Annotated in this window: 52 protein-coding genes (1 of these 52 only partly in view); 17 read left to right on the top strand and 35 right to left on the bottom strand. The window is 68.9% G+C overall.

The genetic code is table 11. From position 1 onward, the window contains the following. Positions 1-346: 346 nt before the first annotated feature. Both BA062_RS32710 and BA062_RS41095 read left to right on the top strand, forming a co-directional pair. Positions 347-1,198: an FAD-binding protein gene (locus tag BA062_RS32710; RefSeq protein ID WP_245960117.1), complete on the top strand. Its 852-nt coding sequence runs from the start codon at positions 347-349 to the stop codon at positions 1,196-1,198. Between the two features lie 128 nt (positions 1,199-1,326). Continuing rightward, entirely contained in the window at positions 1,327-2,064 is a 738-nt protein-coding gene (locus BA062_RS41095; RefSeq protein WP_110343000.1) for a FadR/GntR family transcriptional regulator, read from the top strand. Positions 2,065-2,112: 48 nt separating this feature from the next. Here BA062_RS41095 and BA062_RS32700 read toward each other — a convergent pair whose 3' ends face one another. From BA062_RS32700 to BA062_RS32630, 15 genes are all read right to left on the bottom strand, one after another. After that, positions 2,113-3,339, bottom strand: coding sequence for an MFS transporter (locus tag BA062_RS32700; protein ID WP_110342999.1), 1,227 nt, complete (start codon positions 3,337-3,339; stop codon positions 2,113-2,115). Positions 3,340-3,550: 211 nt separating this feature from the next. Further along, positions 3,551-4,714, bottom strand: coding sequence for a CaiB/BaiF CoA transferase family protein (locus tag BA062_RS32695; RefSeq protein ID WP_110342998.1), 1,164 nt, complete (start codon positions 4,712-4,714; stop codon positions 3,551-3,553). Continuing rightward, positions 4,711-5,517 carry a 2-keto-4-pentenoate hydratase gene (locus BA062_RS32690; RefSeq protein WP_110342997.1) on the bottom strand — a complete coding sequence of 269 codons (807 nt, stop codon included), beginning with the start codon at positions 5,515-5,517 and terminating at the stop codon, positions 4,711-4,713. The genes BA062_RS32695 and BA062_RS32690 overlap by 4 nt, the downstream gene beginning before the upstream one ends. Then, positions 5,514-6,695 (bottom strand): NAD(P)/FAD-dependent oxidoreductase, encoded by a 1,182-nt coding sequence (locus tag BA062_RS32685; protein WP_110342996.1) that lies wholly within the window; start codon positions 6,693-6,695, stop codon positions 5,514-5,516. The genes BA062_RS32690 and BA062_RS32685 overlap by 4 nt, the downstream gene beginning before the upstream one ends. Positions 6,696-6,699: 4 nt before the next feature. Next, the gene (locus BA062_RS32680) at positions 6,700-6,894 is read right to left on the bottom strand and encodes a ferredoxin (protein WP_110342995.1); all 195 of its coding nucleotides are present in this window, start codon (positions 6,892-6,894) and stop codon (positions 6,700-6,702) included. Continuing rightward, positions 6,891-8,039: a CaiB/BaiF CoA transferase family protein gene (locus tag BA062_RS32675; RefSeq protein WP_110342994.1), complete on the bottom strand. Its 1,149-nt coding sequence runs from the start codon at positions 8,037-8,039 to the stop codon at positions 6,891-6,893. The genes BA062_RS32680 and BA062_RS32675 overlap by 4 nt, the downstream gene beginning before the upstream one ends. After that, positions 8,036-9,178: an acyl-CoA dehydrogenase family protein gene (locus tag BA062_RS32670; RefSeq protein WP_168214159.1), complete on the bottom strand. Its 1,143-nt coding sequence runs from the start codon at positions 9,176-9,178 to the stop codon at positions 8,036-8,038. Before BA062_RS32670 ends, BA062_RS32675 begins: the two co-directional genes overlap by 4 nt. Before the next feature lies 1 nt (position 9,179). Continuing rightward, complete coding sequence (locus tag BA062_RS32665; protein ID WP_110343057.1) at positions 9,180-10,172, bottom strand: amidohydrolase family protein; 993 nt, start codon at positions 10,170-10,172, stop codon at positions 9,180-9,182. Next, complete coding sequence (locus BA062_RS32660) at positions 10,165-11,019, bottom strand: VOC family protein (protein WP_110342992.1); 855 nt, start codon at positions 11,017-11,019, stop codon at positions 10,165-10,167. The genes BA062_RS32665 and BA062_RS32660 overlap by 8 nt, the downstream gene beginning before the upstream one ends. A 32-nt stretch (positions 11,020-11,051) precedes the next feature. After that, complete coding sequence (locus tag BA062_RS32655) at positions 11,052-11,831, bottom strand: SDR family NAD(P)-dependent oxidoreductase (protein WP_110342991.1); 780 nt, start codon at positions 11,829-11,831, stop codon at positions 11,052-11,054. Position 11,832: 1 nt separating this feature from the next. Next, complete coding sequence (locus tag BA062_RS32650; protein WP_110342990.1) at positions 11,833-12,696, bottom strand: alpha/beta fold hydrolase; 864 nt, start codon at positions 12,694-12,696, stop codon at positions 11,833-11,835. A gap of 29 nt (positions 12,697-12,725) precedes the next feature. Continuing rightward, a complete protein-coding gene (locus tag BA062_RS32645; protein WP_110342989.1) occupies positions 12,726-13,700 on the bottom strand; it encodes a zinc-binding dehydrogenase in 975 nt (324 codons plus the stop codon). Beyond that, the gene (locus tag BA062_RS32640; protein WP_168214158.1) at positions 13,700-14,218 is read right to left on the bottom strand and encodes an aromatic-ring-hydroxylating dioxygenase subunit beta; all 519 of its coding nucleotides are present in this window, start codon (positions 14,216-14,218) and stop codon (positions 13,700-13,702) included. Before BA062_RS32640 ends, BA062_RS32645 begins: the two co-directional genes overlap by 1 nt. Next, positions 14,215-15,540 (bottom strand): aromatic ring-hydroxylating oxygenase subunit alpha, encoded by a 1,326-nt coding sequence (locus BA062_RS32635; RefSeq protein WP_110342988.1) that lies wholly within the window; start codon positions 15,538-15,540, stop codon positions 14,215-14,217. The genes BA062_RS32640 and BA062_RS32635 overlap by 4 nt, the downstream gene beginning before the upstream one ends. Positions 15,541-15,702: 162 nt before the next feature. After that, positions 15,703-16,815 carry an AI-2E family transporter gene (locus BA062_RS32630; protein ID WP_110342987.1) on the bottom strand — a complete coding sequence of 371 codons (1,113 nt, stop codon included), beginning with the start codon at positions 16,813-16,815 and terminating at the stop codon, positions 15,703-15,705. Between the two features lie 270 nt (positions 16,816-17,085). Here BA062_RS32630 and BA062_RS32625 point away from each other — a divergent pair, with 270 nt between their 5' ends. The 3 genes from BA062_RS32625 (at position 17,086) to BA062_RS32615 (ending at position 18,647) form a co-directional block, all read left to right on the top strand. Next, entirely contained in the window at positions 17,086-17,877 is a 792-nt protein-coding gene (locus BA062_RS32625; protein WP_110342986.1) for a SulP family inorganic anion transporter, read from the top strand. Then, on the top strand, positions 17,874-18,326 hold the full coding sequence (locus BA062_RS32620) for a DUF7144 family membrane protein (RefSeq protein ID WP_110342985.1): 453 nt from the start codon (positions 17,874-17,876) through the stop codon (positions 18,324-18,326). The genes BA062_RS32625 and BA062_RS32620 overlap by 4 nt, the downstream gene beginning before the upstream one ends. 69 nt (positions 18,327-18,395) lie before the next feature. Continuing rightward, positions 18,396-18,647, top strand: a complete 252-nt coding sequence (locus BA062_RS32615) for a hypothetical protein (protein WP_245960116.1) — start codon at positions 18,396-18,398, stop codon at positions 18,645-18,647. Positions 18,648-18,690: 43 nt separating this feature from the next. Here the strand turns inward: BA062_RS32615 and BA062_RS32610 are convergent, their stop codons facing one another. Together BA062_RS32610 and BA062_RS32605 are read right to left on the bottom strand one after the other, a co-directional pair. Beyond that, positions 18,691-20,610: an alkyl/aryl-sulfatase gene (locus tag BA062_RS32610; protein WP_110342983.1), complete on the bottom strand. Its 1,920-nt coding sequence runs from the start codon at positions 20,608-20,610 to the stop codon at positions 18,691-18,693. Between the two features lie 129 nt (positions 20,611-20,739). Further along, positions 20,740-20,973, bottom strand: coding sequence for a hypothetical protein (locus BA062_RS32605; RefSeq protein ID WP_110342982.1), 234 nt, complete (start codon positions 20,971-20,973; stop codon positions 20,740-20,742). 201 nt (positions 20,974-21,174) lie between these two features. On the opposite strand from BA062_RS32605, the gene BA062_RS32600 reads away from it, so the two are divergent. The 5 genes from BA062_RS32600 to BA062_RS32580 are packed head-to-tail and all read left to right on the top strand — an operon-like array spanning position 21,175 to position 28,138. Then, positions 21,175-21,903: an IclR family transcriptional regulator gene (locus tag BA062_RS32600; RefSeq protein ID WP_110342981.1), complete on the top strand. Its 729-nt coding sequence runs from the start codon at positions 21,175-21,177 to the stop codon at positions 21,901-21,903. A 32-nt stretch (positions 21,904-21,935) separates the two neighbouring features. Beyond that, positions 21,936-23,966, top strand: coding sequence for a hydantoinase/oxoprolinase family protein (locus BA062_RS32595; protein WP_110342980.1), 2,031 nt, complete (start codon positions 21,936-21,938; stop codon positions 23,964-23,966). Continuing rightward, positions 23,963-25,633, top strand: coding sequence for a hydantoinase B/oxoprolinase family protein (locus BA062_RS32590; protein WP_110342979.1), 1,671 nt, complete (start codon positions 23,963-23,965; stop codon positions 25,631-25,633). The genes BA062_RS32595 and BA062_RS32590 overlap by 4 nt, the downstream gene beginning before the upstream one ends. A 28-nt stretch (positions 25,634-25,661) precedes the next feature. Continuing rightward, a complete protein-coding gene (locus BA062_RS32585; RefSeq protein ID WP_110342978.1) occupies positions 25,662-26,981 on the top strand; it encodes an MFS transporter in 1,320 nt (439 codons plus the stop codon). After that, positions 26,978-28,138: an aspartate aminotransferase family protein gene (locus BA062_RS32580; protein ID WP_110342977.1), complete on the top strand. Its 1,161-nt coding sequence runs from the start codon at positions 26,978-26,980 to the stop codon at positions 28,136-28,138. Before BA062_RS32585 ends, BA062_RS32580 begins: the two co-directional genes overlap by 4 nt. Positions 28,139-28,240: 102 nt before the next feature. Here the strand turns inward: BA062_RS32580 and BA062_RS32575 are convergent, their stop codons facing one another. Genes BA062_RS32575 through BA062_RS32545 form a run of 7 tightly spaced genes read right to left on the bottom strand, consistent with a single transcriptional unit; the run spans position 28,241 to position 35,995 of the window. Beyond that, entirely contained in the window at positions 28,241-28,981 is a 741-nt protein-coding gene (locus BA062_RS32575; protein WP_110342976.1) for an SDR family NAD(P)-dependent oxidoreductase, read from the bottom strand. A gap of 5 nt (positions 28,982-28,986) precedes the next feature. After that, positions 28,987-29,898 (bottom strand): 3-hydroxyacyl-CoA dehydrogenase, encoded by a 912-nt coding sequence (locus BA062_RS32570; RefSeq protein ID WP_110342975.1) that lies wholly within the window; start codon positions 29,896-29,898, stop codon positions 28,987-28,989. Next, entirely contained in the window at positions 29,895-31,136 is a 1,242-nt protein-coding gene (locus BA062_RS32565) for an iron-containing alcohol dehydrogenase (RefSeq protein ID WP_110342974.1), read from the bottom strand. Before BA062_RS32565 ends, BA062_RS32570 begins: the two co-directional genes overlap by 4 nt. A gap of 2 nt (positions 31,137-31,138) precedes the next feature. Then, positions 31,139-32,629 carry an NAD-dependent succinate-semialdehyde dehydrogenase gene (locus BA062_RS32560; RefSeq protein ID WP_110342973.1) on the bottom strand — a complete coding sequence of 497 codons (1,491 nt, stop codon included), beginning with the start codon at positions 32,627-32,629 and terminating at the stop codon, positions 31,139-31,141. 29 nt (positions 32,630-32,658) lie between these two features. Then, entirely contained in the window at positions 32,659-33,429 is a 771-nt protein-coding gene (locus BA062_RS32555; RefSeq protein ID WP_110342972.1) for an SDR family NAD(P)-dependent oxidoreductase, read from the bottom strand. Further along, entirely contained in the window at positions 33,429-35,048 is a 1,620-nt protein-coding gene (locus BA062_RS32550) for a flavin-containing monooxygenase (RefSeq protein WP_110342971.1), read from the bottom strand. Before BA062_RS32550 ends, BA062_RS32555 begins: the two co-directional genes overlap by 1 nt. A gap of 41 nt (positions 35,049-35,089) precedes the next feature. Continuing rightward, positions 35,090-35,995, bottom strand: coding sequence for an alpha/beta hydrolase (locus BA062_RS32545; RefSeq protein WP_110342970.1), 906 nt, complete (start codon positions 35,993-35,995; stop codon positions 35,090-35,092). A gap of 169 nt (positions 35,996-36,164) precedes the next feature. Between BA062_RS32545 and BA062_RS32540 the strand changes: the two genes are divergently transcribed. Beyond that, on the top strand, positions 36,165-36,887 hold the full coding sequence (locus tag BA062_RS32540) for an SDR family NAD(P)-dependent oxidoreductase (RefSeq protein WP_110342969.1): 723 nt from the start codon (positions 36,165-36,167) through the stop codon (positions 36,885-36,887). 19 nt (positions 36,888-36,906) lie between these two features. Here the strand turns inward: BA062_RS32540 and BA062_RS32535 are convergent, their stop codons facing one another. Next, complete coding sequence (locus tag BA062_RS32535; protein WP_146240115.1) at positions 36,907-38,628, bottom strand: helix-turn-helix domain-containing protein; 1,722 nt, start codon at positions 38,626-38,628, stop codon at positions 36,907-36,909. Positions 38,629-39,070: 442 nt separating this feature from the next. On the opposite strand from BA062_RS32535, the gene BA062_RS40035 reads away from it, so the two are divergent. Further along, positions 39,071-39,286 (top strand): hypothetical protein, encoded by a 216-nt coding sequence (locus BA062_RS40035; RefSeq protein WP_168214151.1) that lies wholly within the window; start codon positions 39,071-39,073, stop codon positions 39,284-39,286. A gap of 169 nt (positions 39,287-39,455) precedes the next feature. Here BA062_RS40035 and BA062_RS32525 read toward each other — a convergent pair whose 3' ends face one another. The 7 genes from BA062_RS32525 to BA062_RS32495 all read right to left on the bottom strand — a co-directional run bounded on the left by BA062_RS32525 (position 39,456) and on the right by BA062_RS32495 (position 47,549). Continuing rightward, entirely contained in the window at positions 39,456-40,622 is a 1,167-nt protein-coding gene (locus BA062_RS32525; RefSeq protein ID WP_110342967.1) for an aspartate aminotransferase family protein, read from the bottom strand. Positions 40,623-40,626: 4 nt separating this feature from the next. Next, the gene (locus BA062_RS32520) at positions 40,627-42,033 is read right to left on the bottom strand and encodes an amino acid permease (protein ID WP_110342966.1); all 1,407 of its coding nucleotides are present in this window, start codon (positions 42,031-42,033) and stop codon (positions 40,627-40,629) included. Between the two features lie 26 nt (positions 42,034-42,059). Beyond that, positions 42,060-43,598, bottom strand: coding sequence for an aldehyde dehydrogenase family protein (locus BA062_RS32515; protein WP_110342965.1), 1,539 nt, complete (start codon positions 43,596-43,598; stop codon positions 42,060-42,062). Position 43,599: 1 nt separating this feature from the next. Then, a complete protein-coding gene (locus tag BA062_RS32510) occupies positions 43,600-44,775 on the bottom strand; it encodes an NAD(P)/FAD-dependent oxidoreductase (RefSeq protein WP_110342964.1) in 1,176 nt (391 codons plus the stop codon). A gap of 220 nt (positions 44,776-44,995) precedes the next feature. Then, positions 44,996-45,733, bottom strand: a complete 738-nt coding sequence (locus BA062_RS32505) for a cache domain-containing protein (protein ID WP_110342963.1) — start codon at positions 45,731-45,733, stop codon at positions 44,996-44,998. Continuing rightward, a complete protein-coding gene (locus BA062_RS32500; RefSeq protein WP_146240114.1) occupies positions 45,730-46,476 on the bottom strand; it encodes a FadR/GntR family transcriptional regulator in 747 nt (248 codons plus the stop codon). Before BA062_RS32500 ends, BA062_RS32505 begins: the two co-directional genes overlap by 4 nt. 116 nt (positions 46,477-46,592) lie before the next feature. Then, on the bottom strand, positions 46,593-47,549 hold the full coding sequence (locus BA062_RS32495) for an alpha/beta hydrolase (protein ID WP_168214157.1): 957 nt from the start codon (positions 47,547-47,549) through the stop codon (positions 46,593-46,595). 442 nt (positions 47,550-47,991) lie between these two features. Here BA062_RS32495 and BA062_RS32490 point away from each other — a divergent pair, with 442 nt between their 5' ends. Continuing rightward, positions 47,992-49,251: an MFS transporter gene (locus BA062_RS32490; protein WP_210407060.1), complete on the top strand. Its 1,260-nt coding sequence runs from the start codon at positions 47,992-47,994 to the stop codon at positions 49,249-49,251. Between the two features lie 33 nt (positions 49,252-49,284). Further along, positions 49,285-50,850, top strand: coding sequence for an amidohydrolase (locus BA062_RS32485; protein ID WP_110342959.1), 1,566 nt, complete (start codon positions 49,285-49,287; stop codon positions 50,848-50,850). 777 nt (positions 50,851-51,627) lie between these two features. On the opposite strand, the gene BA062_RS32475 is transcribed toward BA062_RS32485, so the two are convergent. Then, positions 51,628-52,569, bottom strand: a complete 942-nt coding sequence (locus BA062_RS32475) for an acyl-ACP desaturase (RefSeq protein ID WP_110342958.1) — start codon at positions 52,567-52,569, stop codon at positions 51,628-51,630. A gap of 48 nt (positions 52,570-52,617) precedes the next feature. Further along, positions 52,618-54,393 (bottom strand): aa3-type cytochrome oxidase subunit I, encoded by a 1,776-nt coding sequence (gene ctaD, locus BA062_RS32470; RefSeq protein WP_425452983.1) that lies wholly within the window; start codon positions 54,391-54,393, stop codon positions 52,618-52,620. 87 nt (positions 54,394-54,480) lie between these two features. Here ctaD and BA062_RS32465 point away from each other — a divergent pair, with 87 nt between their 5' ends. After that, positions 54,481-55,014 (top strand): MarR family transcriptional regulator, encoded by a 534-nt coding sequence (locus BA062_RS32465; protein WP_110342956.1) that lies wholly within the window; start codon positions 54,481-54,483, stop codon positions 55,012-55,014. Between the two features lie 20 nt (positions 55,015-55,034). Here the strand turns inward: BA062_RS32465 and BA062_RS32460 are convergent, their stop codons facing one another. Beyond that, complete coding sequence (locus BA062_RS32460) at positions 55,035-55,811, bottom strand: IclR family transcriptional regulator domain-containing protein (RefSeq protein WP_110342955.1); 777 nt, start codon at positions 55,809-55,811, stop codon at positions 55,035-55,037. Between the two features lie 104 nt (positions 55,812-55,915). Between BA062_RS32460 and BA062_RS32455 the strand changes: the two genes are divergently transcribed. Next, positions 55,916-56,452 carry a flavin reductase family protein gene (locus BA062_RS32455; RefSeq protein ID WP_110342954.1) on the top strand — a complete coding sequence of 179 codons (537 nt, stop codon included), beginning with the start codon at positions 55,916-55,918 and terminating at the stop codon, positions 56,450-56,452. Between the two features lie 37 nt (positions 56,453-56,489). Next, positions 56,490-57,671 carry the 5' portion of a 4-hydroxyphenylacetate 3-hydroxylase family protein gene (locus tag BA062_RS32450; protein WP_110342953.1) on the top strand. The gene runs 390 nt beyond the window's last position, so only the first 1,182 of its 1,572 coding nucleotides appear in the window; it begins with the start codon at positions 56,490-56,492; its stop codon lies off the right edge, out of view.

Raw genomic sequence — 57,671 nt, 5'->3', positions numbered from 1 at the left:
CTCGTCGCCGCCGCTCAAGCCGGAGACGACAACGGATCCGACTCCTGGGCCCGAGCAACGCGCACTGACCAACGATCTCGGCTCCCGCATGCGCACGCTGCTCGACCGGTTGCCGCCGCCCCCGGTCGAGCGGGACGGCGAGTTCGACCAGAACGGGACCCACGCTACGCGGACCTGGACGGCGAGGTACCGCTGACCGAATGCCTCCGGGACGTGGTCACCCGCCTGGTGCCCTACTGGAACTCGGCGCCGGACTCAACATCCCGACTGGAATCCCCTTGCGCTACGACGACCTCACACCGGCGGTTCGCACTACCAGCGCCGACGGGGCTGAGCGGCCTCCCGGGTGGCCCGCTCCCGCAGCGCGCCGCCGTCCACCATCGCCCGACGGCTGCGCGGGCTGTCAATCGTAGATCTGGCCGTGGGCGACGGATTCCAAAAACACAGCTACCCGTTCTCCATCATGGTGAACAAGAACGGACAGCGGTTCCTCGACGAGGGCGCCGACTTCCGCAACTACACCTACGCCAAGTACGGCCCCGTGATCCTGGCACAGCCGGGACAGATCGCGTGGCAGATCTTCGACAGCAAGACCGAACATCTCCTGCGCGACGAGTACCGCATCAGGCAGGTCACGAAATGGCAGTCGGACACCCTGGAAGGGCTTGCTGATCGGATCGGCGACATCGACAAGCCCTCCTTCCTGAAGACCGTCGCAGAGTACAACGCGAGTATCGACGTCAGCGTTCCGTTCAACCCGAACGTCAAGGACGGGCGACGCACGCACGGGCTTCCGGTCGAGAAATCGAACTGGGCCAGCACCATCGAGACACCGCCCTTCAGCGCGTACGCCTTCACCTGCGGCATCACGTTCACCTTCGGCTGCGTGAAGATCAACGGCGACGCCGAGGTGTTCAACGACGACGGCGAGGTGATTCCCGGCCTGTACGCGTGCGGAGAGCTGGTGGGTGGCATCTTCTACGGCAACTACCCTGGCGGGTCGGGCCTGACGAACGGTGCCGTGTTCGGCCGCACGCGGGCCGCGCGGCGGCGACCCGCGCGACCGCCGCGACGTAGGCACGGGACGCGTCCGCGTCACCCCGGCCCGCTGGCCCAATGGCACGCGGGACAGGCACCCGGACCACGAGAGAACCCTGGCCGCCATGCGCAGGGAGGTTGTGAGCGTGGAGACACGTGATCGGATGATCTTGGTGTGATGCAGGGCCTGCGCGCAGACCGTTCCCCGGTGATCCACCTCGACCTCGAAGAGCACTGAATCGGTACAATGGTGGTGCCAATGATCCGATTCTCTGGAGGGCAGCGCCGGTGGCCGATGAGGTGACGTTTCAGCCCGCTCGGCCGAGGCGGGCGATCGACGAGATCATCACGCAGATCCGCACGTCCATTCAGCGTGGCGAACTGGAGCCCGGTGACCGGCTTCCCGCCGAGCGCGCGCTGGCCACGCAGTTCGCCGTCAGCCGCAACACGGTCCGGGAAGCGCTGCGCATGCTGGAGATCTCCGGGCAGATCACGCTGAAGAAGGGTGCGACCGGAGGCGCGTTCATCAAGAAGCTCGACAGCAGCGTCGCCGCACGCAGCGTGTCGGACGCCCTGCAGGCCGCGAACGTGTCGGTCTCCGACTTCACCGAGGTGAGGCACTGGCTGGAGCCCGCTCTGCTGCGTTCGGCGTGCGAGCGGATGACCGCCGAGGACCTGCAGGCGCTGGAGGACAACGTCGAGCAGGCCTCGAAGCTGTCGGCGGTGGGCGACTGGGAGCGCAAGGCGGTGGTCCATGTCGAGTTCTACAACCTGCTGGCCGACGCGACGAAGAACCCCGTGATGTCGGTTCTCGTCCGCTCCCTGTCGGAACTGCTCCGGGAGATGGTGCTGGCGGTCGGGCCGTCCACCGACGACGACATCGTGCTTCGCTCCCGGCGTCGGCTGCTCGGCCATCTGCACAAGAGGGACGCCGACAAGGCGGTGCTGGAGGCCGAACGTCACCTGAAGAGGATCCACAAGATGTGGCTCACCGGAAGCTACGCGGGCTCCTACTTCCGTTCCTGAGCGACCGAGGGGACACCCCGTGAAGGGCGCCCCCTCGGTACATCTGGATCAGGCGTTGATCCGGCGGGTGTCCCGCTCGGGATTGACGAGCACGGTGAGCACGAGGCCGCCCACGACGACGATCGCTCCGCACAGGAGGAACACGGTGCCGTAGCCGGTCGCTTCGTCCGGAGCGGAAGAAATCAGGGCGCCGGCCACAGCCGGAGCGACGATGCCGGCCGAGTTCTGCAGTGCCAGGAACACACCGAGGACCCCGGCGCGCTGCCGGGTGGGCGCCAGGCTGCCGACGACGGCGTACATGAGGGGCATGGAGCACATGCTGATTCCGTAGCCGAGCACGAACATTCCCAACACGACGTACGGTGAGTCCAGCATCGTCAGCACCACGATCAGCGCGCCTCCGATAACGAGCGCGGCACCTGCCACGACACCTCGGGCGACCCGGGCCGTCCCACCGCGGGTGAGGACGCGGTCGGTGACGTAGGAGCCACCGATCATCGCGATCATCGCGCCCAGGCTGGGCAGGCCGAAGAACGTGCCCGCCTGCACAGCGGAGAACCCGAGCGCGGTCTCGAAGTAGGACGGCAGCCAGGTCATCACGACGGTGATCAGGGCATACTGAGGGAAGGTGCCGAGAACCGCACCGATGAACGATCCGCTGAGCAGAATCCGGTGCAGCGGCACCTTGCGCTCGCCCGTCGTCTCGACCGCCTCGTCCGGCGTTTTCGCCGCGCGGTAGGGGCCTTCCCTGCCGATGGCGAGCCAGAGCACGCACCACACCGCACCCAGCACGGCGAGCGTGAGGAAGGCGGCGCGCCACCCGAAGCCGACGATCACGAACGTCATCACGGGCGCCATCACGAACTTCGCAATGGAAGAGCCGGACGTGATGAACGACGTGGGCAGGCCTCGTTTCTCGGGAGGGAACCAGGTGTAGGCGGCGTGCGTCGCGAGCCCGTTGGAAGGGCCCTCCGCGGCGCCGAGCACGATCCGGCTGATCAGGACGACCGCGAGCGAGCTGGTGAACACGATCGGCAACTGGGTCAGCGACCAGACGCACACCAGCGCGAACAGCAGCCACCTGCTGGAGATGCGATTGGCGAGGAACCCGACGACGATCCCGCTGATACTGAACAGAAAGAAGAACGCGCTTCCCAGAAAGCCGAACTGTTCGGGCGTGAGGTCCAGGTCGGCCATCATCGGTTGCGCCGCGAGGCCGAGTATCGAGCGGTCGGCCCAGTTGACGACCATGAACAGCACCAGCGCGGCGACCACCAGCCAGCCTCGCCGCGAGGTACCGACTTCGGCGACCGAGCTGGTCGCGGGCGAGATCCCCCCCGGGAAGTTGTTGCATCGACATGGTTCCTCCGTTGGAACAATTCGAATGTACTAACAGGACCCGGTGTTTGGCTGAACCATTGAAACCACACGGCAGGTGCGACGTCAACAGCGAGTCCGGTCTGGATGGATGTGGAAGGTTCGTTCGTCAGGTGCGCAGCCATTGCGCGATGACATCGTTGTGCTGCCCGAGGGTCGGCGGCGGGAGATGCGTTCGCCGGCCTCCCGCGTGACTGTTGCCGTCGAAGCGGATCGTCGGTCCCGGCAGCGCGAGCATGCCCTGCGTCGCGTGCTCGACCGTGATGAGCAATCCCTGCGCGGCAACCTGTTCCCACTCGTAGACCTCGTCGAGGCTCCGGACCCTGCCCGCGGGAACGCCCGCCTCGGCAAGCCTGCGCAGCCAGTGCCCGGCCGGCCTGGCACCGAGAGCACGCCGGATCCGCGCGGTCAGCTCCGCCCGGTTGGCCACCCGGCGGGCGTTGGTCGCGAAGCGAGGATCCTCAGGATCGATACCCACGACGCCGGCGAAGGCACGCCACAGCGGTTCCGAACCGCACGCGATCTGGACGGGCGAGCTTTGGGTCTGGAACAAGCCATAGGGTGCGATCGAGGGGTGGTGAACCCCGGCGGGTACCGGCACCTCCTTCCCTACTGTCCAACGGGTGCCTTGAAAGGCGTGTGCTCCGACCATCGCGGCGAGCAGCGACGTGCGCACGACGCGGCCTCTCCCGGTCCGCTCTCGCTCGTAGAGAGCGGACAGGACGCCGAAGGCACCATTCATCCCGGCCAGCAGATCGGCGATCGGCACCCCGACCTTGGCGGGGTCGCCGTTCTCGGCTCCGGTCAGGCTCATGAGCCCACCCTCGCCCTGCAGGATCTGGTCGTAGCCGGGTCTTGAACGCTCCGGGCCGTCGTGGCCGAACCCGGTGATCGACAAATGGACCAGCCTCGGGTTGAGTTCGCGCAGCCGGTCATCGCCGAAGCCCAGGCGGGCGAAACCACCGGGCCGGAAGTTCTCCACCAGGACGTCGGCCCGCTGGATCAGGCGTGCGAGCATCTCGCGGTCGTCGCCGGACCTCAGGTCGAGGGTGATCGACTCCTTGTTCCGGTTGGCGCAGAAGAAGTAGGTCGACTCACGATCGCGCTCGCCACCGAGAAACGGCGGGCCCCACTGTCTGCTGTCGTCCCCGCCAGGGGGCTCCACCTTGATGACCCTGGCTCCCATGTCGCCCAGCATCATGGCCGCGTGTGGCCCGGCCAGGGCCCGCGACAGGTCCACCACGAGCACGTCGTCCAGTGGCCCGCCCGTCATGAGGGCGCTCCCGTGTCGAACCGGGCCGAGACGTCCCCGAGACCGGTGATCGTCGCGTGATACTCGCCGCCGGGAGGGACCTCTACCATCGGGCCCAGCGCACCGGAGAGGATCACCTCACCTGCCCGGAGCACGCGGCCCAGGCTCTGAAACGTCCTGGCCAGCCACAGCACCGCGGTCACGGGGTCGCCCAGGCAGTCGGCGCCGGTGCCCGAGGAGACGACCTCGCCCGCGCAGCGCAGCTCCATCCGAACCGCCGCCAGGTCGATCGCGTCCAGTGTGGTCTTCTGCTCACCCAGCACGAACAGTCCCGATGACGCGTTGTCGGCCACCGTGTCCACAATGGAGATATCCCAGTCCTGGACGCGGCTGTCCACGACCTCCAGGGCAGGCTGGACGTAGGCGGTCTTCCGGCGGATCACTTCGGCGTCCAGCACGGCGTCGTCGAGGTCCTCCCCCAGCATGAAGGCGACCTCGCCCTCGATCCTCGGCTGGATCAGCCGGGACCTCTCGATCGCTTCCGGTCCCTTGTGGAGCATGTCGTGGAAGAGGATTCCGAAGTCGGGCTGGTCGACGCCGAGCTGCCGCTGGACCGCCGGAGAGGTGAGCCCGATCTTGCGGCCGATGACCCGCGCACCGTCGCGCAGCCGGCGCAGGGTCAGCAACTCCTGAACCGCGTACCCGGCACCGGCGTCACCGTCGGCGAAGAGGTGCCGGACGGGTGGCACCGCCCGCGCCGTCTCGCGCGCCGTCCACAGCTGTTTCCCCGCCTGCTGCGTCAGTTCGCCGGAGGCTACGGTCACGAGGCCACCTCCAGTTCGGCCAGCCGGGCACGCTGCTCGACCAGGAGGCGGTAGCGCATGAGGTGCCGCGCCGCGGCGAGACCGAGCGCCCCGATGACACGTCCGGCCTTGCTGTAGAGCACCACGTACTCGTCGCTACCCAGGCTTCCGTGGACGACCTCGGACCGGTCGTGCCCTTCGGACGTGCCGAGGAACTGCAGACGGCCGCCGTGCTGGTCGGACCAGAAGTACGGGACCTTGCCGACGCCACGCTCATCGCCGCTGATCGTGTGAGCCACGGCCGTGCCCTGTTCCTTGGCGGTCGTCCAGTGCTCGATGCGCTCGTGCACGCCGGTCACCGGGTTCCACCACGCCGCGACGTCGCCCGCGGCGTAGATGCCGGTCCTCGTGGTACGGCCGAACTGGTCACAGACGACGCCGTCGGCGAGCTCGACGCCCGAACCGCGCAACCAGTCCGTCGCGGGCTGTGCTCCGAGTCCGAGCAGGACGACGTCCGCGTCGAGCACTTCGCCATCGGTGAGCACGACTCGCTCGACCCGGCCGTCACCCTCGAGCCGGTCCACGCCCTGGCCGCACCGCAGCCGCACCCCGTGCGCGGTGTGCCGGCTCGCGAGCGCGGCGGCGACCTCCGGCCCGAAGAGCTGCTGGAACGGGTGCTGGAGAGCCTCGACGATCGTGACGTCGGCACCCAGCTCGGCCGCCACCGACGCCACCTCCGCCCCGATGAAGCCGCCGCCCACGATGACCAGGCGCGGTCGCCGGGCGAGTTCGTCCCGTAGGGCACGGCTGTCGGCCCAGGTCCGGATCGTGAACACCCCGGGCAGCATCGACGGCTCCGGCAGCCGCCGCGCCCGCACACCGGTGGCGAGCACGACCGTGTCCGCACTCAGCGCAGTACCGTCGTCCAGCGTCACCACCCGCCGTTCGGCGTCCAGTGCTCGCGCGGCCCTGCCAAGCACGAGCTCGATGCCGTTGTCGCGGTAGTGCGCTTCCGGTCGCAACCATCCCTTGCTGTCCTCCCAGCCCGGCTTCAGCGCCTGCTTGGACAGCGGCGGCTTGTCGTAGGGCAGGTGCGGGTCCGCGTCGAGGAGAACGATCCGGCCCTGAAGTCCTTGTGCTCGCAACGTGTCGGCGGTCGCGACGCCCGCGACCGAAGCGCCGACGATGAGAACGTCCATCAGCTCACTCCTCGATGAGGATCGCGTCGGTCGGGCACGCCTCGGCCGCCTCACGCGCACACGCGTGCAGGTCCTCCGGGAGCTCACCGTCCACCAGGACCACCGCGATCTGGTCGCTGTCGATGTCGAACACCTTGGGAGCCACGCTGAGGCAGGCGGCGAAGCCGCAGCACTTGTCTTCGTCTACTCGAACCTTCATGTCGCTTCCCGGGAGAGTGCGCTGTCCGGGCCGATCCCGAACACCGTGTGGTTGTCCTCGCCGAGCCCAGGAACGGGGGTCGGGGCGGCGCCGCCGCCGAACAGTCCGGCCTGGAACGGGAGCCCGACGTACTCGTAGCCGCCCGCGGCGTCCTCCGCCCTGCGCAACGTGCCCCGCGTTCGCAGGTGGTCGTCGGCGAGCACGTCCGCGACGGTCCGGAACCGGGCGCAGGGAACGCCCTTGTCGAGCAGGTACCTCTCGAGCTCGGCGGCATCCTGGTTCTCGGCCCACGCGGCGATGAGGTCCTGCCACTCCTCCCAGTTCCGTTCCCTCGAGGACATGTCGGCGAACCGGGGATTCGCGAGCAGGTCCTCGCGGCCCATGGCGCCGGCCAGAGTCCGGAAGTTGCGATCGGTGATCGCGGCGATGATGACGAACTCCCGCCCCGCACGGACCGGGCGGTAGACCGTCTTGCCGAGTGCGGGCCCACTGTGCTGGGCGGCCTGGAGCTCGTAGACCAGGATGGATAGCATGATGTCCAGCAACGCCACGTCCAGGTGGTCGCCGCGGCCGTGCCCGGCGCGGGCCAGCAGCGCCGTGACGATCGCGCCGTAGGCCACCTGGCCCGCCATCACGTCCGCGACGAACGTGCCCGTCGACGCGGGTACGTCGGCCATTCGCTGGTAGTGCATGTTCGCGAGGTCGAAGCCGGATACGGCATGCACGATCGGCGCGTAGGCGGGATGCATCGCCTTGGGCCCGGTCTGGCCGTAGCCGGAGATCGAGCAGTACACCAGCGCGGGGTTGGTCCGCGCGCAGGTCTCGTAGTCAAGGCCGAGTTTGGCCATCACCCCGGGGCGGAAGTTCTCGATGACCACGTCCGACTCCGCGACCAACTCCCGGACCAGCCGCTGGTCTCGCGGGTTCTTCAGATCGAGGGCGACGCTGCGTTTGCCGGCGTTCAGCGCGCCGAAGTAGCTGCTCGCCCCGGCCCGGACGGGGGTTCGCTTGCGCATCGGGTCACCTTCGGGTGGCTCGATCTTGACCACCTCGGCACCGGCGTCGGCCAGGAGGCGCCCGCCGTAGGGGCCGGCGATCATGATCGTGAAGTCCGCGACCCGGATGCCGTCGAGTGGCAGGGTCATCGCAGGATCCGCTTCGCGATGATGTTGCGCTGGATCTGGCTGGTGCCTTCGTAGATCCCGAGCAGCTTCGCGTCGCGCAGGTACCGCTCGACGGGATGCTCGGACATGTAGCCATGCCCGCCCAGGATCTGCACGGCGTTCGCGGTGACGCGGTTCACCGTGTCGGCGGCGAAGAGCTTGGCCATCGACGACAGCTTGGTGACCTCGTCCTGCGGTGCGCCGCTGTCGTAGGACTGCGCACAGTCGTAGACGAGATGCCGCGCGGCCGCGATGTTCGTGTAGTCCTCGGCCATCATCCAGCGCAGCCCCTGGAACTCCACGATGCGCCGGCCGCCTGCCTCCCGCTGCTTGGCGTAGTCGATCGCGTAGTCCAGCGCGCACTGCGCGGCACCGACCGCGATGGCGGACACCGTCGGCCGGTTGAGGTGCAGGCCGTGCATGGCGGCGCCGAAGCCGTTGCCCTCCTCACCGACCAGGAACGCGTCCTCCACGGTGACGTCGTCGAGGAAGATCTCGTTGTTGGGGACGCCGTGCTGGCCCATCTTGTCGTTGTGCTTGGCGACCTTCCACCCGTCCTGGGCGGTGTCGACGAGGAAGGCGCTGATTCCCTTGCTGCCGGGAAGGTCGTTGGTCCGGGCGAACACCAGGGCGTACTTCGCCATGCTGCCCCAGGTGATGAACTGCTTCGCCCCGTTGATGATCCAGCGTGAGCCATCCCTGACGGCGCGGGTGGTCATGAGGGACGGGTCCGAGCCGGCGTCGGGCTCGGTGATCGCGATGCACGTGATCGTGCGGCCCTTCGCGAGCGTCGGCAGCAGCTCGTCGAGCAGCTCCTTGCTCGCACTCGTCAGGATCGCGTTGACCACGATGGAGTTCTGGCCCGCAAGCTGCGCCAGCGCCATCGAGCCGGCTTGCGCGACCGCCTCCCTGGCGAGGCACCCCGACAGCAGATCGCCGCCGGGGCCGCCGTACTCCTCGGGCACCGCCAGCTGCACCAGCCCCATGTCACCGAAGACCTCGATCAGGTGGGCGGGGAACTCGTTGGTCCTGTCGATCTCGTTCGCGACCGGGCTGACGTGTTTCTCGGCCATGTCCCTGACCGCGGTGAAGAAATCCTGGTGGTGCTGATCGAGCCTCATGTCACGCATCCCTTCGTCCGAGAAAATCCAGTGCGTTGCGGGTGGTCTGATCACGCCAGCGCTCACCCATCCGCAGATCGCCCGCGGCATCCCGATAGGCGGCACCGACCGGCGTTTCCCGCGCGGCGAAGGGATAGTCCGATCCCACCACCATGCGATCCGCGCCGAACGTGTCCTCGGCCAGGACGAGCACCCGGGCGTCGTAGGTCAGTCCATCGGACCAGAGCCTGCGCAGGGCCTCGCCGGGCCTGACGCCGGGAAACTCCTGGTCCTGCCGCCGCCAGCCGTTGTCGAGCCGTCCGCGCAATGCCGGTATCCCGGCTCCGCCATGCGCCAGGCACACCCGCAGCCGGGGGAACCTGTCCAGTACTCCACCGAACAGGAGCGAGCCGACCGCCAGCTCGGTCTCGATCGGCCTGCCGAGTCCGAACGCCAGACCGTGGTGCCCGGACCGGTGTGGGGCGACGGGCCGCCACGGATGGACGAACACCGCCGCGCCGGAGACTTCGAGCTCGGCCCACACCGCGTCGAGTTCCTTGTCGTGCAACAGGTACCGATCCGCGTGCGTGCCGATCTCGACACCATGCAGCCCGAGTTCACCCCGGATCCGCCGGATCTCCTCCACGGCCGCGCCGGGATCCTGCAGCGGGACGGTGCCGAAACCGAAGAACCTGCCCTCCCCCGCGTCCACGAGTCCGGCGAGGCGATCGTTCTGGCTCCTGGCATAACGAGCGGCGAGGTCGGGATCGGCGTCGTAGAGGAACGTGAACGGTGTCGGCAGCACGACCTGCGCGACGACACCTTCCCGGTCCATGTCCCTGATTCGTGCCGCGGGGTCCCACGCCGGTGAGCCGATCGTGCGCACGTGCTGGCCCCGCTGAAAGACCTTGATCTCCTCGCCGTGCGCTTCGGTGACCGGCCAACCCTCCGCGACCGCCGACTCCGAAGGAGGTGGCAGGTCGTGTGGCAGGAAGTGCGTGTGGACGTCAAGCATGCGTGTTCACCGGCGGAAGCCAGACGTTCGACGCCCACCGGGCCCTGGCCATCGCCCGCGGCCGGTGGTCCGGGTCGGTGATCTTGCCGTGGTCGATGCAGAACTCGACGGTCGAGGGGGAGGGCACGGCCTTGGCGTAGAAACCCATCGACCCGGACGTGGGGTGCCGCAGGAGGTCCCGGGCGAACGGCTCGCCGCGCTCGATGAAGTTCTGCCGGACACGCATCAGGTCGTCGATGTCGCGGAAGTGCAGAGCGATGTGGTCGAGCAACGGGGGCTCGCCACGGCCGGCGCCCAGCACCAGCGAGTGGTGGTACTGGTTGCCGGCGCGCAGGAAGATGGTGCGTTCCATGACCCGGTCGGATTCCAGCAGGCCCAGCACCCGGCCGTAGAAGTCGAACGACTTCTCCAGGTCGGACACCGCCACCACGGCGTGCAGCAGGTCCGCGGGATTGATCCACGGTGTGGTGGGGGTGATGCCCATGTTGCCCATGTCGGCGAAGAGCTCGACGAGGTAACCGTTGGGATCGCGGAACCGGATCGCCTTGCCGGTCCACGCCCCGTCGTGATCGGTGACCTCGATGCCCTCCCCGGCCAGCCGATCGCGATAGCGTTCGAGATCGGCGCGCTCACCGACCTCGAACGCCAGCTTCCGCAAGCCCGGCGTGCCGTCGGTGTGGTGGAGCACGATCCAGTGGTGGTCGGTGCCCCCGCGAAGATAGATCGCGTCGTCCGTTCGTTCGGAGACCTCGAGCATCGCGTACGTGGTCCACCAGGCGGCCGCCTCGTCGAGGTCGGCGACGTCCAGCGCCACGTAACCGAGCCGGTGTGGAATCAGCGTGTCCATCTCTTCTCCCTTGTGTTGGCCGGTGAAAGCGGTCAGAGCATCGTCGAGCCGCCGTTGACACTGAGCACCTGACCGGTGATGAAGGAGGCCTCCCGGCTGGCCAGGTACAGCACGGCCGAGGCCACCTCGGACGCTGTGGCGAAGCGCCCGAGGGGAATGAGCCTGCGGGTCTTCTCGAAACGACCCACCGCCTCCGGAGGCCGGGACAACGTGAAGGGTGTCTCGGTCCCGGTGGGTGCCACCGTGTTCACCGTGATGCCGTCCACGGCGAACTCTCTGGCCATTCCCGTGGTGAGCGCGTGCACTCCGCCCTTGGCTGCGTTGTACATCGCGTGCTCGTACAGTCCATTGCGGACGGAATCGGCGCCGATGTTGACGATCCGCCCGTAGCCGGCCCCACGCATGACCGCTACGGCGCGATGCGAGCACCAGACCGTGGTCCAGAGGTTGCGGTCCACCGTCTCGCGCATGGTCTCCGGCGAATGGTCGAGAAACGGTTTGATGATCCCGCCACCGGCGTTGTTGACGAGCACGTCCAGCCGCCCGAACCGGCTGGTCGCCTCCGCGATCAGATGTTCCGCTCCGTCCCGGTTGGACAGCTCCGCCCCGACATAGCACCATTCCGGCGCGTTCCCGCCGAGGAACCCGGCGACCTTCCGCTCCCCGTCCGGCGCCCGGTCGGCCGCCACGACGTGCGCGCCCTCGCGGGCGGCGCGGGTGATGATCGCACTGCCGATGCCGCCTGCGGCGCCGGTCACCACCACCACCTGACCGCGGAAGCGGTCAGCGAGGACAGGCTCCGTCTCGCCCATGTCAGCGCCCCAGCAGGAAGTCGAGATGGATCCGGTTGAACGTCTCGGGGTCCTCGAACTGCGGCCAGTGACCCGCGTCGGTCATCAGTGCGAACCGGGAATCGGGGATCCAGTCAGCGACCTGCCTGCCCTGTTCCGGCGGCGCCGAGGGGTCGTGGTCGGTCCAGAGGACGAGCACCGGGCACGGAATCTTCTCCCAATGGTGCTGCTCCAGGCAGTTGCGGTCCTGTCCGTCCGGGTCGGTGTGCCGCTTCAGGATGTTGGTCATCCTGGCCACGTACTCGGGGTCCCGGTAGATCGCCAGGCGCGTGGCGACCAGGTCGTCGTAGACGTCGGCCGGGTCGTGCACGAGCCACTCGAGCCGCTTGCGGACGCTGTCCGGGGTCGCGTTGCGCACGGCGTCCATGGACAGCCGTGCGAACCGCTGGACGACGTCGTCGGCGAGGCGCAGTGCGGCACCCGTGTTGAGGACGATCTTGTCGACGCGCCCGGGATGGGTCAGCGCGAACCACGCCGCGATGCCGGCACCCATCGACTCACCGCTGATCGAGGTCTTCTCGATGCCCTCCGCGTCCAGGAAGGCGAGCAGGTGATCGACGTAGTCCGCGAAGTCGTAGCTCTGGTCGGGCTTGTCGGTGAAGCCGTGGCCGACCATGTCGATGGCATAGGTGTGGAAATGCTCCGCGTGCGGGCCGAGGTTGCGCACGTACGCCTCGGCGTGCCCGCCCGTTCCGTGGATGAAGATCAGCGCCGGCTTGTCCGCGCTCCCGGCCTCGAGGACCCGGGTCCGCACTCCCCCGGCATCCACCCAGCGCTGGCTGAACGCGACACCACGCAGGTCGGTCCAGACGCTCTCATGAGCCATGAATGACCACTCCTTTCGGTCTTTGTCGGTCAGAGCACGACGACGGGCTTGCCCGGCTCGCGCGGGCCGGTGAGGTGCTCGTAGCCAGAAGCGATGTCGCCGAACGGGATCCGCCTGCCGACCACGGGCACCAGCTCGCCGTTCAGGACGTGCGGGTAGACGGTGGTCCTCAGCGCGTCCACCGAGTCCGCGATCTCGTCGATCTCCTGGGTCTTCCACGTCGTGCCGAGCAGCCGGGCGCGGGTTCCGGCGAACCGGGCGAGATCGATCCGCGCGGACCGGCCTCCGAGGCGGCCGACCGACACCACCGAGGCGCCTTTGCGAAGCAACGGGACACTCGCCTCGAACATCGCGCCACCGACGTGGTCGATCACCACGTCGACCCCGTCGTCGCCCACCCGCCCGGCGAGGTCACGTCCGTCGTGGACCACCGTGGCCGCGCCGAGCCGCCGCAACAGCGGCACCGCCTCGCGCGAACGCGTCGTCCCGATCACCTCACCGGCCCCGAGCACCCGGGCGAGTTGCACCGCCATGAGTCCCGCGGACGAGGTGGCCCCGGTGACGAGAACACGTTGTCCGCGCCGCAGGCCGGCCAGCCGTGCCAAAGCCTCGAACGCTGTCAGCAGCGCCATCGGAAGGGCGGCAAGGCTCGGCCACGGCGACCCGGCGGGCGCGGGCAGCGACAATCGCTCGTCGACGGCCACGTACTCGGCGTAGGCGCCGGCACACAGCGCCAGCACCGCGTCTCCGGTCCCGACGCGTTCCACCGACTCTCCGACGGCCACGACCTCGCCCGCCATCTCCATCCCGGCGATGTCCGGCCTGCCGGGATGCCGGAACGCCCGCTGGCCGTAACGCCCCTGGCGGTGCAGCAGGTCCGCGCGGTTCATCCCGGCGGCCCGGACGGCGACGAGCACCTCGCGCGGACCCGGTTGCGGAACCGGCACCTCGCGGATCTCGATGGCCCCGTCGACGGGCACCGCCGCACGCATCGTCGCCGCCATCAGAGGATGATCGACAGGACGCCGCCGACGTCGCGCAGCGTGTGGTGGCCGAGAATCGCGTGTTTCGCCGCGATCCGGAACGAACCGTCCTCCGGGCGCAGCAGATAGCGCACGTCGGCGACGTAGGACGTGGTGCCGGGCAACCGTGATCGGTACACCACCACCGTGCACCGCACGCCCAGGTCACCCGAGTCGTCGTCCCAGAGACGGACGTTGCTCACCACGCGGGCGGTGGTGGACCTCGGGTTCTCGATGTGTGCGTAGGTGCTCATCAGGCGCTGGACACGACCGTGGAGGCCGACCAGGTCGTCGTCGATGAGGTTGAGATCCATGTCGACATCGCCGGCCGGGTTGTCGGTGGCGGGCACGACGTAGCGGCCGTCGGCGGTGAACAGGTCGCGCCACTCCTCGAGCTTCCAGGCATCCAGCAGCTGCGCCTCGTAGTACAGGAAGTCCTCTACCCGCGCCCGGTCGTAGCGTTTGGACGACAGCTGCACGCTGTCCGGAGCGTCGATCACGCCTTGCCTCCCATCAGCTCGTCCCAACGCCGCCAGAACGTGCGCATCTGCAGCTCGTCCCAGTTGGGCGGGTCGGCCTTGTCCATGCCGCGCGACACGTCGTTCCAGCCCTGACCCGGCCTGCTCTGGTAACCGCGCTGGCAGGACTCCAGCGCCTCGTTGTCGTCCGGCGTGGCCAGACCGGCGGGCCCGAGAAACGACAGAAAGGATTCGTTGCGCACGCGGCGGGCCGCCGGGGACTCGTCCGCCGGTGCGAGCGACCACGCCGTGACATTCATGTGCCCCGGCGTGTTCGGATAGAAGGTGCGGATGATGACGGCCATGATGTTGTTGATCACCAGGTTGGGAAAGATCAGCATGTTGAAGTCGAGGTTCGCGATGAGCTGGGCGCGTTCCTCACCGTGGACCTCGACCAGGCGCCGGTAGGACTCCTCGACCGTCGCCTTGGTGTCGTCCCCCATCGACGGCCGCCAGCGAGCGATGGGACGACCCCACGGTGCCTGCTTGACCGTCACCGTGTGGCCGTTGCCGAGGTCGAAGGCGTGCGACTGCTTCCAGTCCTTGTCCGTGCTGCCCGCGATCTGGTCGCCGCGCGACTTCTGCACGTCCAAGTAGGTTTTGTGCACCGGAATCGCGTGGTAGCCGTCGGAGCTGTTCTCCGCCAGCAGCTTCCAGTTCGACCTCATCGAGTACTCGTGGGTGCCCGGCTGCACGATCATGCCGACGCTGTCCGCCGCCTGGTCGGCGGTCAGGTCCAGGTAGTACTTGGCGTCCGCGAGGTAGTCCGTCAGCGGCTCGGCCTCCTCGTTGAAGGTCAGGAAGACGAACCCCCGGTACTGGCCCACGGCCGCGGGCTGAGCCAGCCCGTGGTCCTCCTTGCGGAATCCCTCCGGAAAGCCCTCCTCGTCCGGCATCGACACCAGCTGCCCGTCGTTGTTGAACGACCAGGAGTGGTAGAAGCACCGGAACCGCCGCTGGTTGCCACGGCGTTCCCGGCAGACCTCGGCACCGCGGTGCGAACACGAGTTGAGCAACACGCGCACGTCACCCGCCGAGTTGCGGGTGAACAGCACGGGCCGCCCCGCGACCTCACGCGCGACGAAGTCGCCGGGCTTGGGCACCTCGGAGACATGCCCCACGTAGATCCAGCACTTCGAGAACACCTCCTCCCGCTCCCTCGCGAGCACCGTCTCGTCGGTGAACACCGCCCGGCTGACCAGGAAACGGTTGGGAGAACGCAGGTCCCGAACGAACTCCGTCTCCCGTCCGGGGATCCGCACCACCTCGGCGACGTGGCTGGATCGAGGCGCGAAGCCAGTCATCCTCGACTCCTTCGTGGTCCATTGGTTGGGCCATTGAACAGGCTCGGCGTCCGCCGAGTCAACCCTCGGGACCGTCTCCTGGGAAACTCAGCCGGATTTCGCCGCCAAGCGGCAACCCCCGCCGGCGTAGCTACTCGGGAGTTCCGCCCGGCGCCGCGGCGCTCACTCGGGGTCTCGCGTCACGTCCCGCTCGGCGTCGGCGGGCACCTGGCGGTCGAGCACGACGGCACGGCTGGCGAGCAGGGCGTTGACCCACCGCGCCCGGGGATCGACATCGACCAGCAACGCCTTCACCAGCAACGTGAGCGGCACGGCCAGTATCGCGCCGAGCGGGCCGATGATCCATCCCCAGAAGACCAGGGAGACGAAGGTCGCGATCGTCGACAGCCCCACCGCGTTGCCCACGAACCGGGGCTGGATCAGCGACTGCACCACGAAGTTCAGTGCGCTGTAGACCACGATGACGGCCAGCATCAGCTGCCAGTCGCCATCGAGCAGGGCCAGTAGCGCGGGTGGCGCGAGACCCAGCAGAAAGCCGACGTTGGGAATGTAGTTGGTGATGAACGCGAGCACGCCCCACAGCACCGGCAACGGGATGCCCATGATCAGCAGGGCGATGGCGTCCAGCACGGCGACGATCAGGCCGAACACCGTCGTGACGAGCATGTAGCGGCGGGTGCCGTGCACGAACTCCGTGATCGCCGCACCGATCCCGGGCCGGTCGGCCGTGACCGCGAGCTTCCGTGCGCCCGCCATCGCAGCCTCGATGCTGAGGAACAGCAGCAGCGCCAGCAGGAACAGAAGCCCGGCACCGAAGCTGGTCACCGAGCCCAGCACCGCTCGCACGTACCCGACGAGCCGGCCGAAGTCGAGGTCGTCCGTGGCCGGACGGAGGTCCTGCGGCGAGACGCCCCACCGTTCGAGCGCCGACGCCAGTCCCGTGACGAGATCGTGCGCACGTCCCGCGTAGCTGGGCAGCAGCGACGCGAGCTGGGCGATGGACACGACGAGCACCAGGACGAGGGCGGCGATCACCGCGTACACGAGCACCACGAGCAGTGCCGTCGAGACCCACCCGGGAACACGGTGCGCGCGCAGCCAGCGCGTCGCGGGACTCAGCGTGATCACGATGACCCCGGCCAGGAAGAACGGACCGAGCAGCCACGCGCCGAGCTTGAGGCCGGCGATGATCACGACCACCGACGCGCCCCCGATGAGCAGCATCAGTCCGCGGGGCACGCCGCGCGCGATCAGCTCCCGTCCGGACGCCTTCATTCCGGCGACGCTAGGCAACGCCGCGTCGCGCGCGCCTCGTCACTGCCGGATGAGACGGGTGCCTCCGGCCCCACAACGGGCCCTGGGAAAAGGGAGAGCCCGGGGCATCGGGAAGTCGCCGAATCACCACCGGCAGGCGAGGCAGCACCCGGTCCATGTGCCGAGGCTGCTGAGGACCTGCGTGCCCATTCACCGGATGGAGGAGCCCGATCATGGTGAAGCCGTGCCGCGGCGTCAGCACAGCGACGGCGCACGGTGAGCGGAGCGGCCATGAGGACGCCGGTCTTCCGTTCGCTCGCGGGTTACCGGCCGTCCTGGTGGCGGCGCGACCTCGTTGCCGGGATGACCGTGTGGGCGGTGCTCGTCCCCGAGGAGGCCTTCGCGTACACGACCATCGCCGGGGTCCCGCCGGTGGTGGGCCTGTATGCCGCGCCGGCGGCGCTTGTGCTGTACGCCGCGTTCGGCAGCTCCCGGCATCTCGTGACGGGACCCATGTCCGCCACCGCCGCACTGTCGGCGGCCGCCGTGGCCGGACTGGCGGGCGGGCATGGCGACCGTGTCATCGCGCTGACCACCGGGCGTGCCGTGGTCGCGGGGGTGATCGCGATCGCGGCGGGCCTGCTGCGGCTCGGGGTGCTCGCGGCGTTCATCTCCCAGCCGGTGCTCAAGGGCTTCATCCTGGGGCTGGCGCTGACGATCATCGCCGGGCAGGTGCCGAAGCTGCTCGGCGTCGAGAAGGGCCAGAGGCAGGTTCGGCGCTCGGCGCCCCCGGCCTGCCACGCGGGCCGACCGGGGGCGCTGCGGATACTGCTCGTCCCAGGTCATCCTGGCGCTCCTCCCCATGATCGCGCCGCGCACGGTCACACACCTCGGGGGCTCGCCGCCTCACCTTCTCCGGGTGGGGCGTCCGGAACGTCGACCTGGCGGGCGGCCCCGGCCCGCGAACCCGGCCGCGCCGCGCCAGGGCACGGGCGAAGGCGTTCTCATCCGCTACGGGCGACGTCCGGAGGCGCACTCCGGGGCTTGACTGCGCTGGTGCCGTGCGAAGGGAGCCGACGATGACCGAGCAGATGCAGCAGGACTCCAGGGCCACCAGCCGGGGTTCCACCACACCACCCGAACGCGGGACACGGCGCACGCCGTGGGTGGGCTGGATCTGGTTCGCCGCGATCATCATGGCCATGCTCGGGGTGTTCACCCTGATCTACGGCCTCGTCGCGATCTTCAACGACGAGTTCTACACCATCGGCCCCGAGGGGCTGCTGCTGTTCGACATCACCGCCTGGGGCTGGATACACCTGATCATCGGCGCGGTCGCCATCCTGACCGCCTTCGCCCTGCTCAGCGGCCGCATGTGGGCACGCGTGCTGACGGTGCTCATCGCGAGCGTCAACGCGATCGCGCAGCTGACGTTCCTCGCGGCCTACCCGGCCTGGTCGATCATCGCGATCGTGCTGGACATCCTGGTGATCTGGGCCGTGGTGGTGCACGGCAGGGAGGTCGACGCCTGACGGCAGGGCTTGCCAACCTGCCGACGACGTCGGGTCGACGGTGATCACATGGCGAGGAGGACTGCATCCGTGTCACCAGCACGCTACGAGCTGCGGGTCAGCGGACGGATGTCGGAGCTGGCCCAGGACGCCGTCTGGGACTTCGGCGCGCTGACCGTGGTCCCGGCCTCACCCGAGACCATCATCTACGGCCGGATCATCGACGCGGCTCAGCTCCACGGACTGCTGGCGCTGCTGGAAGACCTGGGCCTGCACATCGTCTCGGTCCACCGGCTCCCACCCCCGGACGAGGAAGCACGGGAGCCGGACCCGGCCGGATGACCGTCACACTGTCCACAAGGGAATCCGGTCTCAGTGGCGCCGCTCACGAGGGATGCGGCGGCCGCGGCGTGACGATGGCGAAGCCGGGGTCGGGGGTGTCGAGCACCTCGAGGATGCGGGCGAGGACATCCGTGGCGCCCTCGATGCTCAGCGAACCCGACTCCTGCAACTCGTCTGGTCGGGTCTGGCCGGTGACCAGCGCGAGCAGGGCCCCGCGGCTCGTGCGGACGACGGCGTCGGGCTTCTCCCGGCCCACGCCGTCGCCGTGGGTCAACACGCCGTTGGACATCCGGGACCAGTACCGGTGTTCCTCGCCGTCCGGGCCGGTCACCGACCAGTCGATGCCGACGCGCAGATCGCTTGCGCGTGGACCGTCCACCCGGATCGCGACACTGTCGAACAGCTGCGAGAGCGTGAGCTGCGCGAGGATATCCGGCGACGCCGTCACCGTGGGCGTCCCGACCGTGGCGCCACGTAGTTCGGCCGCCCCGACGAGGTAGAAGTTGCGCCAGGTCCCGTTCTCGGCACCGAAGCCGAGCTGTTCGAACGCGGCGGCCTGCAGCTCGCGTGCGGCGGTGTTGCCCGGGTCGGCGTAGACGAGGTGCCCGGCGAGCTCGCCGACCCACCGGTAGTCGCCGTCGTCGAACGCCCGCCGCGCGACGTCGAGCACCGCCTCAGGCCCACCGATCGCCTCGACGTAGCGGCGGCCCGCCTGCTCGGGCGGGTACGCCCACAGCCGTGCGGGGTTTCCGTCGAACCAGCCCAGGTATCGCTGGTACACGGCCTTGACGTTGTGGCTGACCGACCCGTAGTAGCCGCGGGTGTGCCAGGCGTTCTCCAGCCCCGGCGGCAGCTCGAGCAGCTCGGCGATCTCCACACCGACATAGCCTTTGTTGAGCAGGCGCAGTGTCTGGTCGTGCAGGTAGGCGTAGAGGTCGCGCTGCTCGGAAAGCAGGGCGACAACCCGCTCGCGTCCCCACGTCGGCCAGTGGTGCGAGGCGAACTCGACGCTGGTGGCGTCCGCGAACAGGTCGATGGCCTCGGTGAGGTAACGCGCCCACGCGTGCGGGTCGCGAACCAGCGCTCCGCGCAGGGTCAGCAGGTTGTGCAGGGTGTGGGTGGCGTTCTCCGCCATGCACAGCGCGCCGTGGTCGGGGAACAGGAAGTTCATCTCCGAGGGCGCCTCGGTGCCCGGCGTGACCTGGAAGAGGATCCGCACGCCGTCCAGCACCTCCTCCTGGCCGGTCCTCGTGACCTCGAGTGTCGGCGGGATCAGCGTGATCGTGCCGGTGGAGACACTCATGCCCAGCCCTGCGCCGAGCTGGCCGGCGGGGCCCACCGGCAGGGCCGCCCCGTACATGTAGGCCGACCGGCGGGCCATCGCCGCGCCGGCGTAGACGTTCTCAGCGACCGCGTGTTCGACGAACCCCTCGGGGGCGAGGACGGGCACCCGGCCGGACGCCACGTCGTCGCCGGTGACCACGCCCCGCACACCGCCGAAGTGGTCGACGTGGCTGTGGGTGTAGATCACCGCCGTCACCGGGCGGTCCCCGCGGTGCCCACGGTAGAGGCCGAGCGCGGCCGCCGCGGTCTCGGTGGAGATCAGCGGGTCGATCACGATGACACCCTTGTCGCCCTCGACCAGCGTCATGTTGGACAGGTCCATGCCGCGCACCTGGTAGATGCCGTCGGTCACCTCGTAGAGCCCGTGGAGAGCGACGAGCCGCGCCTGCCGCCACAGACTGGGGTTCACCGTGTCGGGCCGCTCCGCCTGCAGAACGGTGGCCCACGCGTCGGCGTCCCACACGACCCTGCCGTCGGCCGCTCGCACCTGGCCGGGTCGCAGCGCGCCGACGAATCCGCGCTCGGCGTCCTCCATGTCGCCGGTGTCGGCCAACGGAAGCCGGTCCTCCAGTGCGGAGGCGGCCGCGACGATCCGCGGAGTCGCCTGCTTCTCGGTCATTGGTTCCCCTTTCTCACGGTCACGGGAGAAGGCCCCCGGCATCGCATGGTCGTGGGGTGGGCCCGGAGAGACGTCGTCCGCGGAGGGTGAGGCCGGTTGCGTCACGAGCACCGGGCAGTGGCTCGCTGCCTAGCGCATATGCAGGTTGAAGCCGGTGATCTCCCGGTCCAGCAGTCCGAGCGGCTCCGGCCAGGCTTCCGGGTCGCCGGACTTGGAGGTGACGCTGGTGGTCCCGGCGAGATCGGCGCCGGTCAGCTCGACGACGGCGTCGCCGTTGTTCGCGATGCCCTCGGTGACGACGAGGACCTGGTGCCGCACCCGGACGGTGACCTGTTCTCCGGAGTCGGTGAAGGCGAGTCCCACGGTCGGCTTGCGCCGTGGTTGGCCTTGAGCGCAACCCGTGGCGGGGACACACCAGCTCGCGCGGGCGAGCGCTCGCCACGAAGCCGGTTACGCGAAGGAAACACGCGAGGCCTTGACCCGGCCTCGCGCACTGTTTACCGTGTGTTCGCATCTTACGAAAGGCGTTCGTATATGTCAAACACCTCGCGAACCTCCAGCACCGTGGCCACCGCTTTGCGTGTGCTGCGCCTGCTCGCCGACAACCCGGGCGGCATGGGCATCACCGAGGTCGCGCGGGCACTCGACATCGCCAAGAGCAAGGCCCACCTGCTGCTCGCCACCCTGCTCGAACAGGACTTCGTGGAGCGGACCGCGGACAGCCGATACCGGCTCGGGCTGACCGCGTTCGAGGTGGGCTCGGCCGTGCCGGACGCGGCGCGGTTCGGTGGCGACCTGATCACGCCGATGCGTGCCCTCGCCGATCTGTGCGGCGAAGCCGTTTCGCTCGCGGTACTCCGCAACCGCGACGCGATCATGATCCAGCGGTTCGAGACCAAGCATGTACTGCGAGCGGAGATCGGTGTCGGCACGCGGATGCCGCTGATCAGTTGCGCATCCGGGAAGTTCCTGCTCGCGCACATGACCGACGACCAGGTGGACAGCCTGTATCCGGGCGAGGTGCTGCCACACGTGACCGTGCACAGCATCCGTACCAAGGCTCAGCTCAAAGCCACGTTCCCGGAGATCCGCCGGCAGGGGTACGCCCTGAACGACCAGGAGTACGCGGAAGGCATCTCCGGCATCGCCACCGGGGTCGCGGACGGGAGCGGGCACTACGTGGCCGCGCTCAGCGTGGCCGGACCCACCAGCCGTTTCCGTGCCGAGCAGTGGATCGAGCCACTGACGGAGGCGGCGCAGAAGATGACCGAACTGTTGTCCAGCCGGCGCTGACCGGCTGGGGAAAACCGAGGTTGACGCTCGCGATGGAAATCGTTGCTGGAATCGACGTGGGTGGCACGTTCACGGACGTGCTGCTCTACCACGCGGTGACAGGAAATCTACGCCTGGCCAAGGTGTTCTCCACCCCAGGCCGCCAGGCCGACGGCCTGCTCACGGGCCTGCGGCAGTTCGACGTGCCGCTCGGCGAACTCGACGCGGTCGTGCACGGCACGACGGTGGCGACCAACGCCGTACTGGAGCGCAAGGGATCGCGCACCGCGCTGGTGACCACGCGTGGTTTCCGCGATGTGCTGGAGCTGCGCCGGCGCGATCGGCCCACGACCTACGGGCTGACGGGCACATACCGGCCGCTGGTGCCGCGGAGCCTGTCGTTCGAGGTCGACGAACGCATCGACGCACAGGGGCGGATCGTCGAGCCCCTCTCCCCCGAGTCCGTGGACAGGGTCGCCGCCGCGCTTCGCGCATCCGGAGTGGAGAGCGTCGCGGTATGCCTGCTCAACAGCTACGTCAACGCCGATCACGAGCGGACACTCGCGTACGAGCTGCGCCGGCTCCTGCCCGGTGTGGAAGTGACCGCGTCGTACGAGGTGTGCCCTGAGCCGGGCGAGTTCGAGCGTGCGACCACCACGGTGGTCAACGCCTTCGTTCGCGCGCCGATGTCGAGGTATCTCGGCGCGGTGCAGCAGCGGCTGGAGAGCGACGGGTTCGCCCGGGACGTGCAGGTGATGCAGTCCAACGGAGGACTGATCCCGGCCCGCCGCGGGGGCGAGCTCGCCGTCCGTACCCTGCTGTCCGGTCCGGCCGCGGGCACGGTAGCCGCGGCGGCGTTCGGTGAGGCCGCGGGCCTCCCGGACGTCATCTCGTGTGACATGGGCGGCACGAGTTTCGATGTCGCGTTGATCCCGGGCGGCCGCCCTGCGGTGACCGCGGAAAGCGCCATCGACTACGGGGTCCCGATCAAGGTTCCGATGATCGACATCACCACCATCGGCGCGGGCGGTGGATCGATCGCCTCGGTCGACCGCGCCGGGATCCTCCAGGTCGGCCCGGAAAGCGCCGGCTCCGACCCCGGCCCCGCCTGCTACGGCCGCGGCGGCACCCGCCCGACGGTCACCGACGCGAACATCGTCCTCGGGCGGATCACCGCCGAACAGCGCCTGGGCACGCAGGACGGTTTCGCGCTCGACCGCGACGCCGCTGCCGACGCGATCCGCACTCACGTCGCCGAACCGCTCGGACTCGACGTGACCGCCGCCGCGCTCGCGATCATCCGCTTCGCCAACGAGAAGATGGCCAACGCGATCCGCATGGTCAGCGTCGACAAGGGACACGACCCACGCGAGTTCGCCCTGGTGGGCTTCGGTGGCGCCGGGCCGATGCACGTCGCCGAACTGGCGAAAGCCGTTGGTGCCACCACGGTTCTGGTCCCGCCTCACCCCGGCGCACTGTCGGCGTACGGCTGCCTGATCGCGGACGTGAAGTACGACTACGTCACCGCGGTCGGCGCCGAGGTCGAGGACTGCACGGCGGGCGGGGTCGAACGCATCCTGGCCGACCAGGCCGAGCTCGGCCGCAAAACCCTGGAAGCCGACGGGTTCGCCGACTCCGACATCACCGTCGAGCACGTCGCCGAGATGAGCTTCAGCAAGCAGCTCTACTCGATCCGCGTTCCACTGGGCGGCGAACGAGAAGGGTGGACCCCGGACCGGCTCGGCGAGGAGTTCCACCGCGAGTACCTCGCGATCTACCAGGGTCGTCATCCCTCCGGCGCGATCCGGCTGATCAGCCTGCGCACCGTCGTGACCGGCCGGCGCAAGCCGCTGAGCCACGTGACGGCGACCCCGTCGGAGCACCCGGAGCCCCGGGAGCGCACCGTCGTGTTCGCTGACGGCAGCCACACGGTCCCCGTGCTGCACCGCGACTCCTTCCAGGCCGGCCAAACCCTGCACGGTCCGGCGATCGTCGAGCAGAGCGACACCACGATCGTGCTTCCCCCGGCTACATCCGCGACCGTTCACGAGAACGGCAGCCTCATCGTGAAGGTGGCATCATGACCGACCTCGACCCGCTGTCCATCGCCGTCATCCGCGGCAGGCTCGAACAGATCGCGGACGAGATGGACACCGTCTTCGAACGCATGGCGTTCTCCCCGGTGATCTCCGACGCCTGGGACCGAGCCGACGGCATCTACTCCGCGACCGACGGCAGCATGATCGTCCAGGGCACCCGCGGGCTGCCGATCTTCGTGGGCACCATGCAGTACACGGTGGCGAGCGTGATCGCCGAAACCGGTGAGGTCCGCCAGGGGGACACGTTCATCGTCAACGACCCCTTCGCGGGCGGCACCCACATCATGGACACCAAGATGGTGCGGCCCTTCTTCTACCGCGGCGAGTTGTTCGCCTACCTCGCCAACACCGGGCACTGGCCGGACCTCGGCGGCCGCGTACCCGGCGGGTTCGGTGCCGCGGCCACCGACTGTTACCAGGAGGGCCTGCGTCTCCCGCCGGTGAAGTTGTTCAGCGGCGACGAGCTCAACACCGACATCGTCGCGATCCTGCAGACCAACTCCCGCCTGCCGGAGGACGTCCTCGGTGACATCGACGCCCAGGCGACCGCGTTGCGCGCCGGCGAGACCCGCCTGACCGAACTGCTCGACGAGTACGGACCCGAGCTCGTGAACGCGGTGATCGACGCCCTGCGTGAGCGGTCGGCGCGGCAGATGCGCTCGCACATCGCCGAAATCCCCGACGGCACCTACCGCTTCGTCGAAGAGATGGACAACGACGGCATCACCGACGAGGTGCTCCGCGTCGACGCACGGATCACGGTCGCCGGGGACGAGCTGACCATCGACTTCAGCGAGTCGTCCGCGCCGTGCCAGGGGCCGATGAACTCGGTCTACGCCGCCACGGTGTCCAGCAGCATCGTCGCGATCAAACACCTGTTCCCCGACATCCCCATCAACTCCGGCATCTTCGAGCCGATCACCTTCGTCATCCCGGAGACCGTCTTCCTCAACGCGAAACCGCCCAGGCCGGTGGCCGGGTGCGCGGCCGAAACCAGCCAGCGCATCATCACCGCCGTCATGGGGGCGCTCGCCGAAGCCGCACCCGATCGCGTTCCGGCCGGATCGTCGGCGACCGTCAACAACCTGTCCATCGGCGGTGTGCAGGAGGACGGCACCCCGTTCGTGCTGTACGTGTTCCTCGGCGGCGGCTACGGAGGCCACCCCGGCGGCGACGGGCTGTCCAACGGCTGCTCGCTGATGAGCATCGGCCGCGTCCAGTCGATCGAAACCCTCGAACAACGCTACCCGCTGCGCTTCCGCAAGTACGGCCTGCGCGACGGCTCGGCGGGCCACGGCAGGCACCGCGGCGGCTTCGGCGTCCATTTCGAGTTCGAGTTCACCGCCAGCGAAGGCCAGGCCAGCCTCCTCGGCGACCAGGCCAAGACGGCACCGGTCGGCCGCGCGGGCGGGACGCCCGGGCAGACGTCGTCGCCGTGGTTCCGCATCGACGGCGAGCAGGTCATCCTGCCGATGATCAGCAAGGGCGAGAACGTCTCGCTGCGCGCCGGCGACATCGTGTGCCTGCGCACGCCCGGTGGTGGTGGGTACGGGCCCATCGCCGAACGCGACCGCGACGCCGTCGCCACCGACATCGAACACGGCTACCTCGACCAGGAGACAGCCGCCCGGATCTACGCCCCCACCGCCTAGCCGCCCCTACTCCCCCGCTGGAGAGACCATGTCCGGAACAACCGCGGACACCCCGATCCGCAAGGCGATCCTCGGCAGCCTCGTCGGGACCTCGCTCGAGTGGTACGACTTCTTCCTCTACGGCTCCGCCTCGGCACTCGTGTTCAACGAGGTCTTCTTCCCCACGTTCGACCCGTTGACCGGAACGCTTCTGTCCTTTCTGACCTTCGCGATCGGGTTCATCGCCCGGCCCATCGGCGGGATCCTCGCCGGTCACTACGGCGACCGGTTCGGCCGCAAGAAGGTCCTGCTGTTCACCGTTTCATTGATGGGCGGCTCCACCGTCCTCATCGGAGTGATTCCGAGCTACGCCACGATCGGGGTCGCCGCGCCAATCCTGCTGATACTCGTCCGGCTCGCGCAGGGTTTCGCACTCGGCGGCGAATGGGCCGGCGGCGCGCTCATGATCGCCGAACGCGCCCCGGCCGCCCGCCGGGGCTTCCTCACCAGCTTCGTGCAGGTGGGCGTCCCGATCGGCACCTTGCTCAGCACCGCCGTTCTCTACCTGATGTCGGGCATCCTCTCGCGCGACGCCTTCGTGCAGTGGGGATGGCGCGTGCCGTTCCTGCTGTCCATCGTGGTCGTCCTCATCGGCGTCTACATCCGGCGCCAGGTGGAGGAATCACCGGCCTTCACCGAGGTGGAGAGCGAGGGACGCACCCGGCGCGCGCCGATCCTGACTCTGCTCAAGACCCAGCCGCTCGATGTGCTGCGGGTCGTCGGCATCCGAGCCGGCGCCGACATCCTCTACTACCTGCTGATCACGTTCCTGCTCACCTACGTCACCACAACTCTCGGGCTACCGCGCGGTGTCGGGCTGCTGGCCACGCTGATCGGCGCGGGTATGCAGCTCTTCACCTACCCCGCGTTCGCCGCGCTGAGCGACCGGTACGGCCGCAAGAAGGTGACCGTCCTCGGCGCCGCCGGAGCGATCGCGTGGATGCTCGTGTTCTTCCCGCTGGTCGACACCAAGAGCACCGGGCTGATCGTGCTCGCCGTGCTCGGCGGCCTGTTCTTCCACTCCGCGATGTACGGGGTGCAGGCGTCCTGGATCTGCGAACTCTTCGACACCCGGCACCGCTACAGCGGGGCCTCGCTGGGCTACCAGCTCTCCGGGATCGTCGGCGGTAGCCTCGCCCCCACCATCGCGGTGGCCCTGCTGCAGGTGTCGGACTCGACGACACTCGTCGTCGTGTACGTGTGCGCAGCACTCGCCCTTGTCCTCGTGACCGCGTTGCTGACCAGGGAAACGCGGGGCGGCGACCTGCGCGAGACCGGAGTCGTGGCGACGGCGAGGAGCGCGTCGTGAGCGTCGTGGACCGGGCCAGGCGCGTACTGCCGGGCGGCAACACCAGGACGACCCTGTTCGTCCCGCCACATCCGCCCTACGCGGTGCGCGGCGAGGGCGCGATCGTCACCGACCACACCGGACACCAGGTGATCGACTGCAACAACAACTACACGTCGCTCATCCACGGGCACGCGCACCCGGAGATCCTCGGCGCGGCAACCGAAGCCGCCCGGTCCGGCACCGCGTTCGGCCTGCCCACAGCCTCGGAGGTCGCGCTCGCCGAGCACCTGCGCGACCGCACCGGAATCGAGCAGTGGCGGTTCTGCAACTCGGGAACCGAGGCCGTGCTCATGCTGCTTCGGGCCGCCCGCGCGCGTACCGGCCGCGACCTGATCGTGCGGTTCGACGGCAGCTACCACGGCACCGGCGACGCCGTCGTCTCTCCGGACGCGCCGGGAGTGGCCAGGTCGGCCCCCGACTCGGTCCTCGTCCTGCCACAACACGACCTCGAGGCGCTGACCGCGGCGATGCGGGAACACGGCGACCGAGTCGCCGCCGTGCTCATCGACCTCATGCCCAACCGCGCCGGTCTCAACCCGGCCGACCCCGCCTACGTCACCGCGCTCCGCGAGCTCACCCGGCAGCACGGCGCACTGCTGGCGGTCGACGAAGTCATCACCTTCCGCCTCCACGAGGGCGGGCTGCACAAGCAGTACGGCCTGCAGCCGGATCTCGTGTCCGTCGGCAAGGTCATCGGCGGCGGATTCCCGGTCGGGGCGATCGGGGGCAGTGCCGACGTGCTGTCGCCGTTCGTCCCGGCACCGGGCGCGGTGTCCTGGGGCGGTACCTTCAGCGCCAACCCGGTGACGATGGCGGCCGGGCTCACCGCGCTGAGCCTGTTCGGCTCGCACGAGATCGCGGAACTGAACCGCCGGGGCGACCAGCTCCGTGCGCGGCTCCGCGATGCCGGAGTCACGGTGAACGGCTCGGGATCCCTGCTCCGGTTGATGGCGCCCGATCCCACGGACCTGTGGTGGAACCTGTACCGGCGGGGCGTGCTCGGCGGCACCAACGGCCTGCTCGCCCTGTCCACCGCCATGTCGCCGGTACACCTCGACCAGATCGCCGACGCGGTCACAGCCGTGCTCGGGCGCGGCGCCGACCACCGGGTCTGAACCGTCCGGGCCCGGAACGCCGTCGCGTCCCGGGCCCGGACACCTACTGGTTCCCCCGGCGGACAGCCGAACCTCGCCCCACGCTCCACCCGGTCTCAGGGCTCACCAGGCGGTGTACCCGGCGTCGGCGAGGAGCACGTGGCCGGTGACGGCGCTCGCGGCGGGCGACGCGAGGAAGGCCACCGCCTCCGCGATCTCGGCGGGCTCGATCAGGCGGTGCTGCGGCACCTGCGCCTTCCACGCCTCGACGGTCTCCGGGCTCTCGGCGCCGACCTCGCGGAGGATGCCGGTGTTGGTGTAGCCCGGCGCGACGGCGTTCACCCGGATGCCCTCGCGTGCCCATTCGGCGGCCAGTGTCCTGGTGAGGCCGATGATCCCCGCCTTGGTGACGTCGTAGCCGACGTGCACCTCCGGGCGGGTGGCCTTGAACGCGGCGATCGAGGAGATGTTCACGATCGCGCCGCCCCGGCCGCGCATGAGCCTGCCGAACTCGCGGCTGACGTGGAACGGCCCGGACAGGTTGATGTCCAGCGTGCGCCGCCACGCCTCGTCCGTCAGTTCGAAGGTCGGCGCGCTGGTCGCGATGCCCGCGTTGTTCACGACCACATCGACGCGGCCGCAGGACCCGGCCAGCGCACGCACCGCCTCCGGATCCGTCACGTCGAGCCGGGCCGCGCGCACTCGGGAGCCGGACCGCTGCTCGATCTCCTCGGCCTTCGCCGCGGCGGCGTCGTGCCGGATGTCCGCGATGACGACCGTCGCGCCGCGCTCGGCCAGCGTGGTGGCGATCGCGGCACCGATCCCCTGGGCTCCCCCGGTGACGACCGCGACCTTCCCGTCCATTGTGCTCACTTGTGGTGCCTCCTCATCAGTTGCTCGTCACGCCAGCGCACGCGGTCCTCCCACTGTTCGAGCGGGAGCAGCGCACGCCGCTGCCGCTCGGCCAGCTGTACCAGCTCCGGGGTCCACGGGTCGTGCTGCCCGCGGTCGGCGCCCATGCGCGCGTAGGCAGGCCCCAGCAGGCGCGCGTGGGCGGCGATGCCGCCGCGGGTGTTCAGGTCGGCCGTCTCGAACGGTCCGATCACGCTCCATCGGAGCCCGAGCCCGCTGCGCACCACCTCGTCGATGTCCGCGACGTCGGCAACGCCGTCCCGCAGCAGGCAGTACGCCTCGCGCAGCAGCGCGCCCTGCAGCCGGTTGAACACGAAGCCCTCGACCTCCCGCCGGACCAGCACCGGCCGGAGGCCCGCCTTCGCGTAGAGGTCGCGTGCGCGGTCGAGCACCGCGCGATCCGTGTTCGGCGAGGGGACGAGCTCGATCACCGGGAGCAGATACGGCGGGTTGCCGGGGTGGGCGCCCAGCACCCTCGGGTCCCCGCCGCCGTAGTCGCTGGGCACCATCGCCGAGCTGGAGCTCGCCAGCACGGTGCCCGGTCCGGTGAGCCCTGCCAGCTCGGCGAACACCGATTGCTTGACCTCTGCCCGTTCCGGCGTGCACTCCTGGACCAGCGAGCAGCCGGCGACCGCGCCGCCGAGGTCCGCGTAGCTGTCGATGCGCCCTGCCACGTCGCCGGGGTCGGCGTCGAGCAGTCCGTGCCGGTGCAGCGACCCGAGGCGGTCGGCGATCACCTCGAGCGCCCGATCGACGGCCGCGGTGTCGGGGTCCCAGAGCCGGACGCGGAATCCGCCGCGGGCGAACGTGAGTGCGAAGCCGGCACCGATCGATCCAGCGCCGGCCACCGCGACGGCCGGTGGGCTCATTCACCCCACCAGCCGCGGTCCCCGTGGTAGCCGCGTTCGAGGATCTCGAGGACCGACCCCTTGGTGAGTTCCCGCGGGTTGTTGGCGGTGAGCCGCCGTGCCCGCAGGGCCTGTTCGGCCACGGTGTCGAACTGCTCCGGCTTGAGCCCGAGCTCCCGGAGGTCGGGCGGCACGTCGAGGGCGGCCAGGATGGCGTCCACGCGCTCGATGCCGGCCCTGGCCCGGGAGGCCCGGCTCTGCCCCGGGTCGGCGACGCCGAGAACGTCGGCGACCTCGGCGAACTCCGGTTCCCGTGCAGGCAGGTTGTACCGCATCACGTACGGCAGCAGCGCGCCGACGCCGAACCCGTGCGCGGTGTGCGTGAGCGCGCCGATGGGCGACTGGATCGCGTGCGCGCCCGCGGTGCCGGTGGTGTTGATCGCCATGCCCGCGCTCAGCGCGCCGAGCATGGTGTCGGAGCGGGCGCCGAGATCCGACAGGTCCTCGGCCAGCCGCTCCAGTGAGGTGTTGAGCAGGGCCAGGCCGTGCCGGGCGTAGACGTCGGTGAGTACGTTCTTGCCGACGTAGAGGTGCTGTTCGATGTCGTCGGTACCGGGGTTCTTGGCCCGTGCGGTGAACGACTCGATCAGGTGCGACAGCGCGTCCGCACCGGTCGCGGCGGTGAGCCCGCGGGGACAGGTCAGCGTCAGCTCCGGATCGACGACGGCCGCGTGCGCCTCCAGGTACGGGCTGGCGACGCCGACCTTCATCCCGAGGTCGGGGTCGTGGATCACGGAGATGCAGGTGACCTCCGCGCCGGTGCCCCCTGTGGTCGGCACGGTGATCACCGGAAGCCCGGGTCCGGGCACCTGGAACTCCCCGTACAGGTCGCGAACGTCGCCGCCACGGGTGAGCAGGATCGCCCCGATCTTGGCGAAGTCGAGGCAGCTTCCGCCGCCGATGCCGATCACGACGTCGAGGTCGGTGCCGCCGAACTCCTCGATGAGCCCGAGCAGGTTGTCCCTGGGCAGTTCCGGCTCGACGGCCGAGAACACGCTGACGGTGAGGCCGTTGCCGCGCAGGGCCTTGACGATGTCCGCGAAGACCTCACTGCCCGCCATGCGCTCGTCGGTGCAGATCAGCACGCTGGTTCCCAGACGGCGCACGAGGCTCGGCAGCTGGGCGCGCTGCCCCGGCCCGAACGCGACGTGGCCGGGCTGGCGGAGCAGACCGAGCCGGAGGTCGTTGGTCGTTCGCATGGTCACGCTTCCCTTCCCAGTGCGTCGCGTTCGTCCACGGTCACGGCCAGGTACTTGGGTTCCAGGAACTCGTAGATGCCGTCGTGCCCTCCTTCGCGGCCGAGGCCCGACGCCTTGACCCCGCCGAACGCGGCGGCCGGATCCGCCATGATTCCCCGGTTGATCCCCACCATGCCCACGTCGAGCCGTTCGGACACCGCGAACGCGCGGGACAGGTCGCGGGTGAACAGGTAGGCCGCGAGCCCGTAGCGGGTGTCGTTGGCGAACGCGATCGCCTCGGCCACGGTGTCGACGGTGTAGAGCGCCGCGACCGGGGCGAAGAGCTCCTCCCTGCAGAAATCGTGGTCGCGGTCCCGCACCCGCAGCACGGTCGGCTCGAAGAAGTAGCCCTTGCCGGGGATGGCCCTGCCTCCAGCGAGCAGCTCGGCCCCGGAGCCGACGAACGCGCCCACCAGCTCCGCGACCCGCTCCCGCTGCGCCTCGGTGATGATGGGACCGACGTCGACGCCCTCGTCGAATCCGTCTCCCACACGCAGCTTCTCTGCCTGTGCCACGAACTTCCGGGTGAACTCGTCGGCGATGTCGCGGTGCAGGATGATCCGGTTGGCGGCCACGCAGGCCTGTCCCGCGTTGCGGAACTTGCACGTCACCGCCTCCCGCACCGCCAGGTCGACGTCGGCGTCGTCGAGTACGACGAACGGTCCGTCGCCGCCCAGTTCCATGGAGCTGTTGACGATGTTGCCCGCGGCCTTGCCGAGCAGCGTCGCGCCGACCCCCGTCGAGCCCGTGAAACTGATCTTGCGCAACCTCGGGTCGGGCAGCAGCGCGTCCGAGATCGCGGCCGAGTCCGACGTGTGCACCAGGTTCACCGTCCCGGCGGGAAACCCGGCCTCGTGCAGGACGTCCACGAACAACGCCGCGGTGAGCGGGGTCTCCTTCGCCGACTTCAGCACCGTGGTGCACCCGGCGGCCAGTGCCGCGCCCGCCTTGCGGGCGGCCATCAGCAGCGGGAAGTTCCACGGCGTGATCAGGAAGCTGGGACCGACCGGCTGGTGGGTGGTCACCACCCGGTAGCCGCCCGGGCTGCTGTCGGCGAACGTGCCGTGCAGGTGCGCGATCTGCTCGGCGTACCACCGGAAGAATCCCGCGGAGAGCGTGAACTCGCCGACGGCCTCGGCCCGTGGTTTGCCGCTCTCCAGCACCATCACGTCGGCGATCGCGTCCGCCCGGTCCCGCAGCAGCGTGTACGCGCGGTGGAACAGCTCGGCCCGCTCCCTCGGCGCGACGAACCGCCACCCCTCCTGCGCGGCGACCGCCGCGTCCAGCGCCCGCACCGCTTCATGGGGGCCGCCGTCCGCGACCTCGGCGACCGTCGTGCCGTCGCCGGGGTTGAGGACCGCGAACCGGCGGCCCGTCTCGCTCCACCGCCCGTCGAGGTACAGGCCCAGCGGGACGTCGTGCCCGCGCACACTCGCCGTGGTGTGCTCTGCCATCCGAAAGTTCCTTCCCTTCGTGCCTGCGTTCACCGGGCGGTGTAGCCGCCGTCCACCGGCAGGCAGACGCCGGTGACCCAGTCGGCCTCGTCCGAGGCCAGGTACAGCACGGCGTACGCGACGTCCTCGGGTCGCCCGAGGCGCCGCAGCGACTGATTGGAGGTCATCATGCGTTCGTACGCGGGCAGGCCGCCGTCGAAGTTCTCCGCGATCCCGCGCACCAGCGGCGTGAGCACGGTGCTCGGATGGACCGAGTTCACGCGGATGTTGTGGCGGCCGTAGGTCGCCGCGTCCTGCCGGGTCTGCATGGTCACCGCACCCTTGGCCACGTGGTACGGCGTGAACTCGTCGTTGCCGATGAGCCCGTAGATCGAGGAGAAGTTGACGATGCTGCCCTTGCCGTTGCGGATCATCCAGGGCACCGCGTGCTTCGTGGCGAGGAAGACACCCTTCACGTCCACGGCGAACAGTGCGTCCCATTCCTCTTCGGACACCTCGTGGGTCGGCTTGTCGACCCCGATCAGTCCGGCGCTGTTCACGAGCACGTCGAGCTTGCCGTAGCGGTTCCCGATGTCCGCGACCACGCGGGACACCTCGTCCTCGCTGGACACGTCCATGCGCCAGAACCCGGCGGTGCCACCCGCCGCGGCGATCTCCTCGGCAGCTTGCCGGCCGTCCTGCTCCGCGACGTCCGTCAAGGCCACCGTGGCGCCCTCGGCGGCGAACAGCTCCGCGGTCGCCCTGCCCATTCCCGAGGCCGCGCCGGTGATCACAGCGACCTTTCCGGACAGCCGCCCCATCAGCGGTCACTCCCGAGGAACTGCCGGTATCCACCGGCGGCGACGTCGTCGCACCGCTTGAAGTAGTCGTCGGCACCACCCATGTAGACGTTGAACTCGATGGGCTTGCCCGGAACGTTGGCGCCGATGAACCACGCGTTGGCGTCCACCCCCTTCGCCATGATCGTGGCCGATCCGGCCTCGGCCACCTGGGCGGCCCACTCCTCCTCGGCGTCCTTCGTGGACTCGAGCTCGGTGATGCCGTTGTCACGGGCGTACTTGAGTGCACCGGCGATCCACTGCACGCCTTCCTGGATCGCCACCGGCAGGTTCGCGTACGGCGTCTGCGGCCCGAGGATCATGAAGAAGTTCGGGAAGCCGTGCACGCCGAGGCCGAGGTTGGTCTTCAGCCCGTCCGACCACTTGTCCCGCAGCACCACGCCGTCCCTGCCGACGATGTCGATCGCGGTGAGCGTGCCCGTCATCGCGTCGAATCCCGTCGCGAAGATCAGCACGTCCAGCTCGTGGTGCACGCCGCCGACGCGCACCCCGTCCGGGGTGATCTCGTCGATTCCGTGCTCGCGGATGTCCACCAGCCGCACGTTGTCGCGGTTGTACGCCTCGTAGTACCCGTGCCCGCCCGGGGGGCGCTTGCCGTTGAACGGGTAGTCCTTCGGGCACAGCAGCTCGGCGGTCTCCGGATCCTTGACGGTCTCCCTGATCTTCTTGCGGATGAATTCCGAGGCGTGGTGATTGGACTCCTCGTCGGTCGCCAGGTCGCTGAAGGTCTCGAGCATGAAATGGAACCCGCCCTCACGCCACTTCTCTTCGAAGATCCGTTCCCGCTCACCGGGGTCCAGTTCCTTCGCGCCGTGCCGGGGCGATTCGAACGGCACCGCGAAGATGTGCTCCCTGGCGCGCTTGAAGTTCTCCGGGTATTCCTTCCGGACGCGGGCCATCCACTCGTCGTCCACCGTGTAGTTGGAGCTGGCGACGACGTAGTTCGGCGTCCGCTGGAACACCACCAGCTCACCCGCGACCTCGGCGACGACCGGAACGATCTGCACACCCGACGCACCGAGCCCGATGACCCCGACACGCTTGCCCCGCAGGTCGACCTCACGGTCCCTCGGCCAGCGCGCGGTGTGGTACAGCTCGCCCGCGAACGAGCTCGCGCCCGGGATGTCCGGCAGGTTGGGCTCGGCGAGCACGCCCATCCCGCTGATGAGGTAGGTCGCCGTGAGCGTGTCGCCGGAATCGGTGGTGACCGTCCACTTGCGCGTGCTCTCGTCGTACTCGGCCCGCTCCACGCGCGTGTTGAGCCTGATGTCCTTGTTCAGCCCCAGCCGGGAGGCCAGGAACTCCAGGTACCGCAGCACTTCGGGCTGGGACGGGTAGCGCTCCGTCCACACCCACTCGTTGCGCACCTCCTCCGAGAAGGAGAACGAGTAGTAGTAGAACTCGCTGTCGGTGCGCGCACCTGGATAGGTGTTCCAGTACCAGGTACCGCCGACTCCGCCGCCCGCCTCCAGCACGATCGTGCGCTGGCCGATCTCGCGCAGGTGGTGCAGCATGGCCAGGCCGGAGAACCCGGCGCCGATCACGATCGCGTCGTACTCCGGCGATGTCACGTCCGCCATGACGTTCCTCTCGGTCGAGTTGTTGGGTTCGCAGGGGCCGGTCAGCGCCCGGCGCGGTACCAGGCGGCGATGGAGCCGATCTCCCGGTCGGCGTTCGCGTCGCGCCCGGCCATGAACGGGTAGACGTGCTGCATGCCCTCCCCCACCACGAACGTCACGTCGACGTCGTGCTTGAGGGCCAGCTCGTGCAGCCGTACCGCGTCGTCCAGCAGCGACTCGACCGAACCCGCGTCGATGTAGAGGCGCGGGAACCCGGAGAGGTCCGCGTGCAACGGGTTCACGAGCGGGTCCCTCGGATCCTGGGTCCCGCCGAGGTAGCGGTCGATGTTGGCCTGCAGCCCCTCGCGGGTGATCAGGAAGTCGGTGGCGTCGTTGGTGTCCAGCGTGGCACCCGTGTTCTCCATGTCCAGCCACGGCGACATGGTGATCACCTGGGCGGGCAGTGCCCGGCCCTCCCGCATCAGCCTGAGCACCATCGCGATCGCGAGGTTCGCCCCGGCGCTGTCGCCGACCGGTGTGATGTCCTCGATGCGATGTCCCCGCTCCAGCAGCCCGTCGACGACCGCGAGCCCGTCCTCCAGCGCCGCGGGATACGGATGCTCGGGAGCCAGCCGGAAGCCCGCGACGAACGCGCTCGCCCCGCACGCCTTCGCCAGGTGCCCGGCCAGCTTGCGGTGACTCGCCGGCGAGCCCAGTGCGAACCCGCCACCGTGCATCACCAGCAGCACCTGCTCCTGCGCACATCCGGCCGGGGTGACCAGGATCCCGGGCACGCCGCCGATCGCCGTCTCGCGATAGGTCACGTCCTCCGGCTCGGCCGTGGCGCGCTGCCAGTCCTCGAAGATCATGCGCAGCAGCTCGATGGACATGTCGGGATAGCGGCTCATCTCGACGGCCCACGAGGCGTAGATCTCGCCGAGCACGTCGCTCGGCCGCGGTGACGTCATTGGCTCCTCCACGAAGTTTCCCTTGCCTGCCGTCACCTTGACCGAAAGGCAGCGACCGTGGCGCGGTCCGTCGCAGAATGAGTCACCGCGTTCTCAGAGTGACGCACCACGACGGCCGGGCGGGCGGGAAACTTGGGACACCAGCGATTCCAGCGAGGGAGCGTGCGAAGTGGACCGTCTGTCGGGCAAGGTCGCCCTGGTGACCGGAGCGGGCCGCGGTATCGGCAGGGCGATCGCCGAGGCGTTCGCCGACGAGGGCGCGACCGTGGTCGCCACCGGGCGCCGCGAGCCCGACGAGAACCTGCGCGGCGACATCTCCTTCCGCAGGCTGGACGTGGCCGACGAGAATGACTGGCGCACGGTGGTCTCCGAGGTGACCGGCCGACACGGCCGCGTCGACGTCCTGGCCAACAACGCGGGCATCATCACCTACGAAGCGGCCCACGAACTGAGCGTGAGCACCTGGCAACACGTGATCGCGGTGAACCAGACCGGTGTCTGGCTGGGCATGCGGGAGGTGATCCCGGTGATGCTCGGCAACGGCGGCGGGTCGATCATCAACGTCTCGTCGATCTGGGGCAGCGTCGCTGTGTCCGGCGCGCACGCCTACCACGCGACCAAGGGCGCGGTGCGCACCATGTCCAAGAGCGCGGCGATCACCTATGCGCGCCAGGGCATCCGCGTCAACTCGCTGCACCCGGGTTTCGTCGCCACGCCCCTCACCGACGCGCAGGACCCGGAGATCAACGCCGCGGTGATCGCCCAGACACCGATGCGCAGGGCGGGCCGTCCCGCCGAGATCGCCCAGGCCGCCGTGTTCCTCGCCGCTGACGAGTCCAGTTTCGTCACCGGCTCCGAGCTCGTGGTCGACGGCGGGTACCTGGCCCAGTGACCCGGCGCGGCCGGGAGGCTCAGCTGATCAGCCGGTACGCCTTCATCTTCCGGTACACGGTCGCGCGGGAGACGCCGAGGATCTGCGCGGCCCTGGCCCGGTTGCCCTCCGCCTCCCGCAGCGCCTTGCGGATCGCGTCGAGCTCCACCCGCTCGATCATCGTCAGCCCCCTGGCTTGCTGGATGGCGTGGGGCAGCTGCTCGACCGGCACGGTGCCCGTATGCCCCGAGGCGGCCAGCTGCCCCACCACGGTCCGCAGCTCCGTCAGGTTGCCCGGCCACTGGTAGGCCTCCAGCAACTGGTGGGCTTCCCGGTCGGGAACGAGGTCGGTGCTCGGCGCGAACCGGGCCCACAGCGTGGGCAGATCCGCGGTGCGCTCGCGCAGCGGCGGCACCCATGCCATCGGGGTGCCGTACTTCAGCGCGAACGCCTCGGCGTCCTCCACCGCCTCCGCGGACAGCGTGACCAGCACCGACCGTCCGTGCGGGGTGTCGAGCACGGTGCGCATGCCGTCGAGGAGGCGGGGTTCGAGCGTGTGCACCCCGCGGATGACCAGGTCCTCACCGGCGCCGAGGCGGGCGGCCAGGTCCCGCAGCCATTCGCGCCCGCCGAGCACGTGCCGTTGCGCCGCGTCGACGACGGCGGGTCCGTCCCCGCCGTCCTCCCCGCGGGCGGGCCTGCCGAGCGCGAGCGACAGCTTGCCGGTCCCCGCCTCCCCCGCGATGACCAGCGGGGTTCCCGACGTCCGGGACCGCTCCACCATCCGGTGCGCGGCGAGCCAGTCGGGAGTGCGGCCGATCAGCCGCGGCCTCGCCGCCGCGCCGCGCTCGGTGGCCTTGCCCGCCCGCGTCCGTCGTTGGTCCTCGAAGACCACCGCCACCTTGTTGGCCGGGTCCACCGCCGTGACCTGCACGTGGGTGAGGCCGGTCGACAGCTCGACGGGGTGGCGTCCCGCGGAGGCCTCGGCGCACAGCTCCTGAAGCCGGCGAAGATCCTCCCGCGACAGGCGGCCCGCCTGCGGGCTCTGGATCAGGAGCCCGGCGGCGCCGAAGGCGACCACCGGCTCCGGCCGTGCCCTGCTGACCTCGAGAAACGTGGCGAAGGCGCGGCGCGCAGCGGGCTGCTGCACGTCCATGACGTGCTGTTCGAGCTGCGTGGTGAGCGTGTCGAGTAGCGGGCGGAGCAGGTCGGTTCGCGGTGTGACGTCGCAGGACAGGGTGACCACGGCGAGCAGGTTGCCGGTGATCGGGTGACGCACCGGCGCACCGGTGCACACCGCGCCCCGGTAGAAGTCGGCGAAGTGCTCGACGCCCTGGATCTGGACGCCGCGTCCGGACGCGGCGACGGTCCCGACGCCGTTGGTCCCCACCGCGTCCTCGGAGAGCACGGCACCGCGCACGGTCCCGATGCGGTCCAGGTGGGCCGCCGCGCCGCGGTCCGCGCACCAGCGGTGCAGGATCTGCCCGCGCGAATCGGCCAGAAGCAGCCCGAGGCCGGTGCCGGAGAGACTGTCCGAGAACCGCGTGAGCGGGTCGCGGAACAGGTTCAGCAGGTGCGCGTCGAGCAACTCCTCGCTCACCTGGGGGACGTCGGTGACGTTCTCCGGCCCGCCAAGGGCGCGCTGCGACCGGCGCCACGACTGGATCAGCTCGGTGCTCGGACCGGCCACCCCGGTGGTACCGGTCGAGAGCAACGTCTCCTTCGCCTTCTGGATGCGGTCGAACTCGGCGTTATCCGACACTGGCAGCTCCTTGGTCACGTCGAACGCGCCACCGTCGCCCGCAAGCGACCACGCTGTCGTTTCCCTGGAAGGTACCTTCTCGGAGCACTGCGGGCAGCTGCCCGTGCGTCGACGTCGCAAGATGAGACACTCGGCGGCCATCGGCTCGCTCCCGTGCGGAACGCGTTGGCCGAGCATTCACCCACGCAGTGTCACCAGGCTGTCACCCGGAGTCGAGGGCGCTGGTGCGGCTCATGCCCTCACCTACGCCGGCACACGTCCTCCACCTTCGCGGACCAGGCCGGCCAGCATCATCCGGTCGGTGGAGAGACGTGGTCGGCGTCGTACGCGTACAGGGGCTCGCGGGCGAGCCGCGAGGGTGTCGCCGACGTGTGCCTCGTGGTCTGCGCTGGATACCACCACTCGCGCCACCCGGGCCGCGATCAACGCCACGATCGCGTCGTTGTCGCCGGTGGCCTCCAGCGCCACCTCGTCAGCACTGCGCAGCGTGGCTGTCCCGTATCAAGAAGTTGGCAGCTTGAAATGCCGGGCCCTTCGAGTCGGCCAGACCCAGGTGCACACGGTAATCCTCGGCTCGCTCGGCGAGCATGACGGCGTCGTCGATGTCGTCGGTGGAGCGCCGCTCGTGCTTCAGGGCGCCGAACCCGCGCTCGTGTGATCCGTTCTGGCCCGGTGACGTGGCCCGGGTGCGGACGTGCGCGAGTTCGGCGTGGGCGGTGATGAACGCCTCGCACCGGAACGAGCGGCACGGGCCGCCGTTGAGTTCCCGAGGAATGTCAAGCGGCTCGGCGGCGTCTAGCGTGGTAGCGGTGCGGCCCGCGGCAGCGTCACCGCGCCGGCGCGACGGACCGGACCACACGGCCGATCTCGATGACGTCGTCGTCCGTCATGGCCGTGGACAGTGCGATCAGGCCGTTGGTGCCGACCAAGACGCCGGCTCGATAGAGATCCCACCAGGCTCGCGGATAGTCATCGACCAGAAGGCGGACGAGCGAGCCCGTCCCGTTGACGGCGAGGCCGGCAGTCGCGAGTTCGTCGCGAAGCTGGTCACCGAGGGCGTTCAGGCGCTTGACGGCGCCGGCGTCGAACAGGCGCAGAGCGGTGAGTCCGGCTCGCATGCTGACCGGGTTGGCGCTGAACGTTCCACCCCAGCTGACCGTCGCCCCGCCCAGCGGGTTGAACGAGTCCATCACCTCCGCGGTGCCGCCGACGGCACCGACGGGGAACCCGCCGCCGATCACCTTGCCGACCGTGGTCAAGTCGGGTTCGACGTCGTACCGTTCCCGCAGGCCCGAGTTGCCTAGCCGGAAGGTGATCACCTCATCGATGATCAACAGTGCGCCGTGCTCGGCCGTCCGCTTCCGCACGAGCTCGGCCATCGCCCGCGACACGGGCCGCAGGCCGGCCCGGTTGGGCATGAGGTCGAGCAGCACCGCGGCGGTTTCGTGTCCGTGAGTGGCCATGGCGTGCTCGAACGCGACGGGGTCGTCCTGCGGAAGCAGGATCGACTGCTCGGCGACCGCCTGAGGAACACCAGCGGCGTCGGCACCGACCACGCCGTCGTAGGTGCCGTGGTAGCTGCCGTGGAAGCGGATGACCCGGCCGCGGCCCGTCGCGGCGCGCGCCGCGCGGACCGCCATCATGACCGCTTCGGTGCCGGAGTTGCAGAATCGCCAGCGGGGTATGCCCGTGCGTTCCCGCAGCAGCTCGGCGAGGTCGATCTCGGACTCGGTCGGAAGTCCGAACGCCGAGCCCTGGCCGACGGCTTCCCGTGCTGCCCGCACGATCTCCGGATGCGCGTGGCCGTGCAGCAGTGAGGTGTAGTTGTTGTTGCAGTCGTACACCTCGTGGCCGTTGGCATCGGTCACCACACATCCCCGACCTGTCACGGCGTACGGCGGGTGCGGGGGCACGAAGACGGTGCTGCGGGTGTTGCCGCCCGGCATCGCCGCGGTGGCGCGCGCGAACAGCAGGTCGTCCGCTGACTGTGACATGGTGTCAGGCCTTCTCTCGCTGGATTGTCGAGTCGGTGCCGGGAGCCAGCCTGCGCCGCAAGACGTAGGCGACCAGGACCACGGCCACACTGGCCAGCGTCGCGTAGAGCTGAGGGGCCAGCGCGGGTTTGAAGGCCATCGCGCCGAGTACGGCCACGATGGCGACCAGCACGCCGATGGTCAGCCACGGGAACAGCCACATCCGCAGCGTGAGTCGCCGGTTCTCACGTTCGAGCCTGCGTCGCAGGCGCAGCTGCGCCAGTCCAATGAGCAAGTAGACGAGCAGCATGATCGCACCGGACGCGTTCACGAGGAACGCGAAGAGCCCCTCCGGGGAGACGATCGCCGCACCGACCGCGACGTACCCGATCACTCCACCTGCGATGATCGCCTTCCTCGGCACCCGCTGCCTGGTCACGCTGCTGAACATGCGCGGCGCGTCTCCCCGGCTGGACAGTCCGAAGAGGACACGGGAGGCGACGTAGACGCCGGAGTTCATACAGCTCAGCACAGCGATGACCACGATGATGTTCATGATGTCGCCTGCCGCCGGAACGTGCATGCGGTCCATGGCCGCGACGAAGGGCGACTCGCCCGGCACGATCTCCCGCCAGGGGACCACGCACACGATGAGGAACACCGAGCCGACATAGAAGGTCAGCACGCGCACGATGACCGAACGGGTCATCTGGGCGACGCTGCGGGCCGGCTCGTCCGATTCGGCGGCGGCGATGGTGGCGATCTCCGCGCCGCAGATGGCGAAGATGACGGTGGGCACTCCCGCGAAGACCGCGCCGAGTCCCATCGCCAGAAAACCCCCGCCCGTGCCCAGGTTGCCGAAGGTCTGGCCTGTTCCGGACGTCCAGCCGAACGCGTAGGAGAGCCCGAGCGCCAGGAAGACGATGATCGCGGCGACCTTGATCGAGGCGAACCAGAACTCGAACTCCCCGTAAGACCGGACGGCGAAGCAGTTGACGACCGTCATGATGATCACCAGTGCGAGCGCGATCAGCCACATCGGCGCGGGGATCCAGCGCTGGAGGATCTGGGCACCCGCGACGGCCTCGACCGCCACGACGATGACCCAGAAGTACCAGTACAGCCAGCCGGCGGCGAACCCGCCGAGGTCGCCGAGCCCGACCCGGACGTACTCGGTGAACGAACCGATTCCGGGCAGGGCGACCGCCATCTCCCCGATCATGCGCATCACCAGCAGCACGATCAGCCCGGCCAGTGCGTAGGTGACGGTGGCGGCCGGGCCGACGTCGGCGATCGCAGCGCTGCTGCCGACGAACAGGCCGGCGCCGATGATGCCGCCGAGCGAGATCATCGTGACATGTCGTTGCCGCAAGCCCTTGCCCAGCCCGGTGGCCGGGGTGCCGTGGCCTTCGTGAACGGTGTGTGCGGACATCGTTGTCGCTCCTGGATGAGACGCCGTCAGGGATGGCCGATGGTGCGGCTCTGCTCGCGGCAGAAGCCGGGCAGGTACCACGGCCCGAGACCGCCCTTGCCGGACGATCCACTGGCCTTCCAGCCGCAGAAGGACTGGATCCCGGGCCAGGCACCGGTCGTCGCACCCTCCCTGCGGTTGACGTAGACGACGCCGGCCTCGATCTCGTCGAGGAACCGTTCCCGCTCCGTGTCGTCCGTGGTGAAGATTCCCGCCGACAGGCCGTAGTTCACGGCGTTGGCCTCGGCGATGGCGGCAGCGAAGCCGTCGACCCGCGTCACCGTGAGGAACGGGGCGAACAGCTCGTCGCGAGTCAGCGGGTGAGCGGCAGGAAGGCCGGTGACGATGGCCGGTGCGAAGAAGTTGCCGCGCTGCCCCTCGATACGCCCACCGGTCACGACCGTGCCGTCCCGCCCTGCCGTGGCCAGCGCCTGGTCGAGCCGTGCCGCGATGGCGTCGTCGATCACGGGGCCGAGGTCCGTCGTGGGATCAGCGGGGTCGCCGACCGACAACCGCTTCGCCCGCTCGACGAGCTTGTCGACGAGTTGGTCGTGCACGGCGCCGTCGACGACGACCCGCCTGCACGCACTGCACTTCTGGCCGGACAGCCCGAAGGCGGACCGGACGATGCCCTCGGCGGCGGCGTCGAGGTCGGCCGACGCGGTGACGATCGCGGGGTTCTGCCCACCCATCTCGGCCAGCACAGGACGCGCCCAGGGACCGTCGCCGAGCTTGCGCACCAGGCTCCAGCCGACCTCGGCCGAGCCGGTGAAAGCGATGCCGTCGACGTCCGCCTCGGCGAGCGCCTGTCCGGTCGCCGCGCCGCCGTGAACGACGTTGAGCACTCCGTCGGGCAGGTGACCGCCGAGGATCTCCGCGGCCAGTGCCGTCGACCACGGGGTCTTGTCGGAGGGCTTGAGCACGACGGTGTTTCCGGTGACCAGCGCCGCGGCGGTCATGTTCACTGAGAGAGCGACCGGGAAGTTGAACGGCGCGATGACACCGAAGACGCCATACGGGCGTAGCACGTCGGTGTTGCGTTCCTCCGCCTGTGAGCGCATGGGTGTGACGAACCCGTCGTGCCGCTCGAGTTCCGCGCAGTACTGCTCGATGAGGTCGCCTGCCTCGTAGGCCTCGGCCACGGCCTCGAGCCGGGTCTTGCCGGTTTCCGCCGAGATGACTCCCGCGATCTCCGCGGCGCGCCCGGAGAACTCGGCCTTCGCCGCCCTCAGCAAGGCGATGCGGTCCTGATACGGCCGGTTGCGCCAGATCCGGGTGGTCTCCTTGGCCGCGGCCACCGCGTCGGTGACGACACCGGCCGGCGCGGCCAGAGCCCGCGACACCGACTCCCCCGGCATGACCGGATCGAACCGGTCGAAGACCTCACCGTCGGCGACCGGCTTGCCCGCCACGACATGCGGCAACGCCTCCGACATGCCCTGGCGCGCCCGTGCGAGCTCACGTTCGAAGGCCTCGTCGAGGGAGCTCTCGAGGTTCTGGGACGAATAGTTGACTGCGGTGGCCATGTCAGTGGCTCCTTTCGAATCGGTCGGCGCTGGGACATACGCGTGCGGTCGCCCAGCCGGTGTCCGAGGAGAACGTGGTGACCTTGCCGTTGACGATCTCCTCGGCGGCCATGCGCGCCATAGCGGGCGAAAGCTGGATGCCCGAGCCGCCTGCCCCGGCGGCGCACACCACGTCGGCGGCCTCGGGATGTGTGCCCACGATCGGTCTGTGGTCGGGTGTCATCGGATAAATGCCGGTCCAACTGCGCCCCACCGCGAAGCCATCGCAGTCGGTCATCCGTTGCGCCATGAGAGCGCTGACCCGCTCGACGAAGTCGTGCGAGACCGGGCCGAGCGCCACGTCCGGCGACACGGCACGGTGAATGGCCTCGTCGGTGTGCAGTCCGGCGATCAGCTGATCCGGCCGCTCGGAACGGAAGTAGACGCCGTCGGTCCCGGATCCCGGAACGTAGTCCATGACGAACGGCAGCAGCGGCGTCATCGGCCCATCGAGCTCGATCGCGACGGCTCCGTGCAACTGCGGCGCGAGAGGAATCGGCGCGTCCAGCAGATCGCCGACCCGGCCGGCCCAGCCGCCCGCCGCGTTCACGACGACATCGGCGGGGAACCGGCCTTTCTCCGTAACGAGAACACGCCCCTGTGGCGCCGATTCGACGGCCGTGAGCTCCGCGTTGAGCACGATGTCACCACCGGCTTCCCGGACGAGCCGGGCCAGAAGCGTGCAGCACTCGTACCCGTCGACGTAGCCGTCCGACGGCCCGAACAACGCTCCGGCCCGGTCGGTCACATCGAGTTGCGGCCAGCGGGCCTCGATGTCGCGAGGAAGCAGCACCGTGGCGTCGTGGATCTCGAACTGTGCCTGGCGGGCAACACTTTCGGCGAACCGGTCCAGATCGGCCTGGTCGTGCGCCATGCGCAGGTAGCCGCCACGGACGAAGCTCAGTCCGTGCTCGCGGCTCAACGCTCCGAACCGTGCGTGCCCGAACGCGCGCACCTCGATGTCGGCCGCGTCGAGATACTGGGTCTCGACCATGCCGACGGATCGCCCCGACGAACCTTCACCCGGGTGCCTGGCCTCCAGGACGGTCACCTGCTCCGCCCCCAGGCGAAGCAGCTCGAAAGCGGTGGACAAGCCAACGATGCCCGCCCCGATGACGACCACGCGCGGCTCAGACATAGCCGGCTACTCTCATGTCTCAACACCTCTTCGTTGCGGCGCGCGAGAACAACGCCGTGAACAGCAGAAAACCCGTAGGCCTGAACGGGTGGAAGTCGATGACCCGGCGCGCCTGCGCTCGCCTCGATGATTAAAACCTACAGTACTGTCGTTTCAGAGTCAATGCTCCGCCACAGTCCTGTTCGGAACGGTAATCGTCCCTAGTGGACACGCCCGAGGATCAGCGGGACAACAGAACCACTGACCACCCGTAGGCGGCATCGTGGCGGGCCAGCTCGCTACGCCGCGTTTCCCCACCGGCGCGCGGAGAAAGGCGCAGTCCGGTCGTCAGCTCGGGCACTCCGGAAGCGACGACCCTGTCCTCCGAGTTCACGAGCACCGCGGGCGCGTCGATAGCGCGCAGCTGCCGCGATATGGCGATCTCCATCTGCCGAACGGCGAGATCCGCCGCGACGACCCCGATGAACTCGTCGTCGACGACGACGGGAGCCGAGGCGGTGATGGTGAAGTCGTCGGTGCCCCACGAATCGATGTAGGGCCCCACCACGGCGCGGGCTCCGGCGGTACGCGGGATGTCGAACCACGCGGCGTGGCGGTAGTCGTAGAAGGCGTCGGACTCGGGATTGAGCGTGTGCCGCTTCTCGCGGACGACGCCATCGCGACGGACCCACCAGGCCATCCACAGGTGAGCGGGAGCCACCCGACCGTAGTCGGCGGCGAACCCGGCTCCGGACAGCGCGGACCCGCGGTCCTGCGCCAGCAGAGCGCGACACGAGTGCTCAAGCGGGCGCCGCAGCGCGTCACCGGCGCGCTCAGTCCCACCGGAGCCGAGCGCGCCCGTCGCGATGTCGCTCAGCGCGACGAGCTCAGTGAAGATCCCTTCGAGCGTCTCGGACACCGAGCGCGCCACTCGTTCCGCTTGTGCGTGCACCGGGCCGAGGGCGGCCGAATCGTTCATCGTGAGGGCTCCTCGCCTGCACTACCGGACATCCCGAGGCGAAGCTCCAACAGGGAGTCTCTCGTCGCGGTGACCGCCTGCCGGGTCAGCTGTCGCGCCTCATCGCCGATCCCATCCTGCACCGCTTCGGCTATCTGGCCGAACAGTCCGGCCACCGCCGAGCGCGTGTCCACATCGCGATACACGAGCGTCACCAGCGGAGCGTAGGTGACCTGCAGGCTGATCGCGGCTCCGCTGAGCCGCGCTGACTGCGCGGCGGCGGCCAGCTCGATGTGGAACCGGGCGTCCGCACGCCGGGCTCCGACCTCGTCCGCGGCCGCCTCCATCTGGCGGGCGGTGGCCACGAGCGTCTCGACGTTCTGGTCGGACGCGCGTTCGGCCGCCAGCTCGGCCGCCGTCGCGGACACGGCGCATCGCCAGTCCGCCAGGTCCCGCAGATCCACGGGAGAGAACTGGGCGAGCTGCGCCTCTGCGTGCTCGATGTGCAAACGGTCGGGCACGCGGACGAAACTTCCGCCACCACGTCCCCGGCGCGTCTCCACGATCCCCTCCGAGCGCAGGACTCCGAGCGCATCTCTGAGGGTGACGGGGGAAACGTTGAACTGTGCCGCCAGCTCGGTCTCCGGAGGCAGTTGCTCGCCTTCGGCCAGTACACCCAGCGCGATGGCGGTGCGAAGCCGGTCCAGAACGGCTTCCGTGCGCCCCGGCGCTCCCAGGGGCGCGAAGAGCACCTGCCTGGTCAACGTCGACAAGAGATCCCCAGTCACCGCTTCTCGCACTCGTCCGGGCGATCCTCGAACAGGACCACGTGCCAGTCCACGAAGCTAGCACACGCCGTGCCCACTTTCCCGGCACCCGCTCATGCCTCATGGCTCCGGGACAGTTTGTGCGCGATGGAGAAACAGGTCGTGCGAATGGCTTGCTGCGCCGACGGAACATCGGGGCCGAAGCCGAAGAAGCCGTGCACGGTGCCGGGAAAACACAGCAGCTCCGTGTCGATTCCGGCTCGGGCCAGCTTCGCGGCGTAGGCATTGCCCTCATCGCACAAGGGGTCGTACTCCGCCGTGACCACGATTGCCGGCGCGAGATCACGTGCGACGTCGGCGAAGATGGGCGAGCGCCGCGGGTCCCGGGCGAGTGCGGGATCGTGGCCCGAGTAATGGTGGTTGTACCAATCCATCTCCAGCTTGGAAAGCAGGTAGCCCTCGGCGTTGGCCTGCATCGAGTCGTAGGCCGACACGGGGTCGATGCAGGGATACACCAAGACCTGCAACGCGAGGTCGATCCCCTGCTGTCGCGCATCGAGCGCCGCCACGGCAGCCAGGTTGCCACCCGCGCTGACCCCGGCCACGGCCACCCGTCGCGGATCGCCTCCCAGCGCGCCGACCTCCGCGGTCGCCCAGCGCACCGAGTCGATGGCGTCGTCCGCGGCTGCGGGAAAGGGCGCTTCGGGCGCCTTCCGGTAGTCGACGCTGACGACGACACTGCGAGTCGACGCGCAGAGCGTACGCGCGTAGTTGTCGTGAGTGTCGATGTCCCCGACCACCCAACCGCCCCCGTGGAAGAAGACGAGCGTTGGCACCGGGTCGCCGGATGCCGCGCCCAAGGGCCGGTAGACCCGTGCCCGCACAGACCCGGAACTCGTGGGAATCCGGATATCATCCGTCCCGCCGACCTCGATCCGATGACCATCCTTGAATTTCGTCATTCGGCGCCTGAAATTTTCCCGCGCCACGACCGGGTCGCATTCGTATGGCGGGGTGAGGTTCAAGGAATAGAACTCGTCGAGGTAGCTTTTCACGTCGACGTTCAGCATGGAGACCTCCGCACTCGTTCGCCGGCCGAGGAGGCGCCGACCACGTTGCGCCGCCGACTTGGCGGAAAACATACAGTCCTGTCGTTCATGTGTCAACGGCGCATGACCACGGCCTTTACCATGAGCCGAACACCGGACAACGATCCTTGACAGCTAAACCGATAGTGCTATAGGTTTCGCTCTCATCGTCACCGGCACCGGCTTCCCAGGTGCCGACATTGCGAATTCGACGATGGTGACGTCATCTTCCTGCCAGCGTCCCCGGCCGGAGGCGTGAATTCACCACGACGGCTTTCTCAGGTCACCGACCGACCCCATACGTCCGTTGAGAGGTGCGCGCCGAATGAGCGGTGAGTCCGCAGAATCCACACGCTATGTCGTCGGGGATGCCGACGACGGCACCCGCCGCCGTTCACGGCGGCGAGCACTTCGAGGCGCCGCGGTGGGAACGTTTATCGAGTTCTACGATTTCGCGATCTACGGCTACACCTCGGCGACGATCGCGACGCTGTTCTTCCCGGGATCCGATCCAGCCGCCGCGTTGCTCGCGACCTTCGCGGTCTACGGCGTGGCTTTCGTAATGAGACCGCTCGGCGGCGTGTTCTTCGGCAGGATGGGTGACCGCATCGGCCGCAGGAGAGTCCTGACGATCGTCCTCAGCCTCGTCGGAGTGTCCACGGCCGCCATCGGGTGCCTGCCGACCCACGCGCAGATAGGCACCCTCGCGCCACTCCTGCTCGTCCTGTGCAGGCTGGTGCAGGGATTCTCGGCCGGCGGCGAGGCCGTGGGTGCCATCTCGTTCGCCTACGAGCACGCCCCGGCCAACAGGCGCGGGCTCTGGGCGGCGACGGTCATCGCGGTCGGTGCCGTGCCGTCGATGTTCAGTGCCCTGCTCGTGCTCGGCATCAGCAACTCCATGTCAGCCGAGGCCTACACGTCCTGGGGTTGGCGTATCCCTTTCCTCATCGCGATTCCGCTGTCCGTGGTCGCCCTCTACCTGCGCCTGAAGACCGACGAGAGCCCGGCGTTCGAGCAAGCGCGCAAGAACGACGTCGTGGCGCGGTCACCGCTGCGGACGACCATTTCGCAGCACTACCGGACCGTGCTCTGGATCGTCGCCTTCTCCGGCCTCTCCGCGCTCGGGTACTACCTCTTCATCGGCTATCTCGTGCCCTACATCGAAGCCGTGCTGGGACTCGACCAAGACGTCGCCCTGATCTCGAACGCGCTGGGCGTGGGCGTCTACGCCGTCGCGCTTCCGCTGGCCGGGCTCGTCGGGGACCACATCGGACGGAAGAAGCTCCTCATCGTCGGCTCCGCGGCGATCGCCGTCGTCAGTGTGCCGGCCTTCCTGCTCGTGTCCAGCGGCAGCCTCGCGGCGGCCATCGCCGGCCAATGCCTGCTCGCGCTGTGCGTGTGCGTCTTCGGTGGCGCCACCTACTGTTACTGCGTCGAGCTGTTCCCCACGAACGTCCGATTCACGGCCGGCGCCATCGGGTACAACGTCGGCTTCGCCGCGTTCGGCGGTTCCGCCCCGTACGTCTCCCAGTATCTCGTCAACACCACGGGAAGCTCGCTCGCACCGGGGTTCTACGTCGGCGCTGTCGCCCTTCTCGTCTTCCTCGCCTGCTGGAAGGCGCCGCTCAGTCGCACCGACCCGGCGAAGGCCCGTGAGGCGGGGCCGGCCGGCGCCATGTCCTGACCCGATCGACATCGGACCAAAGGAGGCCGCACCGTGACTGCCACCCTCGTGCTGCACAACGGGACGGTACACACGCTGAACCGCTCCGGAAGCATTCACAGCGCGGTGGCGATCAACGGCGAGACCATTGTGCGTGTCGGCGACCTGGACGCGGTGCGCGACCTGATCGGCCGGGAGACCGAGGTGATCGACCTCGATGGCCGGACCGTCCTACCCGGCTTCGTCGACGCCCACACCCACCTCGAGGTCACCGCGCACATCCGCAGACTGTGGATCGACGCCACCCTCAGCTCGCCCGCCGAGGTGATCGAAGCGATCGAGCAGGCGGTGCGCTCCCGTCCCCCTGGCGAGTGGATCGTCGTGTCGTCGGGCTTCCGGGAACCGCTGCCTGCCAAGGCGGTTCTCGACAAGATCGCACCACAGCATCCGGTGATCGTCCGTCGCACCATGCACGTCCAGATGGCGAACTCGCTGGCGTTCGGGCGCAGCGGCCTGTCGCCGTCGAATCCGCGGCCGAAACCGGGCTGCCGGCTGGAGATCGGCCCGGACGGCGAATTCACCGGGCTCGTGGAGGAAGCCTTCGACCTGTTCGCGGTGCCAGAGCCGAGCCCACAGCAGCTCCAGGCCGCGCTCGCGGATACGGCCAGGGAGATGTTCACCTCCCACGGCGTCACGACGATCTACGACATGCCCGCAAGCGTCGAGGGTGTCCGCTGCCTGCAGCGACTCGCCTCGGCCCGCGCGCTACCGGTGCGGGTTCGACTGCATCCCATCCTCCCTCCGGTGCACCAGGGAATCGCCCCGCTGAGCCACTACACGGACATCGGGCTGCTGAGCGGCTTCGGTGACGACTGGCTTCGATTCGGTGGGGTGAAGCTCTTCGTCGACGGGCACGAGCGGGCCGCGGCCACCAACGACGCCATGCACGGCGGGCGGGACCAGAGCCGCTACGCCCTGCTGCCGCGCACCTACGAGCAGCTGGTCCGCGAGGTCACGGTGGCCATGGCCGGCGGCGTGCAGATCTGGCTCCACGCGTGGGGCGACTACGCGCAGCAGCTGGCGATCGAGGCCGTCGAGGAAGCGTCGCGGGCGACCGGGATCACCGACCATCGAACGCGGATCGAGCACATGCTCAACGCGGGGTACACCTCGATCGACCTCGACCGGGTACGCGCCGCGGGCATCGTCCCGGTGCCCCAAGCCTCGTTCCTGAAAGGCGACCAGCCCACTGACGGCCTGCCGAAGTACGTGTTCCGCGACGCCATCGACCACGGCCTCCGGCCGGCGGGCAGTTCCGACTGCACCGGTAGCCAGCCCACACTCGTCAACCCCTGGGTGGGGATCGAAGCGATGGTCGCCCGTACCAACAAGAGCGGGATCACGGTGGACGCAGGCCAGGCGATCGGTCTGACCGACGCCCTCCGGGTGTATACGGGCAACTCCGCCTACGCGGGCTTCGAGGAACACGTCAAGGGCTCCATCGAACCCGGCAAGCTGGCCGACCTGGCCGTCGTCGAGACCGATCCGTACACGGTGCCCGCCGACGAGCTCGCCTCCATCAAGACCGCCATGACGATCATCGGAGGAAACAGCCGCTGATCTGCGCAACAAGCCGCATGCACCTGGTCGAACCAGCTGTTGATCTACCTCGACCCGAGAGCGGTCATGGTTCGATCCCAGTATCGCGCACCACCTGTTTTCCCAGGTCAGACCCCCAACGGTGATCATCACCGGGGGGTTCGTCGTTGCCGGGAGGCAAAATGAGAGGCGTTGATCTTGCCTTACTGTATTCACGCCATGTGTGTTCACCGCTGAACACACCGGCCACCGGCGCCCCGTGACCGGCGGGTCAACGATCCGCACCTCCATGCCGGGCCACGGGTAGCCGTCCGTCTCGACGATCTTCGCCGGCGGGTCCCTGCGGATACCGAAGGTGACGAGCCCCTCCTCAGTCTGGCCCCACTTCCTAGGACGACCATGTGCGGCAGTCGTTCGTTGGCCTGGCGCACGACGGCAGGCACGATCGCCGCGCCCATGCAGCAGAACCGCACCAGCGACCGTCGACACTTGTCATAGACCGGTCCGGGCAGCGACAGGTCCGAGTACGTGCATGAAACCAACTGGCCGAGTATTGACCAATGCGCTGAGCGGCGACGATGGTGACTGACCGATGTGGGATTCAGCCGCCTGGCTGTTGCCGGTCTATGTCCGCGTGGGCACTACGCCAAGCTGGGCCGTCGCCGACAGCCGCTTGGTGCGAGTCACAACGTGAAACCAGCGTCGGCGTCGAAGGCCGCAGTCGGCCGGTTGGCGGTGAGCTGACGCATGCGATTGCCAGCACGGGCGCCGCCGCGGCGGAATGCCGCTGGCTGATCGTCAGAGGAGCGGGCGGTCGCGAGCGGAGTCGCGAGCGAGGGCTGCGGCGCGGCGTTCTTCGAAGCGGGAAGCCTGTGTGTCGAGTTTGTTGAGGAATGTGGCGAGTTCGTCGCGCGCGGTTTCGCCGACTTCGCCGAGGCCCTCCAGTTCGAAGACCTTCCAGTGGCGCAGCAGCGGCATGACCACGTCATCGTGATGGATTCGCAGGTCGTAGATGCCGGCCTTGGCGATCAGCGCGGCCTTGCGCACGAAGCCCGGGATCACCGCGCCCGGCATCGCGAAGCCGAGTACCTCGTCGGTGATCGCGCGCATCATCGCGTCCGGCGAGATCTCCAGCGCGGCCTGCACCAGGTTGCGGTAGAACACCATGTGCAGGTTCTCGTCCGTGGATACCCTGGCCAGCAGCTTCTCGGCCAGCGGATCCTGGGTGTACCTGCCGGTGTTGCGGTGCGAGAGCCGGGTGGCGAGTTCTTGGAACGACACGTACGCGCACACGTGCAGTAGTGGCTTGTCCCCGGTGTCGTAGCCGGTCTGCAGGGTCGCCATGCGCATGCGCTCGAGCTCGACCGGATCGACGGCCCGGGTCACCAGCAGGTAGTCGCGGATGCCGATGCTGTGGCGGCTCTCCTCAGCCGTCCATCGGTGCACCCAGGTTCCCCAGGCACCGTCGCGGCCGAACACATGCTCGATTTCGCGGTGGTAGCTAGGCAGGTTGTCCTCGGTCAGCAGGTTGATCTCCAGCGCCGACCGCGCGACCGGTGGCACCCTGGATTGCTCCGGGTCCCACGCCTGGCCTCCCAGTTCCGCGAAGTCCCGCCCTTCACTCCAGGGTATGTACTCGTGAGGCAGCCATTCCCGGGCCACCGCGAGGTGACGGTTGAGGTTCTTCTCGACCGTCCACTCGAGTTCGTGCAACAACCTGGTGCTGTCGGGAGCGGTCATGGGTGTCCTTTCATGTCGACCGGGTATTGCGGCGGGTGTTCACAGCTCTCACTGTTCGCTCGCGTTGTCCTTGTCGTGCCGTCCCGGGACAGCGGCCTCGGTGAGGACCTCCGACGGCGCGTCCTTCGCCTCCGGGTGCGGCAGCGCCTTACCCGTGAAGGTGATGTGGCCCTCGATGTGCATCCGCTCGATCATGTGCGGGTAGTGCAGCTCGAACGCCGGGCGCTCGGACCGGATCCGGGGCAGCTCGGTGAAGTTGTGCCTCGGCGGCGGGCAGCTGGTCGCCCACTCGAGCGAGTTGCCGTAGCCCCACGGGTCGTCCACGGTGACGACCTCGCCGTAGCGGTAGCTCTTGAAGACGTTCCAGATGAACGGCAGCGTCGAGGCACCGAGGATGTAGGCGCCGATCGTGGAGATCGTGTTGAGCGTGGTGAAGCCGTCGGTCACCAGGTAGTCGGCGTAGCGGCGCGGCATGCCCTCGGCACCCAGCCAGTGCTGGACGAGGAACGTCGCGTGGAAGCCGATGAACGTGGTCCAGAAGTGGAGCTTGCCGAGCGGCTCGTCCATCATCCGGCCGGTGATCTTCGGGAACCAGAAGTAGATGCCGGCGAACGTGGCGAACACGATCGTGCCGTAGAGCACGTAGTGGAAGTGCGCGACCACGAAGTAGCTGTCCGACACGTGGAAGTCGATGGCGGGCGCGGCGAGCAGGATGCCGGTCAGACCACCGAAGAGGAACGTGACCATGAATCCCAGCGAGAAGAGCATCGGCGTCTCGAAGGACAGCTGCCCCTTCCACATCGTGCCGATCCAGTTGAAGAACTTCACACCGGTCGGGACCGCGATGAGGAACGTCATGAAGGCGAAGAAGGGCAGCAGCACCGCGCCGGTGGCGTACATGTGGTGCGCCCACACCGCCACGGACAGCGCCGCGATCGCGAGGGTCGCCCAGACCATCCCCTTGTAGCCGAAGATCGGCTTGCGGCTGAACACCGGCACGACCTCGCTGACGATCCCCACGAACGGCAGCATCACGATGTAGACCTCGGGATGGCCGAAGAACCAGAACAGGTGCTGCCAGAGGATCACGCCGCCGTTGGCGGGGTCGAACACGTGGGCGCCGAGATGCCGGTCCGCCGCCAACCCGAGCAGCGCCGCGGTCAGGATCGGAAACGCGACCAGGATCAGGATGCTCGTGACCAGGATGTTCCAGGTGAAGATCGGCATCCGGTACATCGTCATGCCGGGCGCACGCAGACAGACCACAGTGGTGATCATGTTGACGGCACCGAGGATCGTGCCCAGGCCGGAGACGACCAAACCAGAGATCCAGAGGTCGGCCCCCGCTCCCGGTGAGTGGATCGCGTCGGAGAGCGGCGTGTAGGCGAACCAGCCGAAGTCGGCCGCCCCACCCGGCGTGAGGAAGCCGGAGATCACGATGATCCCGCCGAACAGGAACAGCCAGTAGGACAGTGCGTTGAGCCTCGGGAACGCCACGTCGGGCGAGCCGATCTGCAGCGGCAGCACGAAGTTGGCGAAGCCGAAGAGGATCGGGGTCGCGTACAGCAGCAGCATCACCGTGCCGTGCATGGTGAACAGCTGGTTGTACTGCTCCTGCGACAGGAACTGCTGCCCCGGCCTGGCGAGCTCGGTGCGGATCAGCATCGCCATCGCGCCGCCCACCATGAAGAAGGCGAACGACGTGACCAGGTACATGATACCGATCTGCTTGTGGTCCGTCGTGCGCAGCAGCCGCACCAGCGTGGTTCCTTTGGTCCGGGGTCGTGCCGACGGTCGGGCCGGCGTCAACGTCGAGGCAGTCACCGGCACAGATTATCTCGCTCGCGAGCGAACTATCTAGAGGGAGGGTCGTTCCGGTGTGCGACGACACAGCCTGTACTAATTCATGTCATGGAACGACCGCGTGTGTCCCGGGCCGACGTCGTCGGCAGGTCGGTGGCGCTGTGGGGCGAGCAGCGGCCCGACCTCGACGTCACCTCGTCGGAGGTGCTGGCCCGGCTCGTGCGCATCGCCCAGCACGTGGAGGGTGCGGAGACCGGGCGGCTGCGCAGGCGGCGCGGGCGGCTGGTGGCCAACGTCGGCGACTTCGAGGTGCTGCGGGCCCTGCGCCGGATCGGGCCGCCCTACGCGATGACCCCGTCCCAGCTGCGCGACGAGATGCTGATCTCCTCGTCCGGGCTCACCGGGCGTCTGCACCGCCTCGAGCGTGACGGCTGGATCACGCGCGAAGCCTCTGCCGACGACCAGCGCAGCGTCTTCGTCACGCTCACCGCCGACGCGGTCGCCGACCTGGACGACGACATCGCGGAGCACTTCGCCTTCGAGGATGACCTGCTCGCCCCGCTGACCCGGCAGCAGCGGACTCAGCTGGCCGACCTGCTGGCGTTGCTGCTCCAGCGCTTCGAACCCGGAGCCGAAGCCTGACCGGCGTTCGGCTCTCCGGGTCACTCGGATCCGAGTTCGGCACTGATGCGCTTGGCGGTCTCGAGCAGCAGGGGCAGCACCTCTTCGCGCAGCCTTTCCGGGGTGGTCCGGCCGGTCGACGTGGAGGAGGCGACGGCGGCGACGACCGTGCCGTGATGGTCACGGACGGGCGCGGACAGTGACAGCAACCCTTCCTCGCGTTCGTTCATCACCATCGACCACCCCTGCTCGCGCACGACGGCCAGGATCTCGCGAAACTCCGCCGGGTCGGTGACGGTGTAGGGCGTGAACCGCGGCATGCCGGCCTCGCTCAGCACGCTCTCGATCCGCTCGGGCGACTCCCAGGCCAGCAGCACGCGCCCCAGTGAGGTGGCGTGCGCGGCCGCCCGCGTGCCGGGTGCGACGGTCACGCTCAACACCCGGCGCACCGGAACGCGGGCGATGTAGACGACCTCGGTGCCGTCGAGTGTCGCGAGGGTCGCGGACTCGTCGGTCTGGTCGGCAAGCCGCATCAGGTGGGGTTGAGCGAGATCCGGGAGCGCGTGCGTGGCGGTGTAGTGCTGGCCGATAGAGAGCACCCGGGGGGTCAGCGTCCACCGCGGACCGAGGTTCGACACGTAGCCGAGCCGTTGGAGGGTCAGCAGGACCCTGCGCACCACCGGGCGCGACAGGCCGGTCGCCGCGGCGAGCTCGGCGACCGTCGGCTTCGGACGTTCGGCGTCGAAAGCGGTCAGAACCGCCAGTCCTCGCTCGAGGCCCTGGATGTGGTTCTGCCCGGTTTTCTCGTCGTCGCTCATCGCTACATCTTCCGCCGATCTTGACATGTCGTGTGGCAGCCCCCACTATCCACAAACGTACACTATTCGTTCAATGAGTACACATAGTGTACAGGAGGAGAGCAATGGCGCTTGATACTCGAGAACTCCGGCGATGTCTCGGTCACTTCGCCACCGGCGTCACGGTGGTCACCTGCGACGGTGCCGGATCGCCGCACGGTGCGACGGTCAACGCGTTCAGCGCGATATCGCTGGATCCGCCGCTGGTGATGGTGTCGGTGGACCGCGGGTCGAGAATCTGCGGCTTTCTCGACGGGACACCGTTCACGGTCAACGTGCTGACGAAACCGCAGAGCGACGTCGCGCTTCACTTCGCAGGCAGGCCGATGGACGGCGAACCCGAGTGGGTGCGTCCCGACCCCGGGCTCGCCCCGCGGCTGGCCGGTGCGCTGGCCACCATCTCGTGCACGCCGTGGCGGCACTACGACGGTGGCGACCATGTGATCTACCTCGGCCGCGTCGCCGGGTACGAGGTCGCCGGCGGTGACCCGCTGGTGTTCTACCTCGGCGGTTTCCGGCATCTCGGCCCCGTCTACGAAACCGTGCCGTGGCTGGAATCCGGCGACTGTCCCACCGTGTCCTGCTTCCCGGCCTCCGTCTGAGGCCCTTCCACACCGCCCACCTCTGAGGAGCAACCGCATGACCACACAGGAAACGACCCCGAGCCAGGATCCCGCCGCCACCAGGATCACGCGGCCGTTCACCGGGCAGGAGTACATCGACTCGCTCCAGGACGGACGCGAGGTCTTCCTCTACGGCGAGAAGGTCAAGGACATCACGAGCCATCCCGCGTTCCGCAACCCCGTGCGCATGACGGCCAGGCTCTACGACGCCCTGCACGATCCGGACAAGCAGGGAGTGCTCACCGCACCCACCGACACGGGCAGCAGCGGCTTCACCTTCCCGTTCTTCCGTACGGCGCGGTCGGCCGACGACCTGTTGGCCGACCGCAACGCGATCGTCGAGTGGGCCCGGATCACCTATGGGTGGATGGGCCGCAGCCCCGACTACAAGGCCGCGTTCCTCGGCACGCTGGGCGCCAACGCCGACTTCTACGAGCCCTTCTCCGACAACGCCCGCCGCTGGTACGCCGAATCGCAGGAGAAGGTCCTGTACTGGAATCACGCGATCGTCCACCCGCCCGTGGACCGCGGCAAGAGCCCGGACCAGGTCAAGGACGTGTTCGTCCACGTCGAGGACGAGCGTGACGACGGGCTGATCGTCTCCGGCGCGAAGGTCGTGGCGACCGGCTCGGCACTGACGCACTACAACTTCATCGCCCACTATGGACTTCCGTTCAAGGACCGGGAGTTCGCCCTGGTGTGCACCGTTCCCATGAACGCGCCCGGCATGAAGCTGATCTGCCGCAACTCCTACACGACCAACGCCAGCCGGATGGGCAGCCCCTTCGACTACCCGCTGTCGAGCAGGCTCGACGAGAACGACACGATCTTCATCCTCGACAAGGTCAAGATCCCGTGGGAGAACGTCTTCATCTACGGCGACGCCGACAAGGTGAGCAGTTTCGTTCCCGGCTCCGGCTTCCTCGAACGATTCACCTTCCAGGGCGTGACCCGGCTCGCGGTCAAGCTCGACTTCATCGCGGGCCTGCTGCTGAAGGGCGTCGAAGCGACCGGCACCAAGGACTTCCGCGGCATCCAGACCCGCATCGGGGAGGTCATCAGCTGGCGCAACATGTTCTGGGCACTCTCCGACGCGATGGCGGCCAACCCGAACGAATGGAAGGACGGCGCGTTGCTGCCGAACCTGAACTACGGGATGGCGTACCGGTGGTTCATGACGGTCGGCTATCCGCGGATT

This window comes from Prauserella flavalba (genome assembly GCF_003202235.1).
GTDB lineage: Bacteria > Actinomycetota > Actinomycetes > Mycobacteriales > Pseudonocardiaceae > Prauserella_A > Prauserella_A flavalba.
This window is presented reverse-complemented; position numbering and strand designations above follow the sequence as displayed.

What these genes read in the sequence shown, in the direction of transcription:
- BA062_RS32695 (WP_110342998.1), bottom strand. Translation starts at nt 4,714, where the DNA reads ATGACGGGCGGGCCACTGGACGACGTGCTCGTGGTGGACCTGTCGCGG.
- BA062_RS32685 (WP_110342996.1), bottom strand. Translation starts at nt 6,695, where the DNA reads ATGGACGTTCTCATCGTCGGCGCTTCGGTCGCGGGCGTCGCGACCGCC.
- BA062_RS32680 (WP_110342995.1), bottom strand. Translation starts at nt 6,894, where the DNA reads ATGAAGGTTCGAGTAGACGAAGACAAGTGCTGCGGCTTCGCCGCCTGC.
- BA062_RS32675 (WP_110342994.1), bottom strand. Translation starts at nt 8,039, where the DNA reads ATGACCCTGCCACTCGACGGCATCCGGGTCGCGGACTTCACGATCATG.
- BA062_RS32670 (WP_168214159.1), bottom strand. Translation starts at nt 9,178, where the DNA reads ATGAGGCTCGATCAGCACCACCAGGATTTCTTCACCGCGGTCAGGGAC.
- BA062_RS32665 (WP_110343057.1), bottom strand. Translation starts at nt 10,172, where the DNA reads ATGCTTGACGTCCACACGCACTTCCTGCCACACGACCTGCCACCTCCT.
- BA062_RS32660 (WP_110342992.1), bottom strand. Translation starts at nt 11,019, where the DNA reads ATGGACACGCTGATTCCACACCGGCTCGGTTACGTGGCGCTGGACGTC.
- BA062_RS32655 (WP_110342991.1), bottom strand. Translation starts at nt 11,831, where the DNA reads ATGGGCGAGACGGAGCCTGTCCTCGCTGACCGCTTCCGCGGTCAGGTG.
- BA062_RS32650 (WP_110342990.1), bottom strand. Translation starts at nt 12,696, where the DNA reads ATGGCTCATGAGAGCGTCTGGACCGACCTGCGTGGTGTCGCGTTCAGC.
- BA062_RS32645 (WP_110342989.1), bottom strand. Translation starts at nt 13,700, where the DNA reads ATGGCGGCGACGATGCGTGCGGCGGTGCCCGTCGACGGGGCCATCGAG.
- BA062_RS32635 (WP_110342988.1), bottom strand. Translation starts at nt 15,540, where the DNA reads ATGACTGGCTTCGCGCCTCGATCCAGCCACGTCGCCGAGGTGGTGCGG.
- BA062_RS32630 (WP_110342987.1), bottom strand. Translation starts at nt 16,815, where the DNA reads ATGAAGGCGTCCGGACGGGAGCTGATCGCGCGCGGCGTGCCCCGCGGA.
- BA062_RS32625 (WP_110342986.1), top strand. Translation starts at nt 17,086, where the DNA reads ATGAGGACGCCGGTCTTCCGTTCGCTCGCGGGTTACCGGCCGTCCTGG.
- BA062_RS32620 (WP_110342985.1), top strand. Translation starts at nt 17,874, where the DNA reads ATGACCGAGCAGATGCAGCAGGACTCCAGGGCCACCAGCCGGGGTTCC.
- BA062_RS32610 (WP_110342983.1), bottom strand. Translation starts at nt 20,610, where the DNA reads ATGACCGAGAAGCAGGCGACTCCGCGGATCGTCGCGGCCGCCTCCGCA.
- BA062_RS32595 (WP_110342980.1), top strand. Translation starts at nt 21,936, where the DNA reads ATGGAAATCGTTGCTGGAATCGACGTGGGTGGCACGTTCACGGACGTG.
- BA062_RS32590 (WP_110342979.1), top strand. Translation starts at nt 23,963, where the DNA reads ATGACCGACCTCGACCCGCTGTCCATCGCCGTCATCCGCGGCAGGCTC.
- BA062_RS32585 (WP_110342978.1), top strand. Translation starts at nt 25,662, where the DNA reads ATGTCCGGAACAACCGCGGACACCCCGATCCGCAAGGCGATCCTCGGC.
- BA062_RS32575 (WP_110342976.1), bottom strand. Translation starts at nt 28,981, where the DNA reads ATGGACGGGAAGGTCGCGGTCGTCACCGGGGGAGCCCAGGGGATCGGT.
- BA062_RS32570 (WP_110342975.1), bottom strand. Translation starts at nt 29,898, where the DNA reads ATGAGCCCACCGGCCGTCGCGGTGGCCGGCGCTGGATCGATCGGTGCC.
- BA062_RS32565 (WP_110342974.1), bottom strand. Translation starts at nt 31,136, where the DNA reads ATGCGAACGACCAACGACCTCCGGCTCGGTCTGCTCCGCCAGCCCGGC.
- BA062_RS32560 (WP_110342973.1), bottom strand. Translation starts at nt 32,629, where the DNA reads ATGGCAGAGCACACCACGGCGAGTGTGCGCGGGCACGACGTCCCGCTG.
- BA062_RS32555 (WP_110342972.1), bottom strand. Translation starts at nt 33,429, where the DNA reads ATGGGGCGGCTGTCCGGAAAGGTCGCTGTGATCACCGGCGCGGCCTCG.
- BA062_RS32550 (WP_110342971.1), bottom strand. Translation starts at nt 35,048, where the DNA reads ATGGCGGACGTGACATCGCCGGAGTACGACGCGATCGTGATCGGCGCC.
- BA062_RS32545 (WP_110342970.1), bottom strand. Translation starts at nt 35,995, where the DNA reads ATGACGTCACCGCGGCCGAGCGACGTGCTCGGCGAGATCTACGCCTCG.
- BA062_RS32525 (WP_110342967.1), bottom strand. Translation starts at nt 40,622, where the DNA reads ATGTCACAGTCAGCGGACGACCTGCTGTTCGCGCGCGCCACCGCGGCG.
- BA062_RS32520 (WP_110342966.1), bottom strand. Translation starts at nt 42,033, where the DNA reads ATGTCCGCACACACCGTTCACGAAGGCCACGGCACCCCGGCCACCGGG.
- BA062_RS32515 (WP_110342965.1), bottom strand. Translation starts at nt 43,598, where the DNA reads ATGGCCACCGCAGTCAACTATTCGTCCCAGAACCTCGAGAGCTCCCTC.
- BA062_RS32510 (WP_110342964.1), bottom strand. Translation starts at nt 44,775, where the DNA reads ATGTCTGAGCCGCGCGTGGTCGTCATCGGGGCGGGCATCGTTGGCTTG.
- BA062_RS32505 (WP_110342963.1), bottom strand. Translation starts at nt 45,733, where the DNA reads ATGAACGATTCGGCCGCCCTCGGCCCGGTGCACGCACAAGCGGAACGA.
- BA062_RS32495 (WP_168214157.1), bottom strand. Translation starts at nt 47,549, where the DNA reads ATGCTGAACGTCGACGTGAAAAGCTACCTCGACGAGTTCTATTCCTTG.
- BA062_RS32475 (WP_110342958.1), bottom strand. Translation starts at nt 52,569, where the DNA reads ATGACCGCTCCCGACAGCACCAGGTTGTTGCACGAACTCGAGTGGACG.
- BA062_RS32465 (WP_110342956.1), top strand. Translation starts at nt 54,481, where the DNA reads ATGGAACGACCGCGTGTGTCCCGGGCCGACGTCGTCGGCAGGTCGGTG.
- BA062_RS32460 (WP_110342955.1), bottom strand. Translation starts at nt 55,811, where the DNA reads ATGAGCGACGACGAGAAAACCGGGCAGAACCACATCCAGGGCCTCGAG.
- BA062_RS32455 (WP_110342954.1), top strand. Translation starts at nt 55,916, where the DNA reads ATGGCGCTTGATACTCGAGAACTCCGGCGATGTCTCGGTCACTTCGCC.